Origin of the sequence: Streptomyces sp. NPDC096079 (assembly GCF_040303145.1) — a bacterium.
Taxonomy (GTDB): domain Bacteria; phylum Actinomycetota; class Actinomycetes; order Streptomycetales; family Streptomycetaceae; genus Streptomyces.
In genome coordinates, this window is record NZ_JBEOST010000028.1 from 6,663 (window position 1) to 64,333 (window position 57,671).

The following is a 57,671-nucleotide window of genomic DNA, read 5'->3' on the forward strand; positions in this document are numbered from 1 at the left end:
CGGTCAGGTCCCGAGCCGGCGGCCGGACGGTCAGGTCCCGAGCCGGCGGCCGGACGGTCAGGTCCCGAGCCGGCGGCCGGACGGTCAGGTCCCGAGCCGGCGGCCGGACGGTCAGGTCCCGAGTCGGCGGACCGTCGGTCGGGGCCCGGGCCGGCGTCGGGTTCCGGACGGGCGAGTACGCCGGCCTGGGCGATCAGGACGGGGAGCGCCAGCTCGGGCAGGAGCCGCGGGGCCCGGCGGCGGTGGCCGGCGAGCAGCCGGGCCTGGCGGCGCAGGGTGCGGGCCAGGCCGGTGGGGTCGTGGGGCGGACGGCGGGCGGAGCCGACGAGGAGGGACCAGCAGAGGTCGGTGAGGCGGACGCAGGTGTCGCCCCGGCCGTGCCACTCGGCACCGGAGGGCGGCAGGACCCCGAGCGTGCGGTACGCCTGGAGGACGGCGGCGGTGGCCCGGTGCCGCACGGGGCGGACGGCGGTGCCGACGGCGGGCGCGCCCCCGGCGCCGTCCACACGGGCGCCGTTCGCGTCCCACAGGTCCGCGAGTTCGCGGAGGGCCGCGGCGACGGCGAGGCGTTGCGGGCGGTCCGGGTGCACGAGCCGGCCCGCCATGGCGAGGACCCAGGCGACGGCGGCGCCGCACGCGGCGAGGCCCGCCTGCGGCAGGACGTCGCCGGGGGTCGGGGCGCCGTTGGCCGCCACGACGAAGGAGAAGAGCAGCAGGACCGCGCCGAGGCCGCTCAGCCGGGCCGCGTCGCAGGCGAGCTTCGCGAGGCCGGCGACCAGGGCGGTCGCGGCGACCGTCAGGGCGGCGCCCGCGCCGCCGTGCCGGGGCTGGGCCCAGGCCGCCAGCGCCGCGCCGCCCGCCACGCACGCGGTCATCGCCACGGCGACGACGGCGAGCACGCGGGCGCGGCGCGGGTAGGGCAGGTTGCGGCCGAAGGTGGTGGTGAACGACCCCAGCATCGTGGAGACGGCCTGGTCGGCGTGGCCCGCGAGGGCCAGCGGCAGCGCGGGCAGCGCCATGGCGAGCGCGGCGCGCAGCGCGAAGGACAGGGCGCCGTCCACGCTCTGCAGGGCGAGCGCGCCGCGTGGGGAGAGCGCGCTCCGCAGCCGGGCGGTCGGGCGCCGCGGGCCGGTCAGCACGCTCCGGCCCGCTCCTGGGCGCCGGGGTGGGCGCGGTACGGGGAGGTCACCGGCCGCCCGTCGGCGTGGTCGCGCACGGTGGCGAGCGGTGGTCAGGCCACGGCCGCCGTGCTCCCCGCGTCCTCGTGCTTGCGGACCGTGCAGTGCAGCGAGTCGTCCACGACGTCCGCGACGATCGTGTCGCCGGGGTCGGCCTCTCCACCGAGCAGCAGGGAGGCGACGCGGTTGTCGAGCTCCGTCTGGATCGTGCGGCGCAGCGGACGGGCGCCGAACGCCGGCTGGTAGCCGTGGGCGACGAGCAGCTTCTTCGCCGCCTCGGTGACCTCCAGGGTCATGCCCTGGGCGTGGACGCGGTGCTTGCTGCGGTCGAGGAGGTGGTCGACGATCTCCGACAGGTCCTTCTCGGTGAGGCTGTGGAAGACGATGATGTCGTCGATGCGGTTGAGGAACTCGGGCAGGAAGCGTCCCCGCAGGTCCTCCATCAACTCGTCCTTGAGTTCGGCCGCGTCGCCCTCGTGGGCGAGGATGCGGTGGGCGCCGATGTTGGACGTCATGATGACGACGCAGTGGCGGAAGTCGACCGTGCGGCCCTGTCCGTCCGTGAGGCGCCCGTCGTCGAGGATCTGCAGCAGCGTGTTGAAGACGTCCGGGTGCCCCTTCTCGACCTCGTCGAAGAGGACGACGCTGTACGGCTGGCGGCGGACCTTCTCGGTGAGCTGGCCGGCCTCCTCGTAGCCGACGTATCCGGGAGGCGCGCCGACGAGCCGGGCGACCGTGTGCTTCTCCTGGAACTCGCTCATGTCGAAGCGGATCATGCGGTCCTCGGCGCCGAAGAGCAGTTCGGCGAGGGTCTTGGCGAGTTCGGTCTTGCCGACGCCGGTGGGCCCGAGGAAGAGGAAGGAGCCGACGGGGCGGTTCGGGTCGCCCATGCCCGCCCGGTTGCGGCGCACGGCCTCGGAGACCGCGGTGACCGCCTCGTCCTGGCCGACGATCCGGGCGTGCATCTCCTCCTCCAGCCTGAGGAGCTTCTCCTTCTCACTGGCCGTGAGCTGGGAGACCGGGATGCCGGTGCGGCGGGAGACGATGTCGGCGATGTCGGAGGCCGTGACTGAGACGACGCCCTCGCGGCGCTCCTCGATCCCGGCGAGCTCGCCCTCGACCTCGGCGATCTGCTCCTTGACGTCCTTGGCCTTCTCGAAGTCCTCGGCGGCGACGGCCTGGTCCTTCTCGCGCCGCAGCTTCGCGAGCCGGTCCTCGCGGCTGACGACCTCGGTGGAGCGGCCGGCGCTGCGGAGCCGTACGCGCGCCCCTGCCTGGTCCATCAGGTCGATGGCCTTGTCGGGCAGGAAGCGGTCGCTGACGTACCGGTCGGAGAGCTCGGCCGCCGCCGCGAGGGCGCCGTCGGCGAAGCGGACCTGGTGGTGGGCCTCGTAGGCGTCCCGCAGCCCTTCGAGGATCTGCACGGTCTCCTCGACGGTCGGCTCGGGGATCAGGACGGGCTGGAAGCGGCGTTCGAGCGCGGCGTCCTTCTCGATGTGCTTGCGGTACTCGTCGATGGTGGTGGCGCCCACCACGTGCAGCTCGCCTCGGGCGAGGGCGGGCTTGAGCATGTTGCCCGCGTCCATCGAGCCCTCGCCGGTGGCGCCCGCGCCGACGACGGTGTGCAGCTCGTCGATGAAGAGGACGATCTGCCCTTCGGCCTGCTGGACGTCCTCGATGACCTTCTTCAGGCGTTCCTCGAACTGCCCGCGGTACTGCGCTCCGGCGACCATGCCGGACAGGTCGAGCGAGACGACCCGCTTGTCCTTGAGCGTGTCCGGCACCTCACCCGCGACGATCCGCTGGGCGAGCCCCTCCACGATGGCGGTCTTGCCGACGCCGGGCTCGCCGATGAGGACGGGGTTGTTCTTGGAGCGGCGGGAGAGGATCTCGACGGTCTGCTCGATCTCGTCGGCCCGCCCGACGACCGGGTCGAGCCTGCCCGCCTTCGCCTCCTCGGTCAGGTCCCGGCCGTACTCGTCGAGGGTCGTGGCCGGCTGCTTCGCGGCGGCGGGGGTGCCGCCGGGCTCCGGGCGGGCGGCCTGGTCGGTGAGGCCGCGCAGCTTCCGCACGTCCAGGTCCTCGGCCCGCAGGAACCGGGACGCGCCGGAGTCGGCGTCTCCGAGGAGGGCGCTGAGGATGTGCTCGGGGCCGATGTACGAGACGCCCGCCGCCTGCGAGTAGGCGTGGGCGGTCGCGAGGGTGCGCTTGGCCGCCGGGGTGAGCCCGGGTCGGGCCGACGGCTCGGCGGACTCCCCGGGGAGCACCTCGGCGAGCTGTCCGGCGAGCCGGTCCGGGTTCACCCCGCCCTGGGACAGGAGGCGGCGGGTCGGCTCGACCTGGGTGGCGGCCCACAGGAGGTGCTCGGTGTCGAGGTCGGAGCTGCCGTCCTCGTCGGCCTTGCGGGCGGCCGTGTTCAGCAGTTCATGGGCGGATTCGGTCAGCAGCCGTCCGATGGGCACGCGCTGCACCGCCGGGGGCGAGGACGCGGGCGACATCCCGAAGAACCGGTCGAACAGGTCGCTGAAGGGGTCCGACGAACCGAAGGGCGAACCGAACGCCATCGACATGGCAGCTCCTGGTGGCGCGAATAGGGGGTCTTCCCCACTCAAACCCGGCGCCCACCGCTCCGCAATCGGAGCGGGACCGGCGGGGCGCCCGACACGCCCACCCGCATGGGCGCCCGAAATGCCCGGATCGCGGTCGGGCCGTCGACGATGGCCCCATGACCTCCGCGATCCCTCCGAACGCCCCGGAGCCCGAGCCCGGGACCGGCCACGACGCCCCGGAGCCCGAGCCCGGGACCGGCCGCGCCCCCCAGGTGCGCGCCCTCGTGCTGGCCCGGCACGCCAAGCTGTGGCTCGTACCGGCCGTCCTGTGCGCCCTGGTGTCGTTGCTGCTGTCGCTCCTCTACATGGGCGGCATCCTCAGCCCCAGCGACCACCTGGACCGGCTCCCGATCGCCCTGGTCGACGAGGACGAGGGCCGGCCACTGCCCGGGCAGCCGAAGAACCTGGGGCAGCAGATCACCGACACGATCGCCGCGACGGGCTCCACGAAGGCCGACATCGACTGGCGCCGCCTCGACCGGGCGGAGGCCCAGGACGCGCTCGACTCGGGCAAGGTCTTCGGCGCCCTCGTCGTCCCCGCCGACTTCACCGCGGCCGTGACCGCGCTGACCACGAACCGGGCGACGGCCCGCCCGACGCTCCTCGTGCTCACCAACCCCGGCCTCGGCAGCCTCGGCTCGTCCCTGGCCTCCCAGATCAACCAGGGCGCGGCGCACCAGGCCTCGCTGGCCATCGGCAAGCAGCTCTCGGCGACCGCCGCCACACCCACGGCACGGGTGCTCCTGACCGACCCCGTCACCGTCACGACCCGCGTCGGCCATCCCATCGGCCGGCACAGCGGTCTGGGCCTGACCGCCTTCTACTACACACTGCTGCTCGTCCTGAGCGGCTTCATCGGCGGCAACCTCGTGCACAGCGGCGTCGACACCGCGCTCGGCTACACCGACAGCGAGATCGGCCCCTGGCACACCCGCCGGCCGACGGTCCCCGTGAGCCGCACCCAGACCCTCGTCCTGAAGATGCTGATGACCGCGGGGATCTCGCTCCTGACCACCACGCTCGTCATGGTCGCCACCATCGGCATCCTCGGCATGGACGCCAGCCATCTGCCGATGCTGTGGGTCTTCTCGTACTGCGCGACCGTCGCCGTCGGCCTGGGCGTCCAGGCCATCAACGCCGCCTTCGGCGGGATCGGTCAGCTCGTGTCCATGTTCGTCTTCATCGCGCTGGCGCTCCCCTCCTCCGGGGCGACCGTCCCCCTGGAGGCCACCCCGGCGTTCTACCGCTTCCTGGGGATCTTCGAGCCCATGCACCAGCTCAGCGCGGGCGTCCGGTCCATCCTGTACTTCGACGCCCGGGCCGACGCGGGTCTCGCCCGCGGCTGGATCATGATCGCGGTCGGTGTGGTGGTGGCCCTGGTGTTCGGCTTCGCGATGACGCACTACTACGACCGCAGGGGGCTGCGCCGTCTCACGCCGCAGCCCGAGTGAGCGCTACCAGGTGCGGCTGAACTGGATGGAGCGGTTGTCGTTCCGCAGGCTGAGGACGGAGTGCCCGGACCGGGGGCCGATCATCTCGGAGGCCCCCTTGTACCCGGCGCTGTAGTACAACGTGCCGACGTAGCCCTCGTACCAGTTGTAGGCGGAGGCCGCGTTGTTGCCGGCCGCCTGGCCGCCGCCCGAGCCCGTGCCGTCGCAGAAGTAGAGCGGACGGGCCGGGGAGTACGGCATCTTCAGGGCGAGCATGTCGTAGATGGGGTGGCCGATGTTGACCCAGGCGCCCGCGTAGTTGGGGCTGTAGTACAGGCGGAACCGGTACTCCTCCGACTGGGAGGCGCACTTCTCCATCGACATGATGGTCATCTCGTCGGTGGAGACCCACGCGGTGGGGTCGCCCTCCGCGTGGGCCATGCCCGTGCCGGTGAAGGCGGAGGCGCCCATCACGGCGGCGACGACGGCGGCGCGCAGGCTGCGGCGCGGGGTGGTCGAGGTCTGCATCGGGAACTCCTGGATGATCGTCGGGACGGAAACCGTCGGGGAAGGGACAGGGGTCAGGGGCGGGCGAGGACGCCCGCCGCCGTGCGCAGGGTGGTGTCGAGGGCGCGGCGGTCCGCCGCGAGCGCGGACGCCTCGCGCGTGATGGCCGCGCGCTGGATCCGGGTCTCCGCGTCGTGCCAGACCTCCGCGACGCGGTACGTGGCCCGGCAGCCGAGATCGGCGAGCGCCGTGTCGATCTCCAGGCGGGAGGGGCCCCCGGGCCGGGGCCGGAAGCGGGGGTCGTCGTTGGCGGCCATCGGCGCCGGGTACGTGTACCCCTCGGCCTTCATGCAGGCCGACCAGCGCGCGAAGACCTCCCGCACCCGCGGGTCCCGCGTGGACGCGGGGTACGAGTCGTACGTGAGGCGCTGCACCAGCGGGGAGACGCCCTGCGACGAACCACCGAGGGTCCGGCGCGCCTCGCCGAAGCAGCCGCCCTCGGGGATCCTCCGCCCCGCGTAGACGCCGCCCCGGACCTCCGGGCTCGCCTTCTCCCGGATCTCGGCGGGCACGTCGGTGCCGCCCAGAACCAGCTCGACGTCGTCCGAGGGCCGGGGCCGCGCGTCGGCCTCGCGCAACGCCTGGTCGTAGCGGGCCTGTTGGGCCGGGTCCACCTGGTAGCCGAACTTCGCGGACATCGCGGCGTCGTGGATCCCGTACCGCCAGTCGAGCAGGTTCTTCGGGCCGATCTCGGGCAGCTCGGGGGCAGGCTTCCAGTCGATGCCGAACCCCTTGAGGCACCGGTCCACCAGCTTCTGCTCCGCGCGCGCCAGGGTCCTGGTCTGCTCGGCGGTGGGGCGGTACGCCTCCATGGGCAGGGTCCAGGCCGACGGGTCGGCGGCGGGACCCGCGGGAACGGTGCGGGAGACGGTGGCGGCGGCGGGACCCGGCTGTCCGGCGGAGCACCCGGTCAGGGCGAGGGCGGTCACGGCGAGCGCCGCGCCCGTCCGCAGGATGCTGTCCCGGCTGCTCGTCATCGGCGGAGGGTTCCTCACAGGAGTGGAAGGGGGTGCGCGGATCCGTAGCCTCCCGAGGCGGTACGGCCCCGGGGCGGCGACCGGAAAGCTAACAGCGCGCTCCGGGCCCGTGCCGCCGCCCCGATCCGCGTCCCGCGCCGTCCCGGAGGCCGTCCCGGAGGCCATCCCGCAGGCCGTCCGTTCCGCGGGTCCCCGCGCCGTCTCCGCAGGTCGCGGGTTCAGCGGGGCCCTCGCGTGTGTCCCTTCGCGCGTGCTCCCCAAGCGTCGCCCGGAACCGTTCCCACCCCGTCCCCGACCCGTCCCGGGTCGCGTCCCGTCCCGTCCCGTCCCGGGACCGCGGCCCCAGCGTCGGCACTGGCACTGGCACTGGCACTGGCACTGGCACTGGCACTGGCACGCAAACGACCGGAGGCCGTATCGGATGTCTCCGATACGGCCTCCGGCGACCGGGGGGCCCGGTCTACTCGTCCTCGTCCCACGGCGGTTCGAGCTCGTCCATGTCCCACGGCGGCTCCTCGTCGGAGGACGGCGGGGCGTCCGCAGCCGCTCCCCGCGCCGGTGCCGGGGCTGCGGGCGCGGACGCGTGGCCCTCCCCGGCGCCTCCGGACCCCGCCAGCGCGGCGAGGACACCCTCCGCGTACTTGGCGAGCTTGGCCTCGCCCACGCCGCCGACGGTGCCGAGCTCGGCGACGGTGGCGGGCATCCGGGTCGCGATCTCCCGCAGCGTCGCGTCGTGGAAGACGACGTACGCCGGGACGCCCTGCTCGCGCGCCGTCGCCGCCCGCCAGGCACGGAGGGCCTCGAAGACCGGCACGGCGGCCTCGGGCAGGTCGACCGGTACGCGGGCGCCCTTGCCGGAGCGGGATCCGGGCTCCTTGCGGGCGGCGGCCACCGCCTTCTCCTTGCGCATCGGGACCTGGCGGCGTCCGCCGAGCACCTCGCCGCTCTCCTCCGTGAGCACCAGCGTCCCGTAGTCGCCTTCCACCGAGAGCAGCCGCTGCGCGAGGAGCTGGCGGACGACGCCGCGCCATTCGGCGGTGCCCAGGTCCGATCCGACGCCGAAGACCGAGAGCGCGTCGTGGTCGAACTGGATGACCTTGGCGGTCCGCTTGCCCTGGAGGATGTCGATGATCTGGCCGGCGCCGAACTTCTGACGCCGCTCCTTGGCGAGCCGCCACACGGTGGACAGCAGCTTCTGCGCGGCGACGGTCCCGTCCCAGGACTCGCCCGGCGTCAGACACGTGTCGCAGTTGCCGCAGGGCTCGCCGGACTGCCCGAAGTACTCCAGGAGCCGCACGCGGCGGCAGTCGACCGTCTCGCAGAGCGCGAGCATGGCGTCCAGGTGCAGGGCCAGGGAGCGCCGGTGCTGCTCGTCGCCCTCGGAACCGTCGATGAGCTTGCGCTGCTGGACGACGTCCTGGAGGCCGTACGCCAGCCACGCCGTGGCGGGCTCGCCGTCGCGCCCGGCGCGGCCCGTCTCCTGGTAGTAGCCCTCGACGGACTTGGGCAGGTCGAGGTGGGCGACGAAGCGCACGTCCGGCTTGTCGATGCCCATGCCGAAGGCGATGGTCGCCACCACGACGACCCCGTCCTCGCGCAGGAAGCGCGCCTGGTTCTCCGCGCGCGTCCGGGCGTCCATGCCGGCGTGGTACGGGACGGCGTCGATGCCCTGCTCCACGAGCTGGGCCGCGGTCTTCTCCACCGAGGCGCGCGAGAGGCAGTAGACGACGCCCGCGTCCCCGGCGTGCTCGGTCCTGATCAGCTCCAGGAGCTGCTTGACCGGGTTGTTCTTCGGGACGATGCGGTACTGGATGTTCGGCCGGTCGAAGCCGGCGACGAAGTGCCGCGCGTCCTCCAGACCGAGCCGCTTCGCGATCTCCGCGTGGGTGGCCTCGGTGGCGGTCGCGGTCAGCGCGATGCGGGGGACCTTCGGCCACCGCTCGTGCAGCATCGACAGCGCGAGGTAGTCGGGGCGGAAGTCGTGGCCCCACTGCGCGACGCAGTGCGCCTCGTCGATCGCGAAGAGCGAGACCGTGCCCCGGTCGAGCAGCCGCTGGGTACCCTCGGTGCGCAGCCGCTCCGGGGCCAGGTAGAGCAGGTCGAGCTCGTCGGCGAGGAACGCCTGCTCGACGGCCTGCCGCTCGTACGGGTCCTGCGTCGAGTTCAGGAAGCCGGCCCGCACCCCGAGCGCTCTGAGCGCGTCCACCTGGTCCTGCATCAGGGCGATCAGGGGCGAGATCACGACGCCCGTGCCCGCTCTGACGAGGGCGGGGATCTGGTAGCACAGCGACTTGCCGCCGCCGGTCGGCATCAGGACGAGCGCGTCGCCGCCGCCGACGACCTGCTCGATGATCTCCCGCTGCTCCCCGCGGAAGGAGCTGTAGCCGAACACGCGGTGGAGCACCCGGGCGGCGTCGGAGATCTCGGCGGTGGGGTCGGGGGCAGGGGCGTCGGAAAGGACCATTTCTGAAGCCTAGCCGTCCGCACCGACACCCCGGCCCCGCCCGGGGCAACCCGTGGACAACTCCCGGAGCGACCGGATCAGCGCAGGCCGGCCGCCGCGGGGGTGTCGTCGAGGAAGCCGCCCGACTGGTGCTGCCACAGCTTCGCGTAGGCGCCCCCGGCGGTGAGCAGCTCCTGGTGCGAGCCCTGCTCGACGATCCGTCCGCGGTCGAGGACGACGAGCCGGTCCATGGTGGCGACGGTGCTGAGCCGGTGGGCGACCACGAGCGCGGTGCGGCCGTCCATGAGCCGCCACAGCGCGTCCTGGACGAGGATCTCGCTCTCGGAGTCCAGGGCGCTGGTCGCCTCGTCGAGCAGCAGGATCGGAGCGTCGCGGAGGATGGCGCGGGCGAGGGCGACCCGCTGGCGCTGGCCGCCGGAGAGCTTCACCCCGCGCTCGCCGACCATGGTGTCGAAGCCCTCGGGGAGGGAGTCGACGAACTCGGTGACGTGCGCCGCCTCGGCCGCGCGCCGGATCTCCTCCTCGGTGGCGCCCGGCCGGGCGAAGGCGATGTTCTCCCTGAGGGTGCGGTGGAACATGGCGGGGTCCTGCGGCACGTACGCGATCATGCCGCGCAGTTCGTTCTGCCGGAGCCTGCTGATGTCCTGGCCGCCGATGGTGATCCTGCCGCCGTCGATGTCCGTCATCCTCAGGAGCAGCCGGGTGAGCGTGGTCTTGCCGCCGCCGGACCGGCCCACGAATCCGATCTTCGCGCCGCTGGGCACGTCGAGGTCGAGGTCCTCGAAGAGCGGCTTCGCGCCCGCGTGGGCGAAGGTCACCTTCTCGAAGCGGACCTCGGCGTCCCGGGCCGCGAGGCGTTCCGGTTCCTCCGGGTCGAGGACGGTCGGCGGGTCGAGGAGGAGTTCGGTGAACTGCGCGGCCTCCGTCATCGAGCCTTCGAGGCGCCGGTAGATCTGGTTGAACTCGAACATGATCCGGGTGGCGTTGGCGTAGTAGGTGAAGGCGACGATGACGGCCTCCACGCCGTGCCCTCCGCCCCCGAGGGTGACGGCGAGGACGAGGCCGAGGACGTTCGTCAGGACGGACATCGGAGCGACGACCGTGTCGATGCGCAGGTTGCCGTAGTCCCAGGAGCGCAGCGTGAGCCGGCGGGACTCCGCGACGCGGGTGCGGTGCTCGGCCGCCTCGCGCCTCTCGGCTCCGAAGGACCGGACGGTGTCCATGTTCGTGAGGCTGTCGGCGACGTGCCCCGACACGCGGGCGATCGCCTGTTCGCGCTGGGCGACGAGCGCCTGCCGGCGCCGGATCAGCGGGGCCACGCCGACGCCGGTGACGGTGATCAGCACCAGGAGACCGACCACGAGCAGCGGGTCGTACTGCCAGAGCACCACCGACGCGAACAGCAGGGGCACGAGGCTGCCCATGACCGAGAAGGTCAGCGTGTCGACGAACTCCTCGAAGCGGGAGGCGAAGCTGAGGACCCGTTTGGTCAGCGATCCCGCGAAGTTGTCGTGGAAGAACGCGGCGTCCTTGGCGAACAGTTCGTCCATGCCGATGACGTACAGGTTCTCGATGCCGCGGGCGTCGAGGCGGTTGAGGCAGTGCAGTCCGACGCGCCACAGGGCCTCGCCGAGCAGCAGGACGCCCGCGAAGACGAGGACGTAGGGGAGGAGCGGTCCGAGCCCTCCGCTGGTGCCGTCGCCGGCGATGTGGCCGACGAGCTTGGCGACGACGAGCGGGGCGATGTAGTTGATGCCGATGTTGCCGAGTGCCGGCAGCAGGAGAGCGGGAGCCGTCAGCCATCGGAGACGGAGCAGTTCCCGTGCGTAGAAGCGGAGTGCGAGGAGTACCGAGCCCTTGTTCGGCAAACCCTCGTGCGATTGCGGTGATCCCATACCCAACCCTGTGTTGTCGTACCGAAGGTGAGCAAAAGGGAGTCTCCCGCGTGGGCGCCGCCACGGTCCAAGCATTTTCCGTCCGGGAACGCCCAGAGGCGGCCGGGATGAATCCCGGCCGCCTCTGGGGCCATGCCTTGTGTCCGAGGGGGGACTTGAACCCCCACGCCCGATAAAGGGCACTAGCACCTCAAGCTAGCGCGTCTGCCATTCCGCCACCCGGACCGGTAGCCCGCCGCGATCCGCATCTCTGCTCCCCGCGGCGACAGAGAACAATCTACCAGGCCTCCGGGCCCCTCTTCACCCACGTTTCCGGTGGTCAGCGGGGGTGAGCGGCGTCACGGCTCGACGGTCGCCGCCGGCGGGGTCCAGCGGCGGGTGCGGGGTGGGCCCGGCGGGAGGCCGTAGTCCTTCCTGAGGTGTTCCGGGATGGCGTAGTGCATGACGCGGCCGCGGGTGAGCGAGGACAGTTCGAGGACGGTGGTGAGGTGGCCGAGGCGGTCCAGGACCCAGGCGCCGAGCGGGGAGCGGTCCTCGATGGTCTCCAGGACGCCGAGGAGGTGGGGGACGGACTTCACGACGGTGTCCCACGGGGTGCGGGGCACGTCCAGCCAGTCGCCGCAGGTGTCGCCGACGAGGTGTCGGATGAGCGCGGAGACGATGGGGTCGAAGAAGGAGCCGGGGACGACCTCCTCGTACAGGTCGATGAGCTGCCGGGTCAGGTGGACGCCCTCGGGCGACGGTCCCATGTGCCGGATCATGTACAGGTCGAGGAAGCGGCGGCCCTCGTCCAGGTTCGCGGGGACGGCGTCCTGGTCGACGCCCAGCATCGCGCCGACCACGCGCCAGGCGTAGAAGTAGGCCTCGGCCCCCTCCTGTGACATGTGGATGCCGAGGCGGTGCAGGCTGTCCAGGACGAGCATCGAGAAGAACATCTGCCCGCCGATCATGTCCTCCTGGCAGATCGGCACTCCCAGGGTCCCGACGTCCCAGCGGTTCTCGCGCCGCAGGTGGTGCCGGATCGAGGCGTGCAGGAGGCGGACCTTCTGCGCGGCGGGGATGAAGCGGCTGCCGGCCTCGAAGGCGTCGGGCCGCATCAGGTAGACCGTGAACTGCCCGGTCTCCGCCATGCGCTTGGAGGGGTACTTAAGACCGTGGGTCGCCGACAGCAGCTTCGCCACGTGCGGGACGAGGTAGCAGGCGGGCATGGAGGCGAAGGACAGCGCGGTGGAGATGTGCACGTTGTTGTCGACGAAGAACAGCCGGGCCTTCTCCATCTCCGCCCAGTCCACCCAGGACGGTGGGGCGCTCGTGGCGCGGAGGTACTCCCGGGCGACGTCGGGCAGCCCGTCCGGCAGGGGGGAGCCCGCGGTGGACACGTACCGCATGAGGGTGTTGAACGTGCCGACCTCTCCGCGTTCGAAGAGGGTGGCGACCGTGGCGTCCGCGAGTTCGTCGCCGGTCCGCCGCAGGGCGTCCATCGAGGCCTCGGTGAGGGGCATGGGCAGGCTCCTTGTACTCCGTCAGGATCGGCGGGCCGAGGCCGAGTGCGCCAGGGCGGTGAGCGCGGCGGCGGGCACCGGGGGCAGGTTCAGCTCGTCGAGGGCGCCGAGGGCCTCGCCGACCCGCTCGGCGATCATGGCCTCGACCCGGTCGGGCGCTCCGAGCCGCCGCATCTCCTCGCGTACGTCCTCCAGGGCGTCCCCGTCGGGGTCGGGCCGGCCGAGCAGCTCGCGCAGTCGCGCGCGCTCCGCCTCGCCCGCGAGCCGCCAGGTCTCGGCGAGCAGGGTCGTGGGCCGCCGTCCGCGCAGGTCGTCGGCGTTCGCCTTGCCGGTGGCCTCCGGGTCGCCGAACAGGCCGAGGAGGTCGTCCCGCAGCTGGAACGCCTCGCCCAGCGGCACGCCGTACGCGGAGTAGCCCGCGCGCAGCCGCCCGCCGGCGCCGGCCAGGGCGCCGCCGATCAACAGCGGCTGTTCCACGGTGTACTTGGCGGTCTTGTAGCGGATCACCTTCAGCGAGGCCGTCGTGTCCGGGGCGGTACCGGTGTGCAGGATCTCCAGGCACTCCCCCGCGACGAGGTCCCGCGCGAGCGCCGCCCAGAGCGGGCGGGCCCGGCCGAGGTAGGCGGCGGGCAGGCCGCTGGTGGCGAAGAGCTGTCCGGCGAGCGACATCAGCAGGTCGCCGACGAGCATCGCGAGCGAGCGGGCTCCCGCGGCGGCCCGCGGATGGTGCCCGAGCGCGGCGCGCAGGGCCACGTGCGCGGTGGGCCGCCCGTGCCGCAGCGGGCTGTCGTCGATCAGGTCGTCGTGCACGACGGCGGCCGCGTGCACCAGTTCCATCGAGGCCGCGGCCCGCACCAGCGCGTCGCTGTCCGGCTGTCCGACGGCCCGCCAGCCCCAGTAACAGAACGCCGCCCGCAGCCGTTTGCCGTCCGCGGCCGCCGACTCCAGCTGCTCCGCCACCGGGCCGAGCGCCGGGTCGACCGCCGTGAACGCGTCGGCCTCGTGGGCGACGTAGCCGCGCAGCACCTCGTCGACGCGCGTCTTGAACGCGGTCGGCTCCCCCCGCTCAGCCACCGTCGGCGGCCCGCCGCGCCCTCGCGTGCCGGGCGAGGACCTCCAGATGGGCCGGCGACGGGGCCAGGTAGCGGTCGAGCACGAGCCGCCCGCGCGCCTCCAGGTCCCGCTCGGCCTCGGCGGCCACCTCGGCGGCGTCCGCGCGCCTCAACAACCCCCGCACCAGGCCGATGCCCGATCCCAGCGTGGTCACCGCCAGGTCCGCGAGGCCCGCCGCCAACAGCACCGCGCGCTCGTCCAGGCCCTCACGGGACCCCGGTTCTCGCGTCACACCCACTCCCCCGCACCCGCAGCGTCGACGTCTCCCCTTGAGGCTGACGCCGGACGGGTGGCGGCCGCGGCGGAACTCACGAACGAGTGATCATTTCGCCGGGGCGCTTGACACCCGCGTCCCGCCTCGGCCCCGGACGCCCTCTTGCCACGCGAACGACCCCTTCCGAGAATGCACATGACAACCGAAGGATTCTCGGTTGCACGGTCATTCAGAGGGGAACCCCCACATGAAGAAGCCTCTCGTCGGCACCCTGCTCGCCCTGCTCCTGACAGGAGCGGCGGCGGTCCCGGCCACGGCCTCCGCACCCCGGGAGGCGGCCACGCGGGCGCCGGCCGTCGCCGCCGTCGACTTCGCGGGAACCGTCGCGCTCAGCAACTGTTCCGGCTCCGTCGTCCGCACCCCCAGCTCCCTGCCGAGCGACCCCGCGCTCGTGCTCTCCAACGGTCACTGCCTGGAGACCGGCATGCCGACGGCGGGCCAGGTCATCAAGGACCGCCGGTCCAGCCGTTCGTTCACCCTGCTCAACTCGGCCGGCACCGGCGTCGGGACCCTGCGCGCGAGCAAGATCGCGTACGGCACGATGACGGACACGGACATCTCGATCTACCAGCTGACCAAGACGTACGCGCAGATACAGAGCCAGTACGGCATCGCCGCCCTGACCCTCAACGACGCCCACCCGACCCAGGGTTCGTCGATCAAGGTGGTCTCCGGGTACTGGAAGCGGATCTACAGCTGCAACGTCGACGGCTTCGTCTACCGCATGAAGGAGGGCGAGTGGACCTGGAAGGACTCGGTCCGCTACACCTCCGCCTGCAACACGATCGGCGGCACCTCCGGCTCGCCCGTCATCGACACCACCACCGGCAAGGTCGTCGCCGTCAACAACACGGGCAACGAGAGCGGTGAGAGCTGCACCGTGAACAACCCGTGCGAGATCGACCAGAACGGCACCGTGACCGTCCGCCAGGGCATCAACTACGCCCAGGAGACTTACACGATCGTGCCCTGCGTCGGCCCCGGGAACGTGATCGACCTGAACCGCCCGGGGTGCGCCCTGCCCAAGCCGTGACGCCCGCGCCGTCCCCGTGGACCCACGGGGACGGCGTACGACTCACCCGCAGGTGAGTACGCGTACTCATCACGGGGCCGCCCCGCTCGCCGAGACTGTGCGCATCAGCGAGAGAGGCCAGTGAACGTGACCATCCAGCCAGACCGACGCGCCGTCCCCGCCCTCGTCGTCGCGGGCCTGACCGCGGCCCTGCTCCTGACGGGCTGCGCGAGCCAGGAGCGCGTCTGCGGCTCGGGCCGCTACCCCGTCAAGGCGGTCGGCAACACCGCCGGACAGGACTGCGTGGCCGACGGCCAGGAACCGGCCGAGGGCTGGGTCCGCTATCCCCGGGGCCAGGAGCCCGTGTACGTCGGCGACGCCTGGGACCGGCACTGGAGCACGCTCGTCGTGGACGCCGAGGGCAGGACGGCGGGAGGGCCGACGCCCCCGGCACCCACGGGCTGAGCGCGCCGGTCCCGGGGCGCCGTCCCGCACGCCCCGGGGTGCGCGAGACGGGTCAGGGCCTCATCTCGTACGCCCCCGACAGCGCCTCCACCCGCTGCCAGACCCGCCCCGACCGCGCCTCGTCGACGACGGGGCGGCGGACGGCGCCGAGCGCCCAGAGCTGCTGCTGCTCGGTCGCGGAGTCCTTGCCGTGCAGTTCGACGGCGTGCGCGGAGAAGTCCCGGACGAGCACGGCGAACAGCTCGTCGAGCACGTCCTCGTCGAGCCCGGTCAGCGCGGCCTGCTCCAGGACCAGCTGCCCGTGCACGACGAGCGCGAAGAGCTGGCCGACGGCGAGGAGGAGGTCCAGGTCGCGGCTCTGCTCCTCGTCGGGTGCGGCCTTCAGCACGAACTCGCAGAGCGCGTCGGCCTGTTCGCGGAAGCGGGCCACGTTGGCCACATGGGCGTACGCCTCGTAGGCGGGGCGCCAGTCGTGGAAGCGGACCGAGCCGAGGCCGCGGGCCGGGCCCTGCCGGAAGAGGAACGTGTCGTCGGCCGCGTCCAGGCGGGTCGGGACGGGCTCATACGCGACCGGGTCGAGCAGGTGGTTGCGCATGAACTTCAGGATCAGCGCCAGGTTGACGTGGACCGTGCCCTCCAGCTTCGGCAGCCCGCGGATCTCCACGGCGGCCTCCGCGAAGTAGTTGTCCTTCTCGAAGCCCTTGGCGGCGATGACGTCCCACATCAGGTCGATGACCTTCTCGCCCTCCGTGGTCACCTTCATCTTCGTCATCGGGTTGAAGAGGAGGTAGCGGCGGTCGTCGGGGCCCGCGGTGCGGAAGTAGTCGACGGCGCGGTCGCTGAACAGCTTCATGCCGACGAGACGGACGTACGCGTCGGTCAACTCGCGCCGCACGTGCGGGAAGACGGTGACCGGCCGGCCGTACAGGATGCGGTTCTGCGCGTGGGTGACGGCCTCGTACATCGCGTGCTCGCAGATGCCGATCGAGGCGGTGCACAGGTTGAACTTGCCGACGTTGACGGTGTTGAGCGCGGCGTCGAACGCGGCCCGTCCCGTGTGCAGCACGTCCTCGGCGGCGACCGGGTACTCCTCCAGGCGGAACTCGGAGACGTACTTGGAGGAGTCGACGACGTTCTTCACGAGGTGGTACGCGGGGTGGCGGCTGTCCGCGGCGAAGAAGACGTAGCCGTCGGGACCCTCCACGTCGGTGCGGCGGCCGAACACCGAGACGAGACCGGCGGCGTTGCCGTTGCCGATGTAGTACTTGGAGCCGGTGGCCCGGAAGCCGCCCGTGCCGTCAGGCTCCAGGAGCATGTCGGTGGAGTAGATGTCGGCGCCGTGGGACTTCTCGGAGAGGCCGAAGGCGAACACCTCGCCCTGGGCGAGGAGTTCGGCGGCGCGGGCGCGGGCCTCGGCGTTGTCGCTCTGCCAGACCGGACCGAGCCCGAGGATCGTGACCTGCCAGGCGTACCAGTAGTCGAGGCCGTAGAAGCCGAGGATCTCGTTGAGGGCGGCGATGCGGGCGGTGTCCCAGCGCTTGTCGCCCTCGCCCGCCCCCGCCGCGGCGGACGGCGTCAGGAAGGTCGCGAAGAGCCCCTCGTCGGCGGCGAAGGCGAGGAAGTCGCCGAGCCAGGCCCGGGTGCGGTAGTCCTCGATGATCCGGCGCTTGCCGCGCGCCTCGAACCAGTCCACGGTGGCGCGCAGCAGCCGGCGGGTCTCCGGATCGAAGTGGGCGGGGTCGTAGGTGTGCGGGTTGAACAGCAGCGGGTCGGCCATGACGTCCGCCTTTCCTGGATCGGGAGGTGGTGAGGAGGGGTGGGTGCCGGGGTCAGCACCCGGTCCGGAAGCGCGCGAGGGTGGCGAGGACGTCGTCGAGCCAGGCGATCATCATCCGCTCGTACGCGACGCCGCCGCGCAGCACGGCGTGCTGGAGCTCCCGCTCGGCGTCGAGCGGGACGTCCGTCCCGGCCGGCGGGAAGTCCCGGGCCTCGCCCGCGAGGTAGTGGTCGAGCCGGTCGGTGTGCGCCTGCCGGTGCCGCTCGACCTCGCCGATCAGCGCGGCCGGATCGTCGAAGGCGGCGCCCCGGATCTTCACCGCGAGGTCGTGCCGCACGCTCTCGGGCTCGATCGGCGCCTGCAGCCACGCGGAGAGCGCGTCCCGTCCGGGCCCCGCGACGGAGTACTCCTTCTTGTCGGGACGCCCCTGCTGCGGCACGTCCCGGACGTCCACCCAGCCGTCGCTCTCCATGCGCTTGAGCACGCGGTAGATCTGCTGGTGGGTGGCGGTCCAGAAGTATCCGATGGACCGCTCGAAGCGCCGGGCCAGCTCGTAGCCGGATCCGGGCTTCTCGAGCAGGGACACGAGGATCGCGTGGTCGAGCGCCATGCGGAGGATCTTGCTATGCAACGAGTTGCATAGCAAGGCGGACCGGTGCGATGAGACACGGCTCACGGGCGTTGTCAGTGGCGGGCGATAGCTTCGAGATCGTTCGCAAGGGTGCACGAGAGGGGGAAATCGTGGGTGTCGAGCGTGACCTGAAGGTCGTTCTCGTCGACGTCAACGACGAGGTGGTGGAGGCCTGGCGGTCCGCTTTCGCGGACACGCCCGAGGTCGAGATCCGGCAGGGTTCTCTTCTCGACGTGGACGTCGACGCGTGGGTCTCCCCCACCAACGCGAAGGGCCGGATGGACGGCGGGGTCGATGCCGTCGTCAAGCGGCATCTCGGTGCCGGTGTGCAGGTGCGGGTGCAGCGGGCGATCCGCGAGCGGTTCGGCGGGAGTCTGCCGGTGGGCAGCGCGGTGTGCGTCCCCTCCGGGGCGTCCGTGCCGAGGTATCTGATCTCGACCCCGACGATGCGGCAGTCCTCGCAGGACGTCAGCGAGACGATGAACGTGGCACTGGCGTGCGCGGCGGCGTTCCAGGCGATCCACCTGCGGAACCTGGCGAAGCCCGGCAGCATCCGCTCGGTGGCGCTGGTCGGGATGGGCGCGCGGACGGGGCAGGTGCCCGCGGGCGTGTGCGCCAATCTGATGTGGACGGGGTTCACCCTGTTCCACGACCACGGGTTCGCGGACTACGACGCGTTGCGGGCGGCGGTACTGGGGCAGTTGGAGGACATCGAGGGCGCGGGGGCGGCGCAGCGGGTGCGGATCAAGGTCCCGGCACCGTCGGCTCCCTCCCCCGCACCGGCCGGCTCCCCGGCGCCTTCCGGCTCCGCACCGGCCGACTCCCCCACACCTCCTGCCTCCGCGCCGGCCGACTCCCCCACACCTTCAGCCGCCGCCTCGCCCGTCGAGGCTCCCTCGGCTCCGGTCCCTGCCGAGCCCCCGTCCTCGGTGGACCCCCTGGGTCTCGCCGAGCTGTTCAAGGGGGGTGGTGAGCCGTGGCTGCCGCTGCTCGCCCCGGTGATCGAGGCACAGCCGGGGGCCGGCGCCTTCATCGGCACGAAGCGGAGCCCGGAGGTGGTGCCGGTCCGCGAGCTGACGTTCCAGGCGCTCAAGCCGCACCCTCCTCACAAGTGGAAGGTGGTCGCCTTCGGGCAGAACCCGTACCCGCGGGCGGAGAGCGCGACCGGCATCGCGATGTTCGACAACACCTTCCACGACTGGAAGGACAGCCAGTTCGGCCGGGTGGTGAGCATTCGCTGCATCATCAAGGCGGCCGCGATGTGGAAGTACGGCGTCGCCAAGAAGACCCCGATCGCCGATGTCCGGTCGCTCCTGAAGAAGGAGGACACGGTCCAGCCGCCGGAGTGGTTCCAGGCGATGCTGACCCAGGGCGTGCTCCTGCTGAACGCCTCGCTCACCGCGAGTGCGGACGGGGCGGTGCCGACCGATCGGCACACCGCCTTCTGGCGGCCGGTGGCCGAGCAGATCGTCGAGGAGATCCTCCGGGCGAAGCAGGACGCCGAGGAGGAGGACCGCGGGGTGGTGTTCGCCTGGTGGGGGGCGCACGCCCGGAGCCTGAAGCGGGTGGTCCAGCGGCTGGAGAAGAAGTACCCGGGGGTCGAGGTGCGGCACCTGGACCACGTGAACCCGGCGGCACAGGGGGACGTCTTCTGCGAGGGGGACCACTTCGCCCAGGTGAACGACGCCCTGGCGGCGGTGGGGGCCGAGCCGGTCGACTGGCTGCCGAGCAGGGGCTGGGACCGGAACACGACGGAGGCCGCCGGCTCCCAGCGGATGGGCGCGTTCATCGCGTCGACGATGGAGCTGCACCAGCTCTATCTGGAGCGGCTCACGAGCGTCAAGGACGAGGGGCTCGTCCTGCCGCCGATCACCGGGGTGTTCGACACACCGGTGCTGGACTTCCGGACGGCGGTCGAGCCGGTGACGAAGGTCCTCAAGAACCTCGACCGGTACGTGGAGCGGTCGAGCCGCTTCGCGGAGGCCAAGGTGGCGGAGGCGGGGAGCGGTCTGTCCGCGGACGCGATCTCGGCGCTGTACCTGTACACGTGCGAGTCGGCGTTCTACCGCGAGATCAACGCGGTGCTGCGGTCCCCGGACCGGGAGCGCCTCGTGCCGTACCTGCCGTACCTGCGTCTGCTGTTCTCCGCCGTCGCCGACCTGCCGGTACGGAAGCAGCCCTTGTGGCGGGGTGTGGCCCTCGACCTGCGGTCCCAGTATCCGCTGGGCCGCACGGTGACCTGGTGGGGCGTCTCGTCGTGCACGTCCGAGCCGGGCGTGGCCCGGGCGTTCCTCGGGAGCCGGGGCAGGCGGACCCTGTTCGAGGTGACGCCGGCGCGCGCGGTGGGCATCCGCCGGTTCTCCGCGTTCACGGGCGAGGAGGAGTACATCCTGACGCCCGGCACCCAGCTGAAGGTGACGGAGGTGACGAACGAGCGCGGCGGACTGTGCACCGTGCGCCTGACGGAGCTTGAGGGGCAGGGCCTGGTGTCGTAGCGCGCGCCGAGTCCGGCCGGTACACGGGCGAAGAGCCCGTGTACCGGCCGGCGGGCCGGTCAGCGGGCCGGTCAGCGGGCCGGTCAGCGGGCCGGTCAGCGGGCCGGTCAGCGGGCCAGGTGTCGCCGGAAGAAGGCCTCGATGAGGGCCGCTCCGGCCTCTCGCTGGGCCGCTTCGGTCAGTTGGGGCTCGAAGGGGGAGCCGTCCCTGTCGGTGGACGCGCGACCCGCCCCGAGGTTGCGCCTCCCCGCGCCGCCTGCTCCTCCGAGCCACGACCGGGCCGACCCGTCACGGCGGGTCGAGCCACAACCGGGGCCGCCCGCCGCGGCGGGTCGGCCCCCTCCCTCACCCGTGACCCGCCTCAGGCACCGGCCCGGCGTCGGCCCCGGGTGCGGGTGCGGCGCGGGTACGGGAAGAGGCGCGGCGGGCGCTTGGCCGCCACGTCCTCGACCCAGCCGAAGGTCAGCACCAGCAGGGCGATCAGGGGGATCGCCACCAGCAGCGGGAACCACTGGCTGGTCAGCAGCCACTGGCCGTGCTCGTAGAAGAAGCCGACGGACCAGAGGGGGTCGATCAGGGGGATGGCGGCCACCAGCGCGGTCTCGTGCCAGAGGTAGACGCTGACGGCGCGTGCGTTGAGCAGGCTGACCAGGCCGTTCCAGCGCTCCAGCGGTCTGGGCCACTCTTCCCAGGAGGGGCTGACGTGGAGCAGGAGGGCGACGAAGCCGAAGGACCACAGGGCCTGGGCGATCGGCCAGCTCTCGATGTCCGTGGGCACGGTCGGATCGACCGGGCGGGTCTGCAGGTACCACCAGCCGGCCACCATGATCAGTGGCGCGATGGACGGCACGACGTACTGCGGGATCTTCTTGAGCAGGCCCTCCTGGTGGGCCATGCCGAGGATCCAGCAGGAGCCGAAGGTGGCGAAGTCGGTCGCGGTCTCCCAGACCCGGCTGTAGACGAACTCCTGGTCGATGAAGAACGTGTTCATGACGATCGACAGGGCGATCGGCGCGGCCAGCGTCACCACCGGCATCCGCCGCAGCGCCCACAGCATCAGCGGTGAGAGCAGGACGAACCAGAGGTACGCGCGGAGGTACCAGAGCGGGACGATGACCTGTGCCGCCCAGCCCTGGCCCACGAGATGGTCGAAGCCGTTCAGCGAGTCGGCGTACGGCGGAGTGCTCAGCGGCACGAACCAGAACAGCAGCTTGCCCCACCACCAGCCGGGGTGGCCCTCGGCGTCGGGCCCCCAGCCGTCGAGGATCTCGATGGTGAGCATGACCCCGCCGAACAGCCACATCGGCGGCAGCAGTCGGCGCAGCCTGCCCCGGATGACACCGAGGGCCGGACGGCTCAGCGAGCGTGTCATCAGCGACCCGGCCAGCGCGAACATCACGCCCATCGACGGGAAGACGATGGGCAGCCAGAACCAGCCGAAGTTGTGGTAGAGCACCACACGGACCAGCGCCAGCGCGCGCAGCAGGTCGAGATAGCGGTCCCGGCCGCCCTTGCGCGGGGCCGGTGCCACCGGCTCCGACTCGGACTCCCGCCGCAGGGCGACGGGGATCCTCAGCCGGACGGTGTCCTGGGTGCCCCCGAACTCGAAGGACGCGGTCATGGTCAGGCCTCCACCGGTGCGGCGACCTCGCCGGTGCGCCGGAGCTTCTGCCAGCGCAGTCGGCCACCGGTCAGCGCCGTGATCGCGGACTGCAACAGGACGATGTACATCAGCTGCCGGTAGACCAGCTGCTGGATCGGCAGGCTGATCAGATGCAGGGGCTTCTCGCCGTCGAGCCGGAAGGCGTACCAGGACAGTGCGGCCTGGAGCAGGATGAAGCCGGCCCAGCTGGCGAGGGTGATCGGGGCGTCCGCGAACAGCACGCCGTACAGCAGGAACAGGTCGACGAGCGGCGCGAGGAGCGGGGCGACCACGCCGAACAGCACGACGAGCGGCAGCCCCACGCGGCCGAAGCGCCCGGCCGGTCCGCGGGACGTCACGGCGCGGCGGTGCTTCCACATCGCCTGCATGCTGCCGTAGCTCCAGCGGTACCGCTGCGACCAGAGCTGCGGGAGGCTCGCGGGAGCCTCGGTCCAGGCGCGGGCCCGCTCGGCGTAGACGATGCGCCAGCCGTCGCAGAGCACCGCCATGGTGATGTCGGTGTCCTCGGCGAGCGTGTCGTCGCTCATTCCGCCGACCCGCCGCAGGGCCTCCTTGCGGAAGGCGCCGACCGCGCCGGGGATGGTCGGGATGACGTTGAGCATGTCGTACATCCGGCGGTCCAGGTTGTGGCCGAGGACGTACTCGATGTGCTGCCAGGCGCCGATCAGGCTCTCGCGGTTGCCGACCTTGGCGTTGCCCGCGACCGCGCCGATGGACCGGTCGCCGAACGGCTGGACCAGCTCGCGCACGGTGGACGGCTCGAAGACGGTGTCGCCGTCCATCATCACGATGATCTCGTGCGACGCGGCCGCGATGCCGGTGTTGAGCGCGCTGGACTTGCCGCCGTTGACCTGGCGGATCAGCCGGACGAACGGCAGGTTCATCTCCTCGACGATGTCCGCGGTGCCGTCCGTGGAGCCGTCGTCGACGACGATGACCTCGATCGGATAGTCGCTGGCGGCCAGCGAGTTGAGGGTGTTCGCGATGCACTCGCGCTCGTTGTAGGCCGGGACGAGGACGGTGACCGGCTCGGTGACGGGGGCTCCCCAGGCGTTCCGCCGCCGGGAGCGCCGGGCGTGGAGCGGTGCCAGGACGAGCATCAGGGCGAAGCGGCCGAAGTTGAGGAAGCCGACGAGGGCCAGCAGTCCGACCAGGACCGGCAGGGTGAGCACGGCGACGTGGCTGGCCCAGATGAATCCCTTGCCCGCCCACAGCTGGTAGCCGTGGACCGGCACGGTGGCGTTCGAGGCGCCGAGGGCCTCGGAGATGGTGGCGAAGCGGTACCCCTCGCCCTGCAGCTTGCCGATGATCTGCTCGAGCGCGTCGATGGTCTCGGTGCGGTCGCCGCCCGCGTCGTGCAGCAGGATCAGCTCCCCCGCGCCGGGCCTGCGCGGCAGCGCCGCCTTCACGATCGCGTCGACGCCCGGGCGCTTCCAGTCGTCGGTGTCCCGGTCGATGAACGCGGTGAGGTAGCCGTGCGCGCCCACGTACTTGATCACCGGGTAGTTCCAGTCGTCGAGCGCCGAGGCCTCGGAGGAGTACGGCGGGCGGAACAGCGCGCTGTGGACGCCCGCGACGCCGGCCAGCGCCAGCTGCGTCTGCGCCAGCTCCCAGCTGATCCTGGCCCGGGACTGGTACGCCAGGTCGGGGTGGGTGAAGGTGTGCACGCCGATCTCGTGGCCGCCCGCGACGATCTGCCGGATCAGCTCCGGGTGGCGCGTGGTCATCGCACCGGTCACGAAGAAGACGGCGTGGATGCGGTGGGCCGCGAGCACGTCCAGGATCTTCGGGGTCCACTCCGGCGAGGGGCCGTCGTCGAAGCTCAGGACCACGGTGTGGTCGGGGATCCGATAACTCTCCGGGTGCTCGTTCTTGGCGCCGCGCGCGTCGACGATCGGGCCGCCCTTGAGCAGGTTCCCCGGCACGGTCGTCTTGTCGACCGAGGTCGCGATCCGGGTGTCGTGGAACGCCTCGTTCGTGGCGAGGCCGCGCAGGACCAGGAGCGCGAGCAGGCAGGCCAGCAGGGACAGCGGCATGAAGAAGCGCAGCGGCGGCGCAGCCAGTCGGCGCGGCCTCAGCAGGGACTGCCGACGACGCTGGTGGCGGGACAAGGACGCTCCTGGAGATGGGTGGTGCGGACGATCAGGCACGCTGGGCCGTCCCGCCGGCTCTGCTCCGGGCGGCACGACGGTGGCGGCGTGTCACGAGGTGCGGCGTGACGGCCGGATGTTCCGGGTCGGGTGTCGCCGACCGAGCCTGCTAGGGGCGGGCGGGCGACACGTGCGACATGGTGGGCACGAACGAGGGTTTCGGCGGTATCCCCATCGCCGGGGCGTCCGACTGCACGCCGATCAGGCTCCCGCCCATGGCGGCGGCCAGAATCGCGCCGACCACGGAGACCGGCCAGCCGAAGCGCCGGAACAGGCGGCTGCGCAGACCCGACTGGTCGACGAACACCGGTGCCGGAGCAGGCTCCACCTCGGGCGACACCCCGTGCGATACCTCGTGCATCACCCCGTGCGACACCCCATGCATTTCGGACACGTCGAGGTGCGCCGGGTACGCCGGTGCATGCCCGAAGGGTGTGGTGGCTTGGCGCATCTTGTGTGGCCTTTTTGTGCAGGGTGTGGAGACCGCTGAAGCGTAGAGCGGACCGTAGCGCACGACGGGGAGCGATTGGAGCGTGATGCGCATATTTGACATGATCTGTTCGAGCGTCGTAACCGGATCGGTATGTCGAACAGGCGCTCTCCGTCCGAAGGATGGACGGGTCGGTCGCGCGGGCGAAATGGCTTGAAGCCTTCGCTAGGATGACCCCTCGATTCACGGGATCAGCGAGTGATCCGCATGCGACGGGCGTGTCCGAATGCCGCCTCTGCACCCCAAGGAGCCTGTGTGAGCCAGTCCCGCCGCACCCGACGCCGCGCGTGGGCCGTGCTCACGCTGCCCGCCGCCCTGTGCGTCCTCGCCGCCTGTTCCGCCGGGCCCGCGTCCGAGGGGGGCGCCGACGCCGCCGCGCCGGCACGGGACGCCTCGCCGAGTCCGTCCGGACCGCCGGGAACCCTGTTCGACGACTTCCACTACAGCGGCGCGGACGACCCCGCGCTCGGCGCGCACGGCTGGGAGATCCGTACGGGCGGGGGCGGCCCGGGGATCAAGGACACCTGGGGCGCCACCGGCGCCGGCTTCGTCTCCGACACGACCGCCCAGGGGGGCACGGTCCTGCGGCTGCGGTCCTCGACCGACGGCACCGAGCCGGGCACGGAGCAGGTCGAGGTGCAGACCACCGGCACGAACTTCTTCACGGGGACGTACGCCGCCCGGATCCACCTCAGCGACGAGCCCACGAGCGGCCGCGACGGCGACCACGTCGTCCAGACCTTCTTCCCGATCTCCCCGGCGGACTCCTCGGAGAACTACAGCGAGCTCGACTTCGAGTACCTGCCGAACGGCGGCTGGGGCTCGGTGGGTCCGCAGCTCGACAACGTCAGCTGGTACAGGGCCGATCCGCCGGACCGGGTCAGCCACAGCCTCAAGCGGCCCCTCGGGGGCTGGCACACGATGGTGATCACCGCGATGGGCGGGAAGGTCGTCTACGCGCTGGACGGCAAGGTCCTCTTCACCAGCTCCGGCACGTACGTCCCGCGCGAGAAGATGGACATCCACTTCAGCAACTGGTTCATCGACCTTCCCTTCGCCGGTGGCGAGCGGACCTGGGACATGAAGGTCGACTGGGTCTACTACAAGGCCGACGAGGCGGTCTCCGCGGCGGACGTCCAGAAGGCGGTGGACGGCTTCCACAGCGCCGGCACCGACTACGTCAACACCGTGCCGCAGTCCTGAGCGTCTGGAGAATCGTTTCTCTCCTGTCCCTTGTCAGGGAGTTCACCGCCTCCCTACCTTGGTTCAGCGAGTCCCGGCCCAGCGGGTCCACCGGCCCGGTCCGGCCGTCCCCTGTTCCTCAGCGCACGACACCACCTGGAGGCGTCACATGCCCTTAGCCGTGCCGGATCTGCTGGAAAGCGCCGGAATCCGCGACGCGGGTCCCCTGGAGATCGACGACGAGGCGATCGCGTTCGAGGACGACGACCGCAGCGACCGCGAACACACCGCGTGTCTCGCCGACCCCTGGGTGACCGCCACCACCCGCTTCGCGTGTGACCTGAACTCGTAGCGGTGGCCGTCTCCATCGCCGGCCGCAGCGGGTGGTCCGACGGCACCTGGTCGTATCTCAACGATCCGCGGATGCCGGCGATGGAACACGGCTGGAAACTGCACGTCTCCGCGCGCCCCGACGACCTCGACACCGTGCTCCGGCTCGTCCTGCCGGTCCTGTCCCGGTACGTCTGTCACGCGAAGTACGCCCGTGACGCGGAGACCCTCCGCCGCCTCAACTCCGGTGTGGTGAGCCCCGGAGCCGTCGGCAAGGCGATCACCGTCTACCCCGCGTCCGGCACCGTGGTCGAGGTCGCCCTGGAGCTCGCCGCCGTACTGCGCGACCGGGAGGCCCCGCGAGTCGTCAGCGACCGGCGGGTCGACCCGAGAGCACCGGTCTACTACCGCTACGGCCCCTTCACGGGCGACTACCGGACCGGCCGGAGCGGGCGGCTCGAATCCGTCATGACCGGCCCGGACGGCCGGATCTTCGACGGCCTGGCCGTCGGCCGCTACCGGTGCCCGCCCTGGGCCGAGGACCCCTTCGCGACCGGATCCGGACGCGCCGAGGCGCCGTCCGCGCCCGGCATCGGCGGCGGACGCTACACCGTCACCGCCGGCATCGCGCGCAGCCCCCGGGGCAACGTGTACCGCGCGGTCGACCGCACCCTCGGGCGGCCCGTCGTGGTCAAACAGGCCAGGGCCTTCGTCGGCGAGGACGCCTCCGGTACGGACTCCCGCCACCGACTCCGCAACGAGCACGCGGTCCTCACCGCGCTCGACGGCGTCACCGGGGTCCCCCGCGCACTGGACTACTTCGCCCACCGGTCGGACGAGTACCTGGTGATGAGCAGGTGCGGCGACCGGAACCTGCGCGGAGAGATCCTGCGCGACGGCCCCTACCGGGACGACGGCGCCCGGCCCGCGCGCTCCCTGTCCGCCCTCGCCTCCCGCCTCCTCGGCATCCTGGACGCGGCCCACGCCCGGAGCGTGGTCGTCCGCGACCTCAAGCCCGACAACGTCGTGCTCGACGACTCGGGCCCCGGACTCTGCCACGTCGTCGACTTCGGGATCAGCGAGCGGGACGGCACCGGTCCGGGAGGGGCGACCCCCGGATACGGCGAACCGGTGCTGCGCGCGACCGGGCCGGCCGTCCCCGCCGACGACTACTACGCGCTCGGGGCGACCCTCTTCTTCGCCGCCACCGGCCTGGACCCGGTGATCGTCGACACCGACCCCGGGACCAACCGGGACAGGACGCTGGCCTGCCTGGCGTGGGCGCTGCCCGGGCGCGCCCACCGGGAGGTCCGGGCGTCGGTCACCGGGCTGATGAGCTTCGACCCGGCTGAACGGACCGCCGCCGCCGACCGCCTGCGCGCCGGCGGGAGCGGGACCGCGCGGAGGGCCGCACGACCCCGCCTCGACCGCGACCTGCTGGCCGAGATCATCGAGCACACCACCGCGTACTGCGTCGGCGAGGCGCGCGCGATGGTGGACCCGGTCCAGGCCGCCCGACGGAACGTCCCCGCCTCGATCGACGTGTACGGCGGCAGCTCGGGACTCGGTCTCGAACTCCTCCACCACGCGCACCGGCCCGCCGTGCGTTCCGCGGTCGACGCGTTGGCGCGGTGGACGGCGGACCAGTCCAGGAACCTGCCGCCCGGCTTCTACACGGGGCGCACCGGCGTCGAGCTCTTCCTCGCGGAGGCGGGCACGGACACCGTGAGCCGGCACTGCGATCCCGTCCTCCCGGAGCGCGCGCCGGACGGTGGGCCTCCCGAGGCGGACCTGATCGCGGGTGCCGCCGGGATCGGCCTGGGCCGGCTGCTGCTCGCCCGGCACGCCCTCCGGTCCGGTCGGGGGCACATGGCCGACCTGCACCTGTCCGTCGCCGCCGACTGCGACCGGATGCTGGCGTCGGGCACCGCGCGGCTGACCCCGACCGGTGCGGACGGGGCGGGCGGCGCGGCGCTCCGGGAGGGCGTGGCGCACGGGGAGGCGGGGGTCGCCTGCTTCCTGCTGGAGTACGGGGGCGTCACCGGGGACCCGGACGCGATCGGCCGCGCCGGGAAGGCCGCAGCGCGTCTGGCCGCCGTGACACCGGACATCATCGCGGCGGCGGCCGAGCCGGGGGCGACGCGCCGCTACGGCTCGTGGTGCCGGGGCCTGGCCGGCATCGGTTCCGTCCTCGTCCGGGCCGCGGAACTCCTGGACGAGCCGGGCTACTTGGACCTGGCGCAGCGGGCGGCGCGCGCCTGCGCCGCGCTGGCGCCGAGGATGCCGCTGGTCACGCAGTGCTGCGGACTGGCCGGAGTGGGCGACCTGATGGTGGACGTCGCGGAGGCGTCGGCGTCGGCGTCGGCGTCGGCGTCGGAGGAGTTCTGGGACGCCGCCGGGACCGTCGCCCTGCTCATCCTGAGCCGCAGCGGCGGGAGCTGGTCCCGCCCCGTGTTCCCGGACACCGGTCTCGCCGGCCCGAGTGCCACCTGGGCCGGCGGTTCCGCGGGCGTGCTGGGCTTCTTCCGGCGGCTGCACGCCCGCGGCGGCCCACGCCTCGGTCTCCTCGCCTGACCGTCCCCGCCGGCGCGTGCGGCGGGGACGGCCGTGCCGTCAGGTGACGGTGAGGAACCGGGCGATGCTCGGCACCCCCTGGGCGTCCAGGGCGAAGAGCATGTAGGTGCCGGGCAGGACCACGCCCTTGTCGGCCGGGATGGACACCGTGTACGTGCCGGTTCCCGTGGCCGTGGACACCAGCGGGACGCGCCGCTGGTCGTTGTCCGTGGAGTGGGTGGCGGCCGCGGCCCGCATCAGGACGAAGGAGGCCACCGGCCCCCCGGTGCCGACGGTGAGCGAGGTGCCGGCGGCGGCCCTGGGGGGTACGCCGCCGGTGATGACGGGGCGCGGCTTGGGCGAGCCGTCCGCCTTGAGCAGGTAGGGCGGGGTGAACACGGCACCGTCGGCGTGGTTCGTGGCGCAGGTGCCGCAGAGGCCGCCGCCGCCGGAGAAGATCCGTCCGTCGGGCAGCAGGTTCGCCACGCTGTGGTAGTTGCGCGGGATGGCCATGGTGGCGAGCGGGGTGAAGCGTCCGGTGGCCGGGTCCCACAGCTCGGGGGTCAGCACGGACGTGGCGTCGCTGAACGGCACGGGGAAGGACTGCCCGCCGAACACGGCGACCTTTCCGTCGGGCAGGACGACGCTGTTGCCGAAGGCGCGGGCGAAGCCCATGTCGCCCGTGCGCGCGGAGCGGACCTGGGTGCCGTCGACGGTCACGGTGTACGCGCGACGGGTCGCGTCGGTGTTCTCGTACGCGGGCGAGCCGCCGAGGGTGAGCAGCTTGCCGATGTCGTACGCGACGGCGTTGCCGGTCATGGCGTCCTGGCTGTCGGCCCGGGTGCCGGCGGAGGTGATGGCGCCGTCCCCGCCGGTCGTGATCCAGTTCATCTGCTTGCTCGGGCCGAGCTGGAGCACCTTGCCGCCCGAGGTGGCGTAGAGCCACATGTGGTTGTCGGCGCGGTAGGCGCCGCGCGGGTCGGCGGTCAGGGCCGGGGCGGCCTGCACCCCGGGGAGCTTGCGCCAGGTGCGGGTGTCCGGGGACCAGACCTCGCCGGACTTGTCGCCCGTGGCTCCGCTCCAGGACCCGCCGAGGACGAAGGCCTCGCCGGTGGAGAGCAGGGTCATGGCCTGGTAGCCGCGTGCGATGTTCATGTCGCCGGTCGCGGACCAGGTGTCGGTGGCCGGGTCGTAGATGCTCGCCTTCTCCGCGTTGCTGCCGCCGGTGACGAGGACCCGGCCGTCGGCGAGCATCGCTATCCCGGGGCAGAACATGTCGTGGCCGGTGTTGTCGACGCGGCGCTGGGTGACCTTGCCCGTCTTGAGGTCCAGGATCGCGGTCTGGGTGTAGCCGTTGCTGCCGCCGAAGCGGTCGACCGCGTACGCCGACCAGGCCAGGAGCTTGTCGCCCGGCAGGACGGCGGTGGCCACCGGCACCAGCGGGAAGCCGGTGATCCGGCTCCAGGAGCCGTGGGCCGCCGGGTCGGCCGGTCCGCTCAGCCGTATCTCGGCGGCGGAGGTCCAGGGCCCTCGGGCGCCGGCCTCGCGGGTCACGGTCAGGCGTATGTAGCGGGCGTTGGCGGTACGGGTGAAGGTGGCGGTCTTGACGGTGTCGTCGTCGCGCCAGGTGCCCGTGGCGACCGGTGCGCCGAAGGTGGTGCCGTCGGTGCTGGTGGTGACGGTGTAGGCGCCCGCGCGCCCGTTGACGCCGATCTTGCGGGGCTGGTAGACGAGCGCGGAGACGGCCTGCGTGCGGTGCGTGTCGATGGTGATGCTGTGCGGCAGCGGGAGCGGGGTCCCCGCGTACCTGCTGTGCCAGAGGGTGGCGGCGTCGCCGTCGAGGACGTTGGCCGCGCGGCCGTTCTCCTTCACGGTCTCCTCGTCGCTCGCCGTGGCCGTCCATCCGGTCCTGGGCAGGTCGACGGTGGCCGCCGGGGTTCCGGGGTCGCCGAGGAGGTCGATCTCGCCGGCGGAGGTCCACGGGCCGCGCCGGCCGGCCTCGGTCACGGCGGTGAGCCGGACGAACCGCGCGCCCTGCGGGGCGAATCCGAGGGTCTTGGCGCTGCCGTCGTCCGCGAGGGTGCCGGTGGCGACCGGAGTCCCCCAGGCCAGGCCGTCGGTGCTCACGCTGATGCTGTACTCGCCGACCCGTCCGTTGATGCCGACGGCGCGGGGCTTGTAGACGAGCGCCGAGACCACGGTCGTGCGGTGCATGTCGATGGTGATGCTGTGCGGCAGCGGGGCCGGGGTCCCCGCGTACCTGCTGTGCCAGAGGGTGGTCGTGCTGCCGTCGAGGACGTTGGCCGCCCGGCCGTTCTCCTTGACGGTCTCCTCGTCGCTCGCCGTGGCGGTCCATCCGGTCCGGTCGAGGACGGGAGCCGTCGGCTCCATGGCGTTCGCCGGGGCCACGCCGTGGTGCGGGGACTGCTGTGCCGTCTGCTGGTCGAGGGCTCCGGGCGTCGGCCGGGGTGTCGGGCTCGTGCTCGCCACCCCGAGCCAGGGGGTGAGTCCGACGAGGAGCGAGCCGAAGGCGAGGGCGATGAGCAGAGGAGAGCGGCGGAGCGCTCCGGCGAGGGAGCGGACGCGTCTGGGCTGCACTCGGACCTCCTGGGCGAACCGTGAATCGCTGCGGCCACTCGAACATAGGCCAGAATCGACCAACTCGACCCCAGAACAGAGGAGTTGAGACGAACCCGTATCCGTTCACGAGTGGAACCGGCAGCTCCGCCGCTGTGGCACCCCGGCATCGCCTACCGCCGCCCGAACCGCCTCCGTACCTGCCGGTCCCGGCCTCCGGCGCGCGAGAACGTGAGGGCGGCCCACCACCACCCCGTGAGGAGATCCCGTGCTCGAAGGCTTCGGCGAGGCGCTCGCGGACCGGGAATACTACGTGCCGCTGCCCAGCGTGGCCGATCCCGGACCGCGCTTCGTCCCCCGCGAGGTGCCGCCGGGCCTGCGCGGCTCCGCTCAGGGCATCTGGACCGTCTGGGGCGGCCCCCGGACCGGGCTCACCGGGCAGGGCTGGAAGATCCACGTGTCGGCACGCCTGGACCGGGCGCAGCACGTGCTCGACACGGTCGCCGGGATCTGCTTCTCCGAAGGCGTGCCGTTCAAGCACCTCAGCGCCCGGCTCTTCTTCCTGTTCCTCCATCACAAGCACGCCGCGCGGGCCCAGGCGGGAAAGTTCTGCGCCGTCTACCCGCCGGACACACCGACCGCCCGCCGGCTCCTCGAACGGCTGCGTGACGCGCTCGACGGGGAGGAGGGGCCGTACGTCCTCAGCGACCGGCGCTTTCGCGACTCGCGGACGGTCCACTACCGCTACGGCTCCTTCGACGGCGCCCGCGACAGGCTCCGGGCCGACGGCACCCGCGAGGGGCTGATCCGCGACGGCGCCGGCCGCGAGGTCGTGGACGCGCGGCTGCCCGCCTTCCGGTTGCCCGCGGGGATCACCGACCCCTTCGTCGAGGAGGAGGAGCAGCCGCACGCTGGGCCGATCCTGATCCGCGACTACGAGGTGACCCGCGCGGTGCGTCTGAGCAACGCCGGTGGCGCCTACCAGGCCCGCGACCGGCGGACCGGCCGCACCGTCTTCCTCAAGGAGGCCCGCGCCCACAACGGCCTCGTCTTCGACGGGAGCGACGCGCGGCAGCGACTGCGGCACGAGTACGAGGTGCTGCGCGAGCTGCACGCGGCCGCCCCCGGGGTGGGACCGGAGCCGCTGGAGCACTTCACGGAGTGGGAGCACGACTTCCTCGTCACCGAGTACGTCGCGGGGCAGCCGCTGGTGGGCTGGCTGAGCCGGTCCTCCCCGCTGGCCCTCGCCGACCGCACGGCCGGGTCCGTCGCCGCGTACTACGAGGCGTGCCGCCGTCTGCTGGCCTCGCTGGACGCCTCACTCGGGCGGCTGCACGCCGCCGGCCACCGGTTCGGCGACCTCAGCCTGGGCAACGTCCTGGTCACTCCGTCGGGCGGGGTCCGTCTCGTGGACTTCGAGGCGGCCTCGGCACTGTCCGCGGCCCCGTCCGGGATGGGCACCCCCGGGTTCACCCCGCCGCCCGGCCTGCGCCGGACCGCCACCGATCCGCTGCTCCAGGACCGGTACGGCGCGTCGGCGGTGGCGCTCGCCTTCCTGGCACCGTTCCACGAGATCGCCGAGCACGCGCCCGCCAACCTCGCACTCCTGCGGCACGATCTGGCGGATGTGGCTCCGCCGCCCGACCTGTGGCAGCGGGCGACCGCCTTCCACCGGGCGGAGGACCGGCCGCGGGACCAGGACGGCCCCGGCCGCCCGCCCTCGCCCGCCGAGCTGGACGCCGATCCGCGCGGCTGCCTGGCCCGGCTCGCGGAGCAGGTGACCGCGGGTCTCCTCGACGCGGCCGACGCCGGCCGGCCGGAGTGGGCCTTCCCCCCGTCGCCCGAGGCGTTCCGGACCAACAACGTGTGCCTGGCCTACGGCACGGCCGGGGTGGTGCACGCCCTGCGGCGCGCCGGGGCCCCGGTACCGGAGGAGATCGGCGAGCGGCTGCGCCGTGACGCCCTCGCGCTGCGCGACGCGCTGCCCCCCGGACTGCTCGTCGGCTCGGCCGGCATCGCCCGGGTGCTGGCCGGCCTCGGCCGGCTGGACGAGGCGGTCGACCTGCTCCGGGACGCCGACGGCCATCCGCTCACCGCCTCCTGCGGCACGCTGGCCGGCGGGCGGGCCGGGGTCGGCCTGGGCTGGCTCGCCCTGCACCGGCAGACCGGGGACGGCGGCGACCTGGAGCGGGCCGCCGCGGCGGGGGATGCCCTGCTGCGCACCCCCGACCTGCCGGCCGTCCTCGGCGAACACGACGCCCGGGGCCTGCTGCACGGCCGCTCGGGGCTCGCCCTCTTCCTCCACCGCCTGGCCCGCGCCACCGGCGAGGCGCGCTTCCTGGAGGCCGGCCGCCTGCTGCTGCACGAGGAGCTGGACCGGACGTTTCCGCTGGACGACGGCGCCCTGTCCCTCTCCGACGACGCCCGGCGCACCCGTGCCATGCCGTACCTGGCCACGGGCGCCGCCGGTCTCGCGACGGCGCTCACCCGCTACGTGGCCACCGCGCCGGACGAGCGCTGCGCCGTGGCACTGCCGCGGCTGGTCGCCGGCATCCGGGTCTCGCGTGCCACGAAGGAGGCGGGTCTGTACCGGGGGCTGGCCGGACTGGCCTGGTTCCTGACCGAGCACGCCGAGCTCACCGGCACGGCCGCCGCGCGCGGGGACGCCGTGCGCGCCGCGGCCGGCCTGCTGAAGTACGCCGTCCCGTACCGGCGCGGTGTCCGCTTCCTCGGAGCGGGCTCGCAGCGGTTCACCGCCGATCTGTCCAGTGGCGGGGCCGGTGTCCTGCTGGCCCTGCACCGCCTGCTGGCCGGCCCGCTCCTGGCGGAGCACCCCGCTCGTCCCCCGCTCCGGGCAGCCGCCTGACGTCATCGGACGAGCCACCCCCGAACCCCTGGGCACGGCGGCGAACACCTCCGCGCCCGGGTACGCAGTGACCGACCGGCACCACCCCGACAGGAAAGAGGAGATCCACCATGAGCCAGATCCTCGCGCTCCAGACCCTGGACACCGAGCAGGAGACGGAGGCCTTCGCCCCCTGCTTCAGCGTCGCCTGGAGCATCAGCGACATCTTCCCCGAACCGATGTGACGAGCCGGTACCCGGGCATAGCCGGGTACCGGTCACAGCGACACGGGCAGGGGGAGGGCCGCGACCGACGCCGCGCCCCTCCCCCTCCGGGCCGTGCTCAGTCCCCGAACATTCCGGCGAACGGGCCGGGCTCCCCCGTCCCGCACGCAGCACTCGTACGAGGAACTCGACCATGCCGCAGTCGTAGCGCCGCCAAGGTTGCCGTCCCGGTTGTGGACCAGGACGGGCCAGGCGTCCGGGTCGTCGCCCGAGGCGTCCCAGCACAGGATGTCCGAGCCGGCGGTCGCTCTCGGTCGTGAATTCCCGACCCTACCGAATCGACACGACAATCTCACCGCCAACCGACCTGACCGAGACGGTGCGCCCCTCAAACACCATATCGGCGCCCATCAGAGCCCCAACCTCATCGACCATCGGAGTCACCGAGAGAATCTCCAGCCCGTCTGGCGGTAGATCAAACCAGGTCGATCGCTGAGTGTATTCACCGTTCGGCCACAGGTAGTCCGGAATCCCCTGGTCCGGCCTCTTGTCAACCAGCAGCGACCAGTCCGTCCAGACCGTCATCACTACCGACGAGTTATCCAGGAACACGATCTGAAGGGCTTCCACTGACCCTTCAGAATCGACAACCTCGAAGACCTCGCGAACCCTGAGGCCGCTAATGAACAGGGGGTCCACCTCTACGGGTCGAGAGCTCAGGATTCCCCCTGATCTGGTACATGGTCGACGCCAACCGCCTCAGCCCGAGACGTTCTCGTCAGCAAGTGCACTGGCGCGGCGTCGCCCCGTTCCACCATCCGTTCCCTCTCGGCTCGAGGGGGAACATAGTGACGAAAGATCCATCACCCTTGGTTATCACCAAGTCGTTACCCTGGCGGTAGAACCAGTAGTCGATCCCGCCTCCAGCGTCGGGATTGTAAGGCCCTTGGCGCACTTCATCATGGGCACCGCGCACTTCAATGGCCCTGTTCTTGTACCACTCACGCGCGGCCGGATCCTTGGGGTTCAGATCATAATCCTTCGAGTGCCTTCCCCACTTTTTCCCGACATTGACGCCGGTCATCTCCGGCCCGCAATTACTATTGTGCACGAGGACCGGCGTCGAGCCCGCGACCACATAGTACGTGTGGACGTCAGCGACCGTGAGGTTGTAGGTCACGACCTCCTGGTGGTGGTTCCGCACCCGGAGGACCCGGGCCGTCGTACCGTCCGGGCGGCGCAGGCTGTCACCCGTCTTCAGCTCGCTCGCGTCGGTCCAGCGGCCCGTCGTGACGTTCCAGAAGGGGTGGTGCCACGTCGTCGTCAGCGTGCCGGTGCCTCGCGGCGACTCGATCGTCAGATCGGTGAAGTCGCTGTCATCCGGCGTGACGATGACTGCAGTGACGGTCCGGTAGACCGTCTTTCCCGTCTGGGGATCTGTCGCAAGGACCTTGTCCCCGACCTTTACCTGGGCGATGGGACGGAGCTTGCCGCCCTCCACGCTGACAAGGGTCTCCCCGGTGAAGCTGTCCGTTTTCCGCCCGCACAGGGCAGACAGCGCGCCCTTGGAGAATCCCTCGACCGAGCCCCTGCCTCCCGGGCCCGCCTTGCCTCGACCGCCCCTGGCGCCGAGTCCGCCTTCCAGCGACGCTCCGATGTTCGCGCCGAACTTCTCCTGCGGCGAAGGGCCGAACGGGGACACGACGCCGTTGCCCATGGGGGTGTCGGCGTAGTCCAGGCCCACCTTGCATTCGATGAAGAGGCAGTAGTTCGCGTAGAAGTAGTCGGTCTCCTCCTCCGTCGCGCCGAAGGCCCACATCTGGACCGCGGCCCAGCTGACGGTCGTGTATCCGTTGTTGTACTTCTGGAGAATGCGGTTGATCTCCGCGCTGCTGGTGTTCTTGCCGTTGCGCAGGTAGTCGTGGTTGAAGGACAGCTCGACCGCGTTGAGGAACGAGTTCATCGCCCGGTCGTGCAGGGTCGTCGCGCAGCTGTTGGTGTGCCGGCAGTCCGTCGGCGAGTAGCCCTTGCTGCCGGCGTCGGTGACAGGCTGCGGGTCGGTGTAACCGGGCTTGGAACGAACGTTGTTGACCGCCTCCTGTATCTGACGAGAGTTGCCGCCCGCCGCGATGCCGGTGTCCGAGTCATAGGCGATCAGACCGCTGGGATCACTCAGGTTCACCGGGTTGTTGTTGCTGTAGGCGTAGCCGTTCCACTGCTGCGGATCGTCCGGGTCGAGCAGCGGATCCGGACTGATGAAGCGCCCGTGGGCCGGGTCGTACTTGCGTGCGCCGAGGTTGGTCAGGCCGGTGAGCTCGTCCTTGCTGCCTCCGACGAAGCCCTTGTCGCCCGCCCAGCCGGTGGCCGCCGGTTGGGTGCCGCGCGGGCTGCCGAAGGGATCGGCCGGGCGGCGCGTGACCGTCTGGGCGATGTCGGTGCCGATCTGGAGGCCGTTCGTGCCGTGATGGTCCGACACCTGGACCTGCAGCTTGGAGCCTCCGACCGCGGTGCTGGTACGAGTCAGGGTCAGGCCGCCCGGGGCGCTGATGGACCGGGCATTGGAGAGGGTGCTCGTCCCCGTCAGGGTGATCTGGTCGGTGGGCAGGTTGAGGGTGGAGCTGCCGGGGTTGCGGCGGATGAGTTCGTTGCCGTCGGCGTCGTACAGGTACGTCGTGCCGGTCGGCTCCTGGGTCTTCTTGAGCCTGTCGAGCCTGTTCTCGCTGCTCCAGGTGAGGGCCGCGGTACCTGCGGTGTCCGTGATCGACGTCGTGTTGCCCTTGGCGTCGTACTGGTAGCCGACGACCTTGGTGCCGGACGGCGAGGTGGTGGTCGACTTCAGCAGGGCGTGCGGGCCGCCCGTGCCGCCGCCGGTGTCGGGGGCGGTGGTGGGCTTGTTGGGGCCGGTGCCGAAGGTCTGGGTGGTGATGACGTCCTTCGTCGCGTCGCCGGTCAGGTCGTGCTGAGTGAGGCTCTTGCGGTTGCCGGTCGCGTCGTAGGTGTAGGTCTGCCAGTACGGTGCCGGTCCACCGACCGTGCGGGTGCCCGTCCCCGTGGTTCCGGGGGCGGCGGCGTTGTCGCACCCCCCGGTGCCGGGCACGCTCGTGGAGCTGCCGGTTCCGTGGACGATGCCCGACGAGTCGGTCCAGTCGGCCGTGGTGTGCGTGCCGCCGGTGTCCGTCCACGCGCCGGTGAGCCGGCTCAGGTGGTCGTACGTGAAGCACTGCGTGTCCGTGGCGGTGCCGTCCTGGAGATCCTTGATCGAGGTGACCCTGCCGGACGGCGTGTAGGTGTAGCTGGTCAGACCGACGTGGGTGGTGCCGGACTCCCGGTCGACGATGGAGTTGATGAGCCGACCGGTGGCCCAGTCGTACTGCTGGGTGGAGACGACCTGCTTGCCGAGTTCGCCGACGGTGGTCCGCACAGGACGAGCCAGCGCGTCGTACTGCATGGCGGAGATCAGGTTCTTGCCCAGGCTCTTCGCGGTGGTGAGCAGACCGGTGTCGAGATACGTGTAGCCGATCGTCTCCGCCACGAGTCCGCCCGCCGCAGGCAGCGCGAGGGTGGCGACGGCGCCGGTGACCGGGTGGTACGTGTACTTGGTGGTGTAGGTGCCCTGCAGGGCACCTTCCGCTGCCGGGATCGTGACCGAGGTTCCGAGCGGCCGGTATCCGGTGTCGTAGCCCGTGACGGCCTTGGTGTAGGCAGCGCCGGTGGCTCCGCCGACGTAGCGGGTCGATGCGACCGGCTGTCCCTTGGCACCCGGGAGGGTGTCGTAGGTCCATCCGGCGAGCTGGTTGGCCGGGGCGACACTGCCGGCGTACGTGCCGGTCGTCCGGCCGAGCAGGTCGCGGGTGTAGGCGATCGTCCGGCCGTTGGCGTCCTCCGTCCGGTCGACCAGCGAGTTGACGTCGTAGTACGTCTTCCTCGCACCGCTGTCGGGGTCCACCGCCGATGTCTCCCGGCCGCGCAGGTCGTACTCGTACGTCCAGGTGATGTTCGAGGAGTCGGTCTGCGACGCGATCTTGCCGGCCGGCGTGTAGCGGTAGGTGGTGACGTCGGCGTCGGCCGGATTGCCCGTCGCGGTGGGCGTCCGGTACTGCCACTTCTGGACGGTCTGTCCGCGGGCGTCCGTCACCGTGGACATCGGTGCGCTGCCGGACGGAGGCGTGACGTCGGTGCGGTCGGCACCCGGGTAGGCGGTGGTGGTCGCCCACTGGAGGTTCGCGTACGAGCGGAACTCGGCACGTACGGCCCGGCCCACCCCGTCGTAGCTGGTCCAGGTCTGGGCGGGCACCTGAGAGTCGTTGCCCGGCAGGAAGACCTGGGCGGTGGGAAGTGAGCTCGGCTCGTAGTACGGCTCGGCGGTCTTGACCGGCCAGCCGTGCGAGTCGTAGACGGTGTCGGTGATCAGCCTGCCGGTCGGCTTGGCGTCGCTGGTGCGCTGCGTCTGCCGCTCACGGCCGAGGCCGTCGTAGAGGACGACGGAGGACGAGTAGGTCACGCCGTTGGCCTGGAGCCACTCGCTCCGCGTGGCGGAGGGGCCGTTGACCCCGTCGATCACATAGCTGAACTTCCAGCTGGGAGACAGCGAGACGGACCGCTCGGGGGTCCACACGGCCGTGAGACGGCCGAGCGAGTCGTACTGCTGGGTGGTGGTCCGGCCGTTGGGGTCCGTCGAGGTCAGCGGCTGCGCACGGCCGGGGTCCTGGGTGACGGTCGTGGTCCAGCCGCTGCCCATCGGGCCGGTGGTGATCACCTTGGTGGGCGCGGCGCCGGCCGCGGGGCTGAACTCGGTCCTGGTCGTGGCCGGTGACGGGACGGTCGCGGCCGTCAACAGTGCCCCGGAGGATCCGAAGGTGGCCCCATCGCTCTGCGAGACGCTGGTGACACGGCCGTAGGCGTCGAACACGCTGCTGCCGGCGTGGGCGTAGATGGCCTTGCCATCGGTGTCGTAGCGGTCGAGCACCTGGGAGCTGGTGGGGTCACCCGCCGAGCCGGCCTGGCCGAACGGCTTGCCGTCGAAGAGCGTACGGGTGCTGGAGACGGTGTTGGCCGTGGTCGGCGTGGCGCCGCACGCGCCGGTGACCGTCGTCTTGTCCGCCACCAGACCCGACAACGCCGAGTCGGCGGCCGACGCGTAGGTGACGCTGGTACACAGGCGAGGGGTCGCCGCCGTGCCGTCGCCCCGGTCGTCCACCGTGACGACCCGGTTGGCGTTCGCGGGGTCGCTGGTCGTCACCTTGGTGAGGGTGCGCCAGGAACCGTCCGTCAGACGGTCCTTGGTCAGCTCGGTGGTCTCGGAAGCGGGGTAGCGAGCGATCAGGTCCGGCATCCCACCGGACTGCTTGCGCCGGGCCGTGACCTGCTGCCCGCCGCTGGTGTGGCCCGAGGCGCTCTGGACCGTGCCGTCGGCCTTGTCGAAGATCTCGGTGGCGAGAGCGGTGCCCGCCAGCCAGTCGTCGTCGGTGACCGCCGCGCCTCCGAGGGGGTTGGCCACGGCGACCGCGCGCGTGCTGCCGTCGGCCTTGACGTCGCCGTCCATGCCGCGCAGGAACGTGGTGCGCTGACGGGTCTGCGGAGCCTCGCCGGGGTAGGCGCTGCCGGTGATCGTGTCCACCGAGCCGTAGCCGCGGAAATCGTCCCACGTGCGGACCTTGGGATCGGTGAACTCTGCGTTGTTACGGTGCCAGGCGGCGTCGCCGTTGTAGGTGTAGGCGGTCGTCTTGACGAGCGAGCCGGTGACGGCGTCCTGCTCGTTGATGCCCGTGACCAGGTACTTGTTGAACCAGTCGTCGACCGGGTCGGGCGAGGACGACCCCGGCAGGTACCACTTGACCGGCATGCAGGGCTTGGTGTTGGAGTCGGCGGAGGCCGGCAGGATCCCCTTGGTGCGCGAGCACGCTGGGTCCGAATAGTTGACGCTGATCCGACCACCGGTCTCGGTGGTGATCAGCTGGATGCGGGGACGGTTGAAGGCGGGCTGCGCGGGGGTGAGGCCGTCGACGCGGTTGGCGAGCTGGCGTGCGGTGAACTTCACCTCGGGAAGGGACAGGGCGGAGGCCCCACTCCCGCCGGTGCGCTTGATGCCGGACAGCCACAGGGCGGGCTTCGTCCCGTCACCGGGGTCGGGGAAGGTGTGGGTCAGGGTCCAGGAGTCCACCGGGGTGAGCGCGTCGCCCACCAGCACCTCGGTGGTGATGGAGGCGAGTCGCTTGGTGGAGAAGAAGGAGGGAGCTTGGTTGGTGCACGTTCCACTGGAAGCGCAGAGCTGGTCGATCGGAACGTCCGGCCAGTACGACTGGTTCGCGCTGGTGCGCTGGGACTCCGCACAGGTGATGTCGCCCGACGCCTTGCAGCGCTCGGCGACACCGAAGGTGATCCGCGCCGCCGGCTTGAGGGAGCCCTTGGCCGCGATCTGCTCGGAGAGCCGCAGGCCGTAGTCGATCTGCCGTACCCGGCCGTCGCGCTCGTACGCTTCGAGGCTGCCGTTGCCGTTGTTCTGCCCGCCGCCCCGCGAATAGTGGTTGACGTCCGTGTCGTAGCGCTGGGTGATCAGATTGCCGTGCGCGTCGACGACATGGTCGAGGCTCCAACGCCAGCCCATCCGGCACCAGGAGCCGGTACCGGCCGAGGCGTCGTGGCAGGGGTCGCCCGCGCTGGGCGAGTAGACGGGGACGCCCCACGCGGAGTGGGTGGCCGGGTCCGTGCCGTCGCCACCGGGCAGGTGGTCGAGGCCGAAGTAGTACCGGATGCCGTCGGAGGTGGTGACCTTCCAGTACTCGCCGTCGTGCAGACCGTTGGAGGCGCCGGTCAGTCGCTCGATCCGGGTGCCGTCGTCGTTCTGGAGGCGCCAGGTCCCGGTGGCGTCGTCTCGGACCAGCGTGCCGGAGTGCCCGGCGAGGCTGATGGTGGCGTTGTGGCCGCCCCAGCACAGGTCCTTGGACCGGTCGATGCCGGCCTTGTCACAGCCCTTGTACGAGCGCTCGATGAAACCCGGATCGTAGCCCCATCCCTCACCGACCCAGGAGGACTGCGGGTTCTGGGCGGAGTTGCGTCCGTCGACCCCGGAGGAGTCGTATCCGAGGGTGACCGCCGGAGATCCGCCACCGAGGGCGGCCGGAAGCTGGATCGGATAGGAGTAGGAGAAGCCTCCCGTGTTGCCGCTCGCACTCCAGGCGGCGGACGGGCTGAGCGGGGTGGCGCTGTAGGACCCGCCCGCACCCGAAGCCTCCGACTCGACGGCGAGGACCGTCGCGGTGCCGGTGCTGTCGACTCGGGTGGCCCCTGCCTGAAGGGCAGGGGACGCGGCCGTTCGTGTGTGCGGCGTTGCGCCGTCGGTGAGCGTCCTCGTAGCCGGCCGCGGGGCGGAGTTCGCCACGACGGGCGCCAGTGCCACGTCGGCTGTGAGGACGCCCGAGGCGGTGTCGATGTGGGACGCGACCGACGTGCGGGTGCGGCACTCGGACCGCTCCGGCGTCGTCAGTGCGCAGGCGGGCAGGGCGACGAGTCTGGCACGGTCCAGCCAGCCCGAGGCCCCCGCCGCGGTGAGGTCGACGGCGATGGCGACCTTGTGGTCGGCCGACGGGGCCGCAGCCGCCTCGGAGAGGGTCAGGACGGGGCCGGCGACGCCCACTCTGCGGCCGACCGCGCGCTCTGCGACGGTCACGCGCACTGATCGGGTGTGGTCCGTGTTACCCGATGTGGGCGCAAGCGAGACCGGGAGGTTGCCGGCGCGCACGAGCCCGGCACCGTCGGACGAGGGTGAGGCTCCGCCGGTGGCCGCACGAGCGGCGCGGGCGTTCGCGGACCCCAGCCCCAGCTCCACCAGCGCGGAGCCGGTTCTCGATGCCGCCACCGCCGGCGTGGGCGTCCACTCCGCCGGCACGGGATGACCGGGAGGCTTCGGACGTCCGGGCTTCAACGTGGTGCCGCGCACCGAGGGGCTGTCCTCGCCCAAGGGTGTCTGCGGCGGCGTCCACACGTCGGCGAACTCCGGAAGCGTCCACGCCGACGCCGGTGAAGCAGAGACCAACCCCAGTGTGGTCGCCAGAACGGCGACCACGGCGGTCAGTCGACGGTTGCCCGTGATCCGCCGTCCGGCGGGCATACGGGCATGCCAATCCCCCACGAAAACACTCCCCCTGATCACGCAAAGCTCTGCTGTCGGCCTGCCGCCGGGCCGTCGAGCCGGCACACGGCGAAAGGATCCGGCCACACGCTAGGCGAATGCCTCGCCGGGAGAACAGGGTTGAAAGATCACGATCAAGAACCGGTCTGCCGCATTCGCGGACTTGGGACGATCAAGACAGAGAATTTGCCCCCATGTCGGGAACGGCGGTTTGACTGCGCCGAAGCGAAGGCCTCATCGTTCCGGTTCGAACGCCTGCCCGTCAGGGGAGGCCCAGGGGGAGGAGCCTCGTACCACCATGCCATTCATGCCCGATCCGAGATCCGGAATACAGCCGCCGCCCGGTCGTCGCCGAACACCCCTGCTCATCGCGGCGGTTGCCGTCTCCGGTTCGCTGGGCCTCGGTCTCATCGGCCCCGGGGCACAGGCCGTCGCCGAACCCGTCGGCAAGCCGGCCTCCAGCGCCGCGTCCATCGCCACGACGCACACGTCGCGGCACACGCCGGAGGCCACTCCCACACTCCCCGACCAGCAGCGCGCCGTCCTGACCGCCCGCGCCAAGGCGAAGTCCACCGGCCGGACCGTCGTCGTCGACGCCCTCACCACCGAGCGCTCCCGGACCCTCGTCAACCCCAACGGCACGCTGACCACGACGGACAACGCTCAGCCCGTCCGCACCAAGCGCGGCAACACCTGGGCCGACCTCGACGCCTCCCTGCACAGGAATGCCGACGGCACGATCAGCCCTCGGGTCACGGCCAACGGACTCACCCTCTCCGGAGGAGGCGACGGTCCGCTGGCGACCACCACCACCGCCGATGGCAAGAGCCTGTCCGTCTCCGCCCCGTTCCCGCTGCCCGCACCTCGCGTCGAGGGGGACACGGCGGTCTATGCCTCCGTGCTGCCGGACGTCGATCTGCGGGTCACCGCCCTGCCCGACGGCGGGTGGCGTGACGTCATCGTCGTGCACACCGCCGCCGCGGCCGGACGCGCCGAGCTGAGGAAGCTTCACTTCCCGGTCAGGACGCGAGGTCTCACACTCGTCACGGACGCGGCCGGCAACGTGAAGGCCAAGGACGTGGCGGGCAGAGTCCGCATGCACGCGCCGACCCCCTTCCAGTGGGACTCCGCGACGCGCAAGACCCAGCCCTCCGCCCGCACCGGCGCCGCTTCGCCTCGTACGGACGCCTCCTTCGGCGCATCCACGTCCGAAGCACCCGGCGACCACGCGACCGTGGCCAAGGTCGGGATCAAGGCCACCGGGACCGGTATCGACCTCGTCCCCGACACCAGGACGCTGGGCAAGGGCACCGGCCCCTGGTACATCGACCCCACGCTCAGCGCCACCAGCGACGCCAACGGCTCGGCGCAGGTCCAGGAGAACCACCCCGAGACCCAGAATTACAACGCCGTCAGCAACCTGGGCACCGGCTACTGCGGCTACAGCGACTGCACCGGGTACGGCCGCTACCGCGCGTACTACCGCATCGGCATCCACCCGGCCATCTACACGCAGCCGAACGGCGCCCCAAGGCCTCCGACCGTCTACAACTCGACGTTCTACGCCAGTGTCACCGGCGCTTCGAGCCCCGGCACCAACACACCCCTCGGCCTCTACTGGACCGGGCCCATCAACCAGTGGACCCGCTGGAACGCCCAGCCCTGCGGCACCGGAAGCCACATGGAGGGTTGCAGCAAGGTCGGCAACTCCACCTGGATCACCGGCACCGGACCCATCAGCTTCGACGTCACCTGGCACATGCAGCAGGCCGCGGCCGGCAAATGGGCCGACTGGACCGTCGCCATCGCCCCTGACAACGAGTACGAGAAGCTGTACCGCAAGCACCTGGCGAACAATCCGCGCATCGTCACCAACTACGACATCGCGCCGAGCGCCTGGGACCCGCGCACCACCCCGACACCCGGCTTCGCGAGCACGAACACCTACGGCGGCTGCAACGTTTCCGGCCACAGCCCGCAGGACGCCGGATGGGTCGGCAACAACCAGGACATCAGGCTGACCGCAGCCAACTGGTCCCCCACCGGCTTCAACCTCTACACCGTCTTCAGCCTCGTCGACGGAAACGACAGCTCGAAGAACACCGACCTCGGTGTGTGGAGCGAAGGCTGGAACCCCGGAGGCGTCACCGTCAGCGCGGGAGGGCTGATCGACGGCCACTGGTACGGCTACAACGCGGTCGCCTATGACGCCTACCCGAGCGGCGGCCTCGCCTCTCCGCAGGCGGGCCCGTGCTACTTCCGGGTCGACAAGACCGCGCCTCGGGTGAGTGTCGGCTCCACCGACTTCCCGGCCTCCGGGACGCCCAACCCCACCCCGGCCAAGTACAGCCACCAGAAGGGTTCCTTCACCCTCAGCGGCGCCGATCCTGCCCCCTCGACGGGCGGCCCGAACGTCTCCGGCCTGGCCTGCTTCCGGATCAGCACCAGCCCGACGCCGGTCGTCGGATGGAAGTGCGGGGACGCCGGAACGAAGCTCGCCGACGCGAACGGCCAGGCCGTCTACGAGGCCGTCCCCGGTGCGTGGGGCACCAACGCGCTCTACGTACAGGCGCAGGACAACGCGGGCAACTACAGCCAGCCGGCCGTCTACACGTACTACGCACCCGCTCAGCCCGGTCTGCTGCCCGTCTTCGGCGACACCACCGGGGACCGGACGGGCGATGTCCTGCTGCCGGACTCCGCGGGCAACCTCCGCCTCATCGGCGGCAACAGCGACCCCGGCACCGCCCCCTCGGCCGGGGCCGCCGCGGCTCCGGGCAACGACGCGTCGCACCACGTGACCTGGAACGACTACCAGGTCACCCACCGTGGCACGCTCGACATCGGCCAGCGGGTCGACCAGCTCATCGCTCACAACACCACGGACCCCGAGCTGCGCACCCTCCTGTACCTCGTGTACAACGACGGGCACGGAAAGTTCGACGAGCAGCGGGCCGGCACGCTCACCAGGCCCACGAAGTGCGTGCTGACCCTCGGCGGTGACCCGGCCCCGTGCCCCGCCACGTACCGCACGGACTGGTCGGACGTGACCCAGGTCAGCGCGATCGGAACGCCCGAGGGCGAGGCGACGTACAACGGGACCCAGGGGGTCCAGCAGGCTACGGCCACGTCACTGCTCGTCGTTGAGAAGGGGCAGCTTTGGCTGCTGCGACCCAGTGACCTCTACGCCGCCCAGATCTCCGACACCGCACAGCTGATCCCGCTCGCTGCGGGGGCCGCCAACTGGACCGATTACGACCTGATCGCCCCCGGGCCCGCGAACGGTCCCACCACCACGGACGACGGATCGGTGCGGCAGGCCACAGTCTGGGCGCGCAACCGCACGACCGGCGACATCCACGCGTACCCGATCACGGGCGGCGCCACCCCGGACTACTCCGCGCTGACCGATCCCGCCGCGGGCGTCGTCATCCGCCAGAACGTCAAGCCCGACGCGTACCCGGAAGCCGGTTCCTCCGGCGACCTGGACGGTGACGGGACCGCCGACCTGTGGGCCCGGACGAGTGACCGGCAGGTCGTCGTGTGGCCCGGAGTCTCCGACCCGGCGGTGAAGGGCAAGGTCACCGGCTTCAAGTCCGAGACCCGCCAGGGTGACGCCCGTGGTGCGGTGACCCGCCTCCCGCTGACCGGTCTCGCCGCGAGCGGCCGGACGACCGACCTTGTCGGTCCGTCCGCGACCGTGCCGGAAGGCAGGCATCCGGGGACGCCGAGCGCCCTCGGCGTGACCTTCCCGGCCGACAGGATCGCCGGTCGCGACACGACCGTGGCCCGTTTCCAGGCGTCGTCCAAGGTGACGGACTCCGGCACCATCGTCGCTGCACCTGCCGCGGGAGTGGCCGACCAGTCGATCGACACCACGAAGTCGTTCACCATCTCGCTGTGGGCCAACCCGGAGCAGGACGGAGGAGTCGTCGCGAGTCAGGACGGCCGGCGTGCCAGCGGCTTCCTCCTCTGGCCGGACAGGAGCAACAAGAACTGGCGCTTCGCCATGGCCAACGCCGACAACGACCTCTGGCCCTACGACGAGACGAATCTCGGGGTGACCAAGGCGGCCGACTTCCAGATCGGGCGCTGGGACAGGCTGACCGCCAGCTACAACGCGGCCAGCGGAGTGATGTCCCTCTACGTGAACGGCCTGCTCGCCGCGACCGGGCTGCACACCCAGCAGTCCGGAATCAACGGCCCCCTCGTCCTGGGCCGCTACCAAGTGGCGGGCGCGCCGTACTCCCCGTACACCGGCCGGATCAGCGACGTGACGGTACAGCCGTACGCGACCGATCCGTGGTCCGGCCGCTCGGGCCCCGTCGTCTCCGGCGCCCAGAGCACCAAGTGTGTGGACGACTACCAGGGCGGTACCGGGCTCACCAATCCGGTCGTCATCTGGGATTGCAACGGAAGCGGCCCACAGGCGTGGACGTACGACGCGGACACCAAGGCGCTGAAGGTCCTGGGTGGTTGCCTTGACGTGACGAACGGGGCGACCACCAGCGGCGCTGCCGTCGCGTACTACTCCTGCAACCAGACCCCCGCCCAGCATTTCATCCCACTGCCCGACGGCGGCATCTACAACCCCAACGCACGCCTGTGCCTGGACCTGCCCAACGCCAACACCACCAACGGCACCCGACTGCAGCTGTACGGCTGCAACGGGACGCTCGCCCAGAAGTGGGCCGTGTCGACTCGCGGCTGATCTCGTGGGCAAGTCGCCTGTCTCGTACCGAGGTTCCGGTGCGAGACAGGCACCGTCTACGACGAGAACCGTCCATGGTGGTACCGCGCACCCCTCACCCGTTTCGCCGGAGCGCAAGGAGAATCGGCGGCCGCCCCAGGACGCTCCTGACCAGCCCCCTCAGCTCAGAAGGCTCAGCCGCACCTGCCGCTCCCGATTGTCCTTGTTGGTGTCCACGAGGCACACCGACTGCCAGGTGCCCAGGGCCAGTTCCCCGCCGATCACCGGGAGCGTCGCGTGCGGCGCGACGAAGGCCGGCAGCACGTGGTCGCGGCCGTGCCCTCGACTGCCGTGCCGGTGCTGCCACCGTTCATCGGCGGGAAGGAGGTGGTGAAGCGCGGCGAGCAGATCGTCGTCGCTTCCCGAGCCCGTCTCGATGAGGGCCACCCCCATCGTCGCGTGGGGCGTGAAGACGTTCAGGAGTCCGTCCCGGCCGTCCGCCACCTCGGCGAGGAAGGAGACGCACTCCGCGGTGAGGTCGTAGACCGTTTCCGCCACCCCGGTGGTGATGTCCAGGGTGCGGGTCTCGAATCCTTGGCTCATGGGTCCATCGTGACGGACGAAGGGCCCCCTTCAAACGCCCCAAGCGGGCGCGGCGACTCCCCGTGAGGACCGGAACACCCGGCGTCACCCCCTGCTGCGACCGCCATGGCCCCGGACGCACGAAAGGCCGCCCTCCCATGGATGAGAGAACGGCCTCCGACCTGCGTTTCCGCATGGTCGGGACGACAGGATTTGAACCTGCGACCCCTTGACCCCCAGTCAAGTGCGCTACCAAGCTGCGCCACGTCCCGGCACCCGTCTGACCTGGGGTTTCCCCTGGCCGAACGCGCATGAGAACAATACCGCACTTTCCCGGGTGGTCATGCACGCGTTTCCTGGAGCCCCGTCGAACACCCCTCCGGGGCGCACGACGGCGCGGATGATCACTCTCCGCGAGCCGACCGCCACACCCCGGAGCGCGCCCGGAGCGTCCGCGCCGGGGCGGCCGGGCAGGCGTCGACCCCTTCGGCGCCATGGGCCCGTGGCAGAAACCCGACCATGCGGAAATGACTCCCGAGGCGATCGATCAGGCCGAGACCTCGTGAAACACAGTCAGAAACAAACGTCAACCATTCCGGTTTCAGACAAACTTGGTGGCGATATTGATCCGGTCCGTAAAGATCAACACCATGTTGTGGTCGGCCTGTTCGGGACGGGACCACTGCCGATGCACCACCTGTTCGGACAAAACCGCCGGGCAGGCGACTCGCAGGTGAGGACTCGGATGGACAGCTACTTCAGCAGCCGACTGCATCACGAGCTCAGGAAGACCGTCCGCGACTTCGCGGAGCGTGAGGTCAGGCCCCGGATAGCCGAGATGGAGGCGTCCCGGACGGTCCACCACGAGTTGTCCCGCAAGATCGCCGAGCAGGGCTGGCTGGGGGCGACAATCGGCCAGGAGTACGGCGGCATGGGCGCCGGTCATCTGGCCAAGACGATCATCATCGAGGAGCTCTCCCGGGTCAGCGGCGCCATGGGCGCCATGGTCCAGGCCTCCCAGCTGGGGACCGCCAAGATCGTCCACTTCGGCAGCGAGGAGCAGCGCAAGACCTGGCTCCCGGAGATCGCCGCCGGCGCCTGCCTCCCGACCATCGCGGTCACCGAGCCCGAGTCCGGCGGCCACGTCCTCGGCATGAGCGCCAGCGCGGTCCGGGACGGCGACGACTACGTCCTCAACGGCAGCAAGGTCTACGTCGGCAACAGCCACGTGGGCGATCTGCACGGAGTCGTGGTCAGGACCGGTCCGGGATCGAAGGGACTCACCGCCTTCCTGGTCGAAGCCGACCGCCCCGGGTTCAGGACCGGTCCTCAGCAGCAGGCCATGGGCCTCCACGGCTTCAGCTTCGGCGAGCTGATCTTCGAGAACTGCCGGGTGCCCGCCGCCAACCGCCTCGGCGACGAGGGCGACGGCCTCGCCGTCGCGTACTCCTCCAGCGTGCTGTACGGACGGGCCAACCTCACCGCCGTCTCGCTCGGCATCCACCGGGCGATCCTGGAGGAGACCACCCGGTTCGCCTCCGAGCGCATCCGCTACGGCAAGCCGCTCCACGACCTGCCCACGGTCAAGCTGAAGCTCGGCCAGATGCAGTCCCGGCTGATGACCGCCCGGCTCGCCGCGTACCACGCCGTGCACCTGCTCGACCAGGGTCTCTCCTGCGACACCGAGCTGATGAACGCCAAGCTCGTCAACGTCGAGTCGGCGATCGACTCCGGCCGCAACGCCATGGAGATCCACGCCGCCGCGGGCCTCTTCACCGACCGGGCCATCGAGCGCTACCTCCGGGACGCGCACCACATCTTCGCCCCGGCCGGCACCTCCGACATCCAGCTCCTCCGGCTGGCCGAGGTCGCCCTCGGCCAGGACAAGGGCAGCTGGTCGGAGCGGCTGTCCGAGCTGGTCCGCACGCCGGAGCCGATGCCGGAGCCGGATCTCGACTCCCTCCCGATCCCGGTCCACGCCTGACCCACCCCCACGAGCCGGGAGCCCCGGTACGGCAGAGGCCGTACCGGGGCTCCCGGCGGTGGTCAGGCGGTGACGGGCGATCAGAACATGCCGTCCTCACGACGGTTGATCTGCTCCATGAGCTCCGCCGCCATGGCCTTGATCGTCTCCAGACCGGCGCGCCCCCACGGCCGGACGTCGGTGTCGACCACGCAGATGGTGCCCAGGGCGACGCCGGTACGGTCGATCAGCGGCGCCCCCATGTAGGAACGGATGCCGATCTCGTCCACCACCGGGTTGCCCGCGAAGCGCGGGTAGTCGCAGACGTCCTCCAGGACGAGCGCCTTGCGCCGCACGACCACGTGCGGGCAGTAACCGTGGTCGCGGGCCATGAAGCGGCCGACGCCGCCACCGCCCGCGGCGGCCGCGCCCAGGTCGCTGCCGGAGTGGGTGCCCTCGGGGGTGTGCAGCCCCGCGAAGAACTGACGGTTCTCGTCGATGAAGTTCACCATCGAGAACGGCGCGCCGGTCACCTCGGCGAGCCGGTGGGCGAAGTCGTCGAACGCCGGGTCCGGCCGCTCCCCGAGACCGAGTTCGCGCAGCCGCTGCACACGGGCGGGCGCCTCCTTGTCGATGGGGGTCAGCAGGAGGTGACCGGTCGGGTCGTAGGTCATGGCGTGGCTCCGTAGCTCGGCACGGTGTCCGGGATGGTGGTGAGCAGATGCTGGACGAGGGTCAGCAGGGTGCGGATGCCGGAGCTGGAGATCCGGGCGTCGCACAGGACGACCGGCACCTCCGGCTTGAGGTCGAGGGCGGAGCGGATCTCGTCCGGTTCGTAGCGGTAGGCGCCGTCGAACTCGTTGACCGCCACGACGAACTGGATCCCGCGCCGCTCGAAGAAGTCCACGGCGGAGAAGCACTCCTGGAGCCTGCGGGTGTCGGCGAGGACGACCGCCCCGAGCGCGCCCTCGGAGAGCTCGTCCCACATGAACCAGAAGCGCTCCTGGCCCGGGGTGCCGAACAGGTACAGGACGTGGCGGTCGTCGAGCGTGATGCGGCCGAAGTCCATGGCGACGGTGGTCGTGGTCTTGGACTCCACGCCCTCCAGACTGTCGGTGGCCGCGCTGACCGAGGTGAGCAGCTCCTCGGTGCTCAGGGGTTCGATCTCGCTGACCGCGCCCACGAGGGTCGTCTTCCCGACTCCGAACCCGCCCGCCACCAGGATCTTGAGCGCGGTGGGGAAGGGGTCGGTGGCGAAGCCGTCGTGGCGCTCAGAGCCGTTGTCGTAGGCCATCGAGCACTGCCTCCAGCAAGGAACGGTCGGTTGGGTTGGCGTGGAAGCGGGGCGCGCGTGCGGTCAGCGCCCCGCAGTCCACGAGGTCGGAGAGCAGGACCTTGGTGACGACGGCCGGGAGCCGTAAGTGCGCCGCGATCTCGGCCACCGAGGTGGGCCCGTCGCACAGCCCGAGGGCCAGGCTGTGCTCGGGGCCCATGTGCGCCTGCGGGGTGGATCCGGTCGCCATCACCATGGACAGCAGGTCCAGTGCGGTGGTGGGCTTGGTCCGGCCGCCGCTCACGGTGTACGGGCGGATCAGCCGCCCGGCCGCGTCGTCGAGCCAGGGTCCTTCCTGATGAGACGTCACGTCTACTGCCCGTGGCCGCCCACCGCGCCGGCGGCCTGCCGTGCGGGGGTGACCAGGTAGGGCCGGACGCTCTTGACGAGCATCGCCATCTCGTAGCCGAGGACGGCGGCGTCCGCCTCGCGGCCGGCGAGGACGGCCAGGCAGGTGCCGGAGCCCGCGGTGGAGACGAACAGGAGGGTGGAGTCGAGCTCCACGACGACCTGGCGGACCTCGCCGCCGTCGCCGAACCGGGCGCCCGCGCTGCGTCCGAGCGAGTAGAGCCCGGAGGCGAGGGCCGCCATGTGGTCGGCGGCGTCGGGGTCGAGGCCGTGCACGGATTTCACGAGACCGTCGGAGGAGAGCAGGACGGCGTTGCGGGTGTAGGGGACCCGCTGGACCAGGCCGCTGAGCAGCCAGTCGAGATCCGAGGAATGGCCGGTCGGCACATTGCTCGCCATGGTGATCTACTCCTTGTGCGCGTCGCCGGGACGCAGCGATTCATGGGGGGCGGGCTGGGATTCGGCGAGGCCGATGCCGCGCTGGAACGCGGCCATCAGGCCCGGGTCGTGCAGGGCGTGCTCCTCCGTCTTGCGGGCCACGGGCTCGTCGCGCAGCTGCGGGACGATGTGCTCCTGGGCGCGCCGCTTGGGGAGCAGGGGCCGGCCGTCGGCCTCGGCACGGGGGGCCGGCGGGAGCGGCGCGAGCAGGTGGTCGGGCGGGCCCTGGTGTCCACCGCCGGCCGGCTGGGCGGGGGCGACGGGGGCGTGACCGGCGTCCCCGTATCCGCCGGGCCGCGCGCTCGTACGGGGGTACGGGTGCGCGCCGGGGGCCTGCGTCTCCTCGTGGCGGGCGGTGGCCCGCTCCGGGGAGGGCGACGGGACGGACGGGGGTACGGGGGCGATCGTCGCGCCCATGGCCGCCGTGGGGCCGCTCGGGGTGACCGCTGCACCCATGGCCGCCGGGACGGTCTGCTGCGGGTGGCCGGTGAGGTGGCCGGGGGTGTGCGCCGCGACCGGGGCCGGGGCCTGGCTCGGCATGGCGGACGGAGCCGGGGCCGGCATCGGGGCCTGGGCGGGGACGTGGCCGGGGGCCGTCGCGGGGGGCGCGACCGCGGGCTGCGGCTGCATCTGCACCTGGCCGGGCGGGATCGCCGAGGAGCCGGCGGTCGCGGCGGTCTGGCGCTCGTGCTGGGCGAGGCCCTCGGGGTCCGAGCCGAGGAGGCCCTGCGGGAGCACGAGGACGGCCTGGACGCCGCCGTAGATGTTCGACTGGAGGCGGACGGCGATGCCGTGCCGGCGGGCGAGCGCCGAGACGACGAAGAGTCCGATGCGGCCGTCCTGGAGCAGGTGCGCGACGTTGACCTGGTCGGGGTCGGCGAGCAGGGCGTTCATCTTGTTCTGCTCGGTGACGGGCATGCCCAGGCCCCGGTCCTCGACCTCGATCGCGAGACCGGCCGTGACGTACTGGGCGCGGAGCAGGACCGTGGTGTGCGGCGCGGAGAACAGCGTCGCGTTCTCGACGAGTTCGGCGAGGAGGTGGATGACGTCGGCCACGGCATGGCCCCGGAGCGTACCGTCGATCGGGGGGACGAGCTTCACCCGCGGGTACTGCTCGACCTCGGCGATGGAGGAGCGGAGCACCTCGGTCATGGTGACCGGGCTCGACCACTGGCGGCGGGAGATGGCGCCGCCGAGCACGGCGAGGTTCTCGGCGTGGCGGCGGATGCGGGTGGCCAGGTGGTCGACGTGGAACAGGCCCTTGAGCAGCTCCGGGTCCTCGACCTCGTTCTCCAGCTCGTCGAGGAGCTGGATCTCGCGGTGGACCAGGGACTGCAGGCGCCGGGCGAGGTTGACGAAGACCTCGACCTTCTGTTCGTTCCCGACGCTGCTGGAGAGGCGCGACGCCTGCACGACGGCCGCCACGGCCGCCTCGTGGGAGCGCGTCAACTCCTGCGACAGCAGGTCGAATTCGTCGCCCGATGCGGCCGTCGTCGGCTGTACGGGGCGGGGCGCGGGCGCCTCACCCTTGCGCAACTGTTCGAGGATCGTACGGAGTTCGCTCTGGGCCTGGGTGCTGGAGCGACGCAGGGCGTTGCAGCGGTCGAGGACGGCCTTGGCGGCCCGGTCCGCGCCGAGCGCGGCGGCCGTCACGGAGGCGACCGTCAGGGCGGCGGCTCCGGTGAGCGCGGCCCAGACCCCGGGGGTGGGGCCGGCGCCGGTGGAGCGGAGGGTGAAGAGGACGGCGGCCGCCCCGCCGAGGGCGACCGCCACGGCGGGGAGCACGGAGGTACGCAGGAGTTGGGGGCGTATGCGGGTTTCCGCGGGGAGCCGCGCGGCGGTCTGCGCCGGGGGGTCGCTGTGGGTACCGGCGGCGGAGCGGGCGCCTGGCCGGCCGTGCCGTCCGCCCTCGCGTCGATCGGACCGCGAGGCGGGTGCGCGAAGTTGAGACATGAGTGTCCTTGGTACGTGCCCAGGAATCGGCGTACTGCGGGGGCGTTCTGCAGGGGGTCTACGGGGGAGGTGTTCTACAGACGTTCGATGAGCCTATCGATGATCATCAACCACACACTGTAGTCGTCAACCGTTCATGTGCGGTGCGCAGTTGGCAAACTTACCCGTAGTCCGGGCCGCTCTGGTATCGCCCCTCACTCGACAGGCCGAGAACGACTGGCCGAAAGTCGATCTCGGGGCCGCGCAGGGCCTCCGGACGTGGGAACGGAAGAGGGCGGAGGCGTCCTCACGCCTCCGCCCTCTGCGGAAATCAGCCGCGACCGGAATCCCTCGCAGGAGGCCCGCACCGTCCCCCCGTCCGGGGGTGCGCCCGGTGCGCGTGCGGGGCCCGCCGCCCGGCGCTCACCCCGAGTGACCCGCACCTACCCGGCCCCGCGTCCCGTCGCACCCGCAATCGGCCGGTAACAGTCGGTGAGAGTCGCCGGGGCGACGGCTAGCAGCCGGCGAGCGTCCCGCTGTCGAGGGTCGACTTGTCACCGAACACCCAGCCTTCGGTCTCCGTGCCCGCGATACGGGCGTAGATCCACTTATTGCCATGGGCGTTGGTGACGGCGCAGTGGTAGTAGACCTTGGTGCCGGAGGCGAGCGCGATCACGGTGGAGCAGTCGGCGTACGGCCCGCTGTAGAGGTGGGTGTTCCGGGACGCGCGGCCGTAACCGTCGCTGCGGTTGGAGTGGGCCCAGCCGGTGCACGCCGTCGACACCGGCGTGGGCTCCTTCGTGGTGGCGCTGGGCTCCGTCTCCGGAGAGGCCGACGGGCCGGCGCTCGGCTTGCCGCCACCGCCGCCGGGCGCGGACGTGCGGCCCGGCTCCGCTGTGCCGCCCTTCTTCGAGGGGGTGCCGGAGGGCGTCGCGCCGGGGGTGCCGGACGGCTCCCCTCCCGGCGTGCCGGACGGCGTCCCGCCGGGGCTCATGGACGTCAGGTCCCCCGGGGAGGTCCGGCCGTCGGAGGGGCCTCCCGCGCCGGGCCCATGGGCGGTGGCGCTCACCGCGGGGAGCGCGTCGTCGCCGCCCTCGGCGCCCCGCGTGTTCATCAGCGCGTAGGCGACGCCGCCGCAGACGAGGACGGTCGCCGCCGCCACCGCGACGACCGTGCGGTGACGCCGGCGCCGGGCCCTGACCGTGGTGGCCCGGGTCTCGGCGCGGTGCGGGTGCCCGGCGGATGAGCCGGGCCGGCCGCCGCCACCGGACGGAGGGGCACCGAACGCGCCGACGGGCTGGGGCGCGGGCGCCGGGGCGACGGACTGGGGGGCGGGCGCCGGGGCGACGGACTGGGGGGCGGGCGCCGGGGCGACGGACTGGGGGGCGGGCGCCGGGGCGACGGACTGGGGGGCGGGCCCGAAGCCCTGCGGCGGGGCTGACCCGAAGCCCTGGGGGGCGGCTGAGCCCTGGGGGACGGCGGGCGGGGAGTGCGGCGCGGCGGCGGGCGGGGAGTGCGGCCCGCCGACGGGCGGGGAGTGCGGCGCGGCGGCGGGGCCGAAGCCCTGTGTCATGCCGGGCTGGGGCGCCGGCGCGGGGTACGCGCCCGCGGCGACGGCCTCCAGCATCTCGCGTGCCTGCGCGGCGTCGGGCCGCCGCAGCGGGTCCTTGTCCATCAGCGCCCGCAGCACCGGGGTGAGCGGCCCGGCACGGCGGGGCTCCGGCAGCGGTTCGTTGACGATCGCCGCGAGCGTGGACCACACCGACGTACGGCGGAAGGGGGCGGCGCCCTCCACCGCCGCGTACAGGGTCATGCCGAGCGCCCAGATGTCCGAGGCGGCACCCGGCACCTGGCCCTGCGCGCGCTCCGGCGGCAGATAGTCGAGGGATCCGACGATCTGACCGCTCTGGGTCAGCCTGGCCGCGGCCTCGTCGCCGGAGGACTCCATGCTGGCGATGCCGAAGTCGGTGAGCACGACCCGGCCCCCGCGCTCCAGGAGGACGTTGCCGGGCTTCACGTCCCGGTGCAGGATCCCGGCCCGGTGCGCCGCGTCGAGCGCGTCCATCAGCTTGGCACCGATGGCGGCCGCTTCCCGGGGCTCCAGTGCGCCGCGCTCTCCGAGCACGTCGTCGAGGGAAGGTCCGTCGACCAGCTCCATGACGATGACCGGCAGCCCCTTCTCCTCGACCACGTCGTGCACCGTGACGACGCCGCCGTGGCGGATGCGGGCGGCGGCCTGCGCCTCCCGCCGCATCCGGACCCGCAGGTCGGCCAGCTCCTCCGGGGACGCGTCGGTGTAGGCCCGCAGGACCTTGACGGCGACCTCGCGGTTCAGCACCTGGTCCACCGCCCGGGCGACCACGCCCATGCCACCGCGTCCGATCGTCGCGGTCACGCGGTAGCGCCCGCCCAGAACCTCGCCGACCAGATCGGCGCCGTTCGCCCCCGTCACCTGTCACATCCCGTTCGTCGCACTGTTCGCGTTCCGCCATCCGGCGGGCACCAGGGTAGGGGTTCGCAGCTGTGCGACTGCGCACGGCCCGGCCATCGGAACGCGGGCCGGGCCGTACAACGGCCCCGAGGAGCAGGACATCTGACCTGAGATCACGACACGCACGGGCTTCGCACGTGTTCGCTCACCCCTCCGCGCGGACCGGGCGACCCGTGCCCCGCCTCCCGAGGGCGGGCCGCGTCCCGCTTCCCGACGGCCCGCGGAGGGGACCGCCGGGCGGTGTCAGCGGTCGCCCGCGAGGTCGAGGTCCTCGCTGCGCTGCTCCGTCCCGACGCCGGCAGGCCGGGGCCGGCGCCACGGGCGCTCGATCGGGCGGGACACCGCTCGCCACCAGGACTCGCCGGGCAGCTTCCCCGCGGGCTCGAAGGGCTCGCCGGGGCGGGGGAAGGCCACCGCCTGGCCGACCTCCTCGGCCGCGTCCCTCGTCCACTCCCCCGGCTCGGCCCAGGCGTGCGGAGCCAGGTTGAACGTGCCCCAGTGGATCGGCAGCAGCACCCCGCCCGGGGCGCCTCCCTGCAGATCGAGGTGGCTGCGGACGCCCTCGGCCGGTGTCATGTGGATGTCGGTCCAGAACTCCGAGTACGCGCCGATCTGGATCATGGTGGCGTCGAAGGGGCCGTGGGCGGCGCCGATGTCCTCGAAGCCGGAGAAGTACCCGGTGTCGCCGCTGTGGAAGATCCGGTGGGCGGGGCCCTCCACGACCCAGGACGCCCAGAGCGTGTGCTGCGTGTTGCGCAGGCCGCGCCCGCAGAAGTGCCGGGCGGGGGTGGCCGTGAGCTTCAGTTCGCCGATCTCGGTGGACTCGTTCCAGTCCAGCTCGCGCAGCCGGGAGGCGGCCACGCCCCAGTGCTCCAGGTGCGCCCCGACGCCCAGCGGCACCGCGAACAGCGTGTCGGTGCCGGCCAGCGCCTTGATCGTCGGCAGGTCGAGGTGGTCGTAGTGGTCGTGGGAGATCACGACCACGTCGACCGGGCCGAGCGCGGCGAGCGGCACGGGCACGGGGTGGAGCCGCTTGGGCCCGGCGAAGGGGAACGGGGAGCAGCGGTCGCCCCAGACGGGGTCGAAGAGGACCCGCCGGCCGTCGATCTCCGCGAGGACGCCGGAGTGCCCCATCCAGGTCAGGCGCAGGCCCGTGGCCGGGGCCTTCGCCAGGTCGGCGAGGGTGGTGGGGTGGACGGGGATCGCGCCGGTGGGGGCTCGGCGCGCTCGCCCCTCCTTCTCGAAGTAGGTCTTGGCGAACTCGATGCCGGACCCGGAGGGACCGCGTCGCGCCGGTTCGGGGTTCTGGAAGACGCCGTCCGCGAAGTTCGGCGAGCGGCGGATCCGGGCGAGGCGCTCACCC

35 protein-coding genes and 2 tRNA genes (1 of these 37 only partly in view) are annotated in these 57,671 nt (G+C 71.9%); 10 read left to right on the top strand and 27 right to left on the bottom strand.

Annotated features, from left to right (window positions below; translation table 11 throughout):
- Both ABTY59_RS33980 and ABTY59_RS33985 read right to left on the bottom strand, forming a co-directional pair.
- Nucleotides 1-1,019, bottom strand: a 1,019-nt coding sequence (locus ABTY59_RS33980; protein WP_502995462.1) for a serine/threonine-protein kinase, incomplete at its 3' end; no start/stop codon positions are given.
- 212 nt (nt 1,020-1,231) lie between these two features.
- The gene (locus ABTY59_RS33985; RefSeq protein WP_352022978.1) at nt 1,232-3,748 is read right to left on the bottom strand and encodes an ATP-dependent Clp protease ATP-binding subunit; all 2,517 of its coding nucleotides are present in this window, start codon (nt 3,746-3,748) and stop codon (nt 1,232-1,234) included.
- Nucleotides 3,749-3,903: 155 nt separating this feature from the next.
- Between ABTY59_RS33985 and ABTY59_RS33990 the strand changes: the two genes are divergently transcribed.
- Nucleotides 3,904-5,238, top strand: coding sequence for a YhgE/Pip domain-containing protein (locus tag ABTY59_RS33990; protein WP_352022979.1), 1,335 nt, complete (start codon nt 3,904-3,906; stop codon nt 5,236-5,238).
- Nucleotides 5,239-5,241: 3 nt separating this feature from the next.
- Here ABTY59_RS33990 and ABTY59_RS33995 read toward each other — a convergent pair whose 3' ends face one another.
- From ABTY59_RS33995 to ABTY59_RS34030, 8 genes are all read right to left on the bottom strand, one after another.
- Nucleotides 5,242-5,745, bottom strand: a complete 504-nt coding sequence (locus tag ABTY59_RS33995) for a hypothetical protein (protein WP_352022980.1) — start codon at nt 5,743-5,745, stop codon at nt 5,242-5,244.
- 53 nt (nt 5,746-5,798) lie between these two features.
- Nucleotides 5,799-6,761 (bottom strand): hypothetical protein, encoded by a 963-nt coding sequence (locus tag ABTY59_RS34000; protein ID WP_352022981.1) that lies wholly within the window; start codon nt 6,759-6,761, stop codon nt 5,799-5,801.
- Nucleotides 6,762-7,221: 460 nt separating this feature from the next.
- Complete coding sequence (gene recQ, locus ABTY59_RS34005; RefSeq protein ID WP_352022982.1) at nt 7,222-9,225, bottom strand: DNA helicase RecQ; 2,004 nt, start codon at nt 9,223-9,225, stop codon at nt 7,222-7,224.
- A 77-nt stretch (nt 9,226-9,302) separates the two neighbouring features.
- On the bottom strand, nt 9,303-11,120 hold the full coding sequence (locus ABTY59_RS34010) for an ABC transporter ATP-binding protein (RefSeq protein ID WP_352022983.1): 1,818 nt from the start codon (nt 11,118-11,120) through the stop codon (nt 9,303-9,305).
- Nucleotides 11,121-11,260: 140 nt separating this feature from the next.
- Nucleotides 11,261-11,345: transfer RNA gene (locus ABTY59_RS34015), tRNA-Leu, on the bottom strand.
- A 113-nt stretch (nt 11,346-11,458) separates the two neighbouring features.
- Nucleotides 11,459-12,622, bottom strand: coding sequence for an oxygenase MpaB family protein (locus ABTY59_RS34020; protein ID WP_352022984.1), 1,164 nt, complete (start codon nt 12,620-12,622; stop codon nt 11,459-11,461).
- A gap of 21 nt (nt 12,623-12,643) precedes the next feature.
- The gene (locus ABTY59_RS34025; RefSeq protein WP_352022985.1) at nt 12,644-13,696 is read right to left on the bottom strand and encodes a polyprenyl synthetase family protein; all 1,053 of its coding nucleotides are present in this window, start codon (nt 13,694-13,696) and stop codon (nt 12,644-12,646) included.
- On the bottom strand, nt 13,689-13,967 hold the full coding sequence (locus ABTY59_RS34030; protein ID WP_352022986.1) for a polyprenyl synthetase: 279 nt from the start codon (nt 13,965-13,967) through the stop codon (nt 13,689-13,691). The genes ABTY59_RS34025 and ABTY59_RS34030 overlap by 8 nt, the downstream gene beginning before the upstream one ends.
- Nucleotides 13,968-14,196: 229 nt before the next feature.
- Here ABTY59_RS34030 and ABTY59_RS34035 point away from each other — a divergent pair, with 229 nt between their 5' ends.
- Together ABTY59_RS34035 and ABTY59_RS34040 are read left to right on the top strand one after the other, a co-directional pair.
- Nucleotides 14,197-15,042, top strand: a complete 846-nt coding sequence (locus ABTY59_RS34035) for a S1 family peptidase (protein ID WP_352022987.1) — start codon at nt 14,197-14,199, stop codon at nt 15,040-15,042.
- Nucleotides 15,043-15,168: 126 nt separating this feature from the next.
- A complete protein-coding gene (locus ABTY59_RS34040; protein WP_352022988.1) occupies nt 15,169-15,486 on the top strand; it encodes an SCO0607 family lipoprotein in 318 nt (105 codons plus the stop codon).
- A 52-nt stretch (nt 15,487-15,538) separates the two neighbouring features.
- Here the strand turns inward: ABTY59_RS34040 and ABTY59_RS34045 are convergent, their stop codons facing one another.
- On the bottom strand, nt 15,539-17,263 hold the full coding sequence (locus ABTY59_RS34045) for an acyl-CoA dehydrogenase family protein (RefSeq protein WP_352022989.1): 1,725 nt from the start codon (nt 17,261-17,263) through the stop codon (nt 15,539-15,541).
- A gap of 52 nt (nt 17,264-17,315) precedes the next feature.
- A complete protein-coding gene (locus ABTY59_RS34050) occupies nt 17,316-17,873 on the bottom strand; it encodes a PadR family transcriptional regulator (protein ID WP_352022990.1) in 558 nt (185 codons plus the stop codon).
- Between the two features lie 131 nt (nt 17,874-18,004).
- Here ABTY59_RS34050 and ABTY59_RS34055 point away from each other — a divergent pair, with 131 nt between their 5' ends.
- On the top strand, nt 18,005-20,389 hold the full coding sequence (locus ABTY59_RS34055) for an ADP-ribosyltransferase domain-containing protein (protein ID WP_352022991.1): 2,385 nt from the start codon (nt 18,005-18,007) through the stop codon (nt 20,387-20,389).
- A 361-nt stretch (nt 20,390-20,750) separates the two neighbouring features.
- Here the strand turns inward: ABTY59_RS34055 and ABTY59_RS34060 are convergent, their stop codons facing one another.
- The 3 genes from ABTY59_RS34060 to ABTY59_RS34070 form a co-directional block, all read right to left on the bottom strand.
- Nucleotides 20,751-22,010 carry an acyltransferase family protein gene (locus ABTY59_RS34060; RefSeq protein WP_352022992.1) on the bottom strand — a complete coding sequence of 420 codons (1,260 nt, stop codon included), beginning with the start codon at nt 22,008-22,010 and terminating at the stop codon, nt 20,751-20,753.
- Between the two features lie 2 nt (nt 22,011-22,012).
- On the bottom strand, nt 22,013-24,100 hold the full coding sequence (locus ABTY59_RS34065; RefSeq protein WP_502995463.1) for a bifunctional polysaccharide deacetylase/glycosyltransferase family 2 protein: 2,088 nt from the start codon (nt 24,098-24,100) through the stop codon (nt 22,013-22,015).
- Nucleotides 24,101-24,311: 211 nt separating this feature from the next.
- Nucleotides 24,312-24,746 carry a hypothetical protein gene (locus tag ABTY59_RS34070; RefSeq protein WP_352022993.1) on the bottom strand — a complete coding sequence of 145 codons (435 nt, stop codon included), beginning with the start codon at nt 24,744-24,746 and terminating at the stop codon, nt 24,312-24,314.
- Nucleotides 24,747-24,947: 201 nt separating this feature from the next.
- Here ABTY59_RS34070 and ABTY59_RS34075 point away from each other — a divergent pair, with 201 nt between their 5' ends.
- The 3 genes from ABTY59_RS34075 (at nt 24,948) to lanL (ending at nt 28,778) form a co-directional block, all read left to right on the top strand.
- The gene (locus tag ABTY59_RS34075; protein WP_352022994.1) at nt 24,948-25,895 is read left to right on the top strand and encodes a glycoside hydrolase family 16 protein; all 948 of its coding nucleotides are present in this window, start codon (nt 24,948-24,950) and stop codon (nt 25,893-25,895) included.
- Between the two features lie 160 nt (nt 25,896-26,055).
- Nucleotides 26,056-26,226 carry an SflA family class IV lanthipeptide gene (locus ABTY59_RS34080; protein ID WP_502995461.1) on the top strand — a complete coding sequence of 57 codons (171 nt, stop codon included), beginning with the start codon at nt 26,056-26,058 and terminating at the stop codon, nt 26,224-26,226.
- Between the two features lie 2 nt (nt 26,227-26,228).
- The gene (gene lanL / locus ABTY59_RS34085; protein WP_352022996.1) at nt 26,229-28,778 is read left to right on the top strand and encodes a class IV lanthionine synthetase LanL; all 2,550 of its coding nucleotides are present in this window, start codon (nt 26,229-26,231) and stop codon (nt 28,776-28,778) included.
- A gap of 39 nt (nt 28,779-28,817) precedes the next feature.
- Here the strand turns inward: lanL and ABTY59_RS34090 are convergent, their stop codons facing one another.
- Entirely contained in the window at nt 28,818-31,355 is a 2,538-nt protein-coding gene (locus ABTY59_RS34090) for a galactose oxidase family protein (RefSeq protein ID WP_352022997.1), read from the bottom strand.
- Nucleotides 31,356-31,602: 247 nt separating this feature from the next.
- Here ABTY59_RS34090 and lanKC point away from each other — a divergent pair, with 247 nt between their 5' ends.
- Entirely contained in the window at nt 31,603-34,200 is a 2,598-nt protein-coding gene (gene lanKC, locus ABTY59_RS34095) for a class III lanthionine synthetase LanKC (RefSeq protein WP_352022998.1), read from the top strand.
- A 533-nt stretch (nt 34,201-34,733) separates the two neighbouring features.
- Here lanKC and ABTY59_RS34100 read toward each other — a convergent pair.
- Nucleotides 34,734-35,102: a hypothetical protein gene (locus tag ABTY59_RS34100; RefSeq protein ID WP_352022999.1), complete on the bottom strand. Its 369-nt coding sequence runs from the start codon at nt 35,100-35,102 to the stop codon at nt 34,734-34,736.
- A gap of 79 nt (nt 35,103-35,181) precedes the next feature.
- Nucleotides 35,182-42,069, bottom strand: a complete 6,888-nt coding sequence (locus ABTY59_RS34105; protein WP_352023000.1) for a polymorphic toxin-type HINT domain-containing protein — start codon at nt 42,067-42,069, stop codon at nt 35,182-35,184.
- A 769-nt stretch (nt 42,070-42,838) separates the two neighbouring features.
- Here ABTY59_RS34105 and ABTY59_RS34110 point away from each other — a divergent pair.
- Nucleotides 42,839-47,242 carry a ricin-type beta-trefoil lectin domain protein gene (locus ABTY59_RS34110; protein ID WP_352023001.1) on the top strand — a complete coding sequence of 1,468 codons (4,404 nt, stop codon included), beginning with the start codon at nt 42,839-42,841 and terminating at the stop codon, nt 47,240-47,242.
- Nucleotides 47,243-47,401: 159 nt separating this feature from the next.
- Here ABTY59_RS34110 and ABTY59_RS34115 read toward each other — a convergent pair whose 3' ends face one another.
- Nucleotides 47,402-47,824 (bottom strand): YjbQ family protein, encoded by a 423-nt coding sequence (locus ABTY59_RS34115; protein ID WP_352023002.1) that lies wholly within the window; start codon nt 47,822-47,824, stop codon nt 47,402-47,404.
- 174 nt (nt 47,825-47,998) lie between these two features.
- Nucleotides 47,999-48,075 (bottom strand) — tRNA-Pro (locus tag ABTY59_RS34120).
- Between the two features lie 473 nt (nt 48,076-48,548).
- Between ABTY59_RS34120 and ABTY59_RS34125 the strand changes: the two genes are divergently transcribed.
- Complete coding sequence (locus tag ABTY59_RS34125) at nt 48,549-49,787, top strand: acyl-CoA dehydrogenase family protein (protein WP_352023003.1); 1,239 nt, start codon at nt 48,549-48,551, stop codon at nt 49,785-49,787.
- A gap of 80 nt (nt 49,788-49,867) precedes the next feature.
- Here the strand turns inward: ABTY59_RS34125 and ABTY59_RS34130 are convergent, their stop codons facing one another.
- From ABTY59_RS34130 to ABTY59_RS34160, 7 genes are all read right to left on the bottom strand, one after another.
- Nucleotides 49,868-50,440: a GAF domain-containing protein gene (locus tag ABTY59_RS34130; protein WP_352023004.1), complete on the bottom strand. Its 573-nt coding sequence runs from the start codon at nt 50,438-50,440 to the stop codon at nt 49,868-49,870.
- Complete coding sequence (locus tag ABTY59_RS34135; RefSeq protein WP_352023005.1) at nt 50,437-51,060, bottom strand: GTP-binding protein; 624 nt, start codon at nt 51,058-51,060, stop codon at nt 50,437-50,439. The genes ABTY59_RS34130 and ABTY59_RS34135 overlap by 4 nt, the downstream gene beginning before the upstream one ends.
- Nucleotides 51,038-51,409 (bottom strand): DUF742 domain-containing protein, encoded by a 372-nt coding sequence (locus tag ABTY59_RS34140; RefSeq protein WP_189806647.1) that lies wholly within the window; start codon nt 51,407-51,409, stop codon nt 51,038-51,040. Before ABTY59_RS34140 ends, ABTY59_RS34135 begins: the two co-directional genes overlap by 23 nt.
- 2 nt (nt 51,410-51,411) lie before the next feature.
- Nucleotides 51,412-51,846 (bottom strand): roadblock/LC7 domain-containing protein, encoded by a 435-nt coding sequence (locus tag ABTY59_RS34145; RefSeq protein ID WP_352023006.1) that lies wholly within the window; start codon nt 51,844-51,846, stop codon nt 51,412-51,414.
- A gap of 6 nt (nt 51,847-51,852) precedes the next feature.
- Nucleotides 51,853-53,838 carry an ATP-binding protein gene (locus tag ABTY59_RS34150; protein WP_352023007.1) on the bottom strand — a complete coding sequence of 662 codons (1,986 nt, stop codon included), beginning with the start codon at nt 53,836-53,838 and terminating at the stop codon, nt 51,853-51,855.
- A 493-nt stretch (nt 53,839-54,331) separates the two neighbouring features.
- Nucleotides 54,332-56,185 carry a serine/threonine-protein kinase gene (locus ABTY59_RS34155; RefSeq protein WP_502995464.1) on the bottom strand — a complete coding sequence of 618 codons (1,854 nt, stop codon included), beginning with the start codon at nt 56,183-56,185 and terminating at the stop codon, nt 54,332-54,334.
- 366 nt (nt 56,186-56,551) lie between these two features.
- Nucleotides 56,552-57,671, bottom strand: partial view of an MBL fold metallo-hydrolase gene (locus ABTY59_RS34160; protein ID WP_352023009.1) — the 3' portion only. The gene runs 80 nt beyond the window's last position; the window shows 1,120 of its 1,200 coding nt (coding positions 81-1,200); its start codon lies beyond the right edge, outside the window — the gene reads right to left on this strand; the stop codon is at nt 56,552-56,554.

What these genes read in the sequence shown, in the direction of transcription:
- ABTY59_RS34010 (WP_352022983.1), bottom strand. Translation starts at nt 11,120, where the DNA reads ATGGGATCACCGCAATCGCACGAGGGTTTGCCGAACAAGGGCTCGGTA.
- ABTY59_RS34020 (WP_352022984.1), bottom strand. Translation starts at nt 12,622, where the DNA reads ATGCCCCTCACCGAGGCCTCGATGGACGCCCTGCGGCGGACCGGCGAC.
- ABTY59_RS34035 (WP_352022987.1), top strand. Translation starts at nt 14,197, where the DNA reads ATGAAGAAGCCTCTCGTCGGCACCCTGCTCGCCCTGCTCCTGACAGGA.
- ABTY59_RS33990 (WP_352022979.1), top strand. Translation starts at nt 3,904, where the DNA reads ATGACCTCCGCGATCCCTCCGAACGCCCCGGAGCCCGAGCCCGGGACC.
- ABTY59_RS34125 (WP_352023003.1), top strand. Translation starts at nt 48,549, where the DNA reads ATGGACAGCTACTTCAGCAGCCGACTGCATCACGAGCTCAGGAAGACC.
- ABTY59_RS34070 (WP_352022993.1), bottom strand. Translation starts at nt 24,746, where the DNA reads ATGCGCATCACGCTCCAATCGCTCCCCGTCGTGCGCTACGGTCCGCTC.
- ABTY59_RS34050 (WP_352022990.1), bottom strand. Translation starts at nt 17,873, where the DNA reads ATGGCGCTCGACCACGCGATCCTCGTGTCCCTGCTCGAGAAGCCCGGA.
- ABTY59_RS34060 (WP_352022992.1), bottom strand. Translation starts at nt 22,010, where the DNA reads ATGACCGCGTCCTTCGAGTTCGGGGGCACCCAGGACACCGTCCGGCTG.
- recQ (WP_352022982.1), bottom strand. Translation starts at nt 9,225, where the DNA reads ATGGTCCTTTCCGACGCCCCTGCCCCCGACCCCACCGCCGAGATCTCC.
- ABTY59_RS34045 (WP_352022989.1), bottom strand. Translation starts at nt 17,263, where the DNA reads ATGGCCGACCCGCTGCTGTTCAACCCGCACACCTACGACCCCGCCCAC.
- ABTY59_RS34130 (WP_352023004.1), bottom strand. Translation starts at nt 50,440, where the DNA reads ATGACCTACGACCCGACCGGTCACCTCCTGCTGACCCCCATCGACAAG.
- ABTY59_RS33985 (WP_352022978.1), bottom strand. Translation starts at nt 3,748, where the DNA reads ATGTCGATGGCGTTCGGTTCGCCCTTCGGTTCGTCGGACCCCTTCAGC.
- ABTY59_RS34150 (WP_352023007.1), bottom strand. Translation starts at nt 53,838, where the DNA reads ATGTCTCAACTTCGCGCACCCGCCTCGCGGTCCGATCGACGCGAGGGC.
- ABTY59_RS34115 (WP_352023002.1), bottom strand. Translation starts at nt 47,824, where the DNA reads ATGAGCCAAGGATTCGAGACCCGCACCCTGGACATCACCACCGGGGTG.
- ABTY59_RS34155 (WP_502995464.1), bottom strand. Translation starts at nt 56,185, where the DNA reads ATGGGCGTGGTCGCCCGGGCGGTGGACCAGGTGCTGAACCGCGAGGTC.
- ABTY59_RS34145 (WP_352023006.1), bottom strand. Translation starts at nt 51,846, where the DNA reads ATGGCGAGCAATGTGCCGACCGGCCATTCCTCGGATCTCGACTGGCTG.
- ABTY59_RS33995 (WP_352022980.1), bottom strand. Translation starts at nt 5,745, where the DNA reads ATGCAGACCTCGACCACCCCGCGCCGCAGCCTGCGCGCCGCCGTCGTC.
- ABTY59_RS34135 (WP_352023005.1), bottom strand. Translation starts at nt 51,060, where the DNA reads ATGGCCTACGACAACGGCTCTGAGCGCCACGACGGCTTCGCCACCGAC.
- ABTY59_RS34110 (WP_352023001.1), top strand. Translation starts at nt 42,839, where the DNA reads ATGCCCGATCCGAGATCCGGAATACAGCCGCCGCCCGGTCGTCGCCGA.
- ABTY59_RS34000 (WP_352022981.1), bottom strand. Translation starts at nt 6,761, where the DNA reads ATGACGAGCAGCCGGGACAGCATCCTGCGGACGGGCGCGGCGCTCGCC.